The sequence below is a fragment of the Paraburkholderia sp. GAS199 genome (assembly GCF_050436585.1).
Classification (GTDB): domain Bacteria; phylum Pseudomonadota; class Gammaproteobacteria; order Burkholderiales; family Burkholderiaceae; genus Paraburkholderia.
This window is the reverse complement of sequence record NZ_JBNDMM010000001.1, coordinates 691,629-749,299: the sequence shown is the minus strand read 5'-3', so window position 1 is coordinate 749,299 and position 57,671 is coordinate 691,629. Positions and strand designations below refer to the sequence as shown.

Here is a 57,671-nt window from a genome sequence, read left to right as displayed (position 1 = left end):
CACCCTGAGCGCCCACAAATAACCCCACAGGAGCCGACAATGCAATTCGGTCTGTTCATGACGATGCCGTCTCCCGAACCCGCGCCCGCCGCCGATCTCTACCGGCGCGCGCTGGACATGGCCGAAACCGCCGACACGCTCGGCTTCAGTCATCTCTGGCTAGCCGAGCATCACTTCACGAACTATTCGCACACGTCGCGTCCGCTGATGCTGCTCTCGCACATCGCGGCACGCACGCGCAATCTGCGTCTCGGGCCGGCCATCGTGCCGGTGCCCTTGCATCATCCGCTCGTGATTGCAGAAGAACTGGCCACGCTCGACGTGCTGAGCGGCGGACGCGTCGAAGCTGGACTCGGTAGCGGCTATCAGCGCTATCAGTACGAGCGATTCGGATTGGTCAAAGGCGCCACCACCGCCCGCGACGACGAAGCCATCGACGTGCTGCTACACGCACTGCGCGAAACGCAATTTTCTTACGATGGCCAGCACTTCAAGATCCCGCGCACCGGACTCGTGCCGCAACCGCTGCAACGCACGATGCCGGTTTGGCTCGTCGTCAATTCGAGCCGGCGAGAGTCTGTCGAACACGCCGTGCGACGTGGCGCGAACCTTTTTACAGGCGTGCTCGAACCCATTTCGAAACTGACCGACGTCCGCCGTCAATACCCCGACCTCGCCGACGCGCTTGCCAAGGTTCGTATCGGCACGCAACGACCGGTGTTCGTCGCACGCGATGAAGCACAGGCGCGTGAGGCAGTCGAACACGCGCGCTGGAATGGACGCGCAACGCTGCGATTGCGGCACGACATGGGTGAGGTAGCGGATGGCATCGTCCCGGCCGGGCCGCTGCCCGACGAACCGTCCGACGAAGCATTGCGCAACGACTTCCTCGTGATCGGCACCGCCGACGAGTGCATTCACCAATTGCGCCGCATTCGGGGCGGCTTGGGCTGCGATTACTTCAGCGCGAGCTTCTGGTTCGGCTCGCTGCCGCACGATTGGGTGATGGAATCCATGCAACGGTTCGCGCGGGATGTGATGCCCGTGTTTGCGAACAATGCTTCCTCGTCCGCAATGACGACTGAGCTAAGCCCATTGCGCCGCGAGCCGACGCTGGCCTGGTAAGGTCAAATCGTGAGCGGCGCTACGCCGCTCACTACTCTCATTGCGCCGTGGCAGTCTTCGGCACCACGGCCTCAAAGTGGCCGCCCTGATCCCAGATCATCACTTCGTGTGCGTTCGGATCTTGCGCGCCTGCGCCGAGGCGGTCCATGTGCGTTTCGCCCGCCACTTGCGTCACGCCGAACACACGCAGCGGCCGCACCGTCTGCGGATTCTCGTTGATCAACTGCACGAGGCGCGTAGCAGCAGCACCCGTGAACGTCATCGGCTCGTTATCGCGGATCAGCTTTTCGTGCACGATCTGCTCGCGATAGCGGACCACCTGGTCGACGTGTGCATGGCTGTAGTCGCCGGTGGCGTGCTGCATCAGCGAAATGATCAGGCAGTTGTTGCGGTTGCCGTTGTTCGCCACGACCGAGAAGCCGCTCCTGTCCAGTTGCGTGCGCGTGGACGCGTTGCTGGTGGCCAGCGCGGCGGCCTGCTCTTCGTAGGCCCACTGATCGCCGTTGTAGAGCTTCTTCGTGGATGCGGGCAAGTCACTCCATGGCGTAATCGGTTTCGCGGCGGGCTGGTTCGCCGTGAGCGTCGTCAGCGCATGCCGGATGTGCTCGTCGCGCGGTTGCGTTTGCGCCTCTTCGTCGTGTGATCTGCGCGGCGTGGACGAAGTCGTCGAGGGGTCGGCCTCATCGAATGACTTGAAAGACGCTGACGAAATCGACGAGTGGTCGTCGTCGAACGACTTGAACGATGCCGACGAAAGCGACGACGTATCGTCGTCATCGAAAGATTTGAACGACGCCGTCGAGCCGGAAGACACCGACAAGGGACGTGGCGGCCGCGCCGCCACCGTCTTGCCGCCATGCAGCGTAAACGTACGGCGCGACTGACTGTCGTAGCAGATCACCGCCGCGAAAGGTGTGGTCGCACTCACGCCGCCACCGATGCGCCGGGCCGCCTGCTCGCCCGTTGCATCCACCAGTTTGACCGCGGCGCCCGGCTTACCGTACACCCGCGCGGCGACGTCGACAATGGTTTGCGCATGCTGCTCGACGTCGACCGGCAAAAGCGGCGGTGCTTCGCCATGCGCCGCGATATGCCTGTCGCGCAGTGCCTGAATGACCTGGGTGCGCGCGGCCATGACTTCGCGGTTCATCGCGCTCGACGCGGAATCGCTCTTGCCGGAAAAGTTCTGATGCAGCGCGTAGAGCATCGAATCGAGTCCCGGCGTGCCGGGATTGTCGATCACTTCCGTACCCGCTTCTTCGAAGTGACGACGCCACGTCAACGGCTCGGCCACGTCAGCGCGTTCCGGATGCACGCGATCCGCCACCGCCGCCGCATGATTGCGGCCCGCCTGATCCAGCTTCACCGTCGAAAAACGACGCCGCACGTTTTCGCCGAACAGATGCCCTTCGAGCCATTTGCATGCGTCCTTACGGCTCATCTGTTCAAGGCCCGAAATGTCGTTTTCGGTGAAACGGAAATCGCGCAGCATGTTGCGCGCTTCAACCGCGCCCGCATCGCTATCGCGCCAGCCGGCCACGAACTGCCTGATCGCAAACGGCGGATTGTCCTGCGCAAAACGTGTCTGCAATTCGTGCGCGATTCCATCCGGCTCCTGACCTCGGTAAGCGTTTTTCTCGAATCCCGGATCACCGTGCGCGGTGCCGGCGGCCAGTTGTCCGGCAAACGTTTCGATACCCGTCGCGGGATGGTACGCCGCCTCATCGAGGAAATGCGTTTTCAACGCCGCCCAGGATTCGTCGGGATTCGTGCCGTCGCCGATCGCGCGCAACGCGTCGGAGTCGTGCGTTTGCGCTTCATCGTCGATCATCCGGCGCGCCTGATCGCGGTGAAAATCCGATCCCACGCCGCCCCGTTCCTCGGCCAGCACCCGCAACGCAACGAGTACGTTGTTCTCCGGATTCTTCGCCGTGAGAAATTCGCGCGCGCCGCTGTGATTGCCTGCGCGTTCCAATGCGTCGAGTTTTTTGATGTCGCCGTCGCTGAGCTTCAGTTCGGTTCGCAGAAACGTTTCGCGATGCTGCAATCGCTGTGTCGACGCAGCGCCCGACCCGATGCGCTCGCGCACGCGTGGCATGGCGCGCAGCAAGGCCTCTTCGTGCATGTTGGCGTCGATAGGCCGCGCATTCTTTTGCGTGATATAGCTGACGAGCCCACGACGTCCCGCGTAGATCAGGTACACCGGGCTGAGCGCAGCGCGCGACGCGCTCAACTGGCCGCCGGTCGCGCCGGAAATCGGATTCACGGCCAGTTCGGCCACGCCTGCCGCTATGTTCGTCGCGCCATAAGTCATCAGCACTTTCGCGTGACGCTTCTCCTCTTTCAACGAATCCAGGTTGAGCGACTGGTACGCGGCGAGATGATGCTTGAGCATGTCGGGCGGCGCTGCCGTTTGCGGTGTCGTACCGCTCGCCTTCAGCGGCACGACCTTCGCGTTATAGCGATGCTTGAGCGTTTGCAGGCGCTCGATCGTCGCGCCGTCCACGAAATGCCGGGCAAGCGCCTGGCGAATATCGCCGCGCTGGTAACGGGTGGTCGGCAAGGTAGCATCGCTTTTCCAGAAACGCCATGAGCCGAAATGAAGCGTGTCGCGCACGCGCGCCCGGTCTTCTACCGAAAGGCTCTTGTAGCGAGTCAGAAATGCATCCGGATTGCCGGAGCCGGCGATCGCCGCAAGTGCATTGCGGTCGAATTCACTTTTCTGCAAGCCGTGCCGGGCGAAATGCGCGTCGAGCGTGCTCAGGTCCGGACCGATACGCTTGCCGCGCGGTTCCTGCCGGACCGCATTCAACTGCGTAAAAAGCGTGTCTGTGTGACCTGGCTGAAAGTGCGAGTCGTCTGCGGCAATGAAAGCGTCGATCACGTCTTCGCGAATCGCACGCCGCGTGCTGGCGGTATTGAGATTCGTCTTGCGGTTGAAGTTGAGCACGTTGAGCTTGACCTGCTCGCCCGAGAAATGAAGCGTCTTGTTCAACCGCTTCTGGCCATCGTGACCCAGGGCCGCAAATCTTTGCGTGAACGTCGTTATGTCGGCGTCGCTACGCTGACGCAAAATCGAGTACACGTTGGCGTCGATCGCGCCTTCTGCGTGCCAGGCGTCGAGGTGCTGCATCGCGGGACTCGCGATATCTTCGCGCGCGCTCGCCGGATGAGACAACGCGTCGCTGAATGCATGCGTGCGCTTGACCTTGCGATCCACGGAACGGTTCTGCAAGACGCCCGTCGCGAGATACATCGCCCCTGCGCCGATGGCCAGGCTGCCGTCCGCTTTAACGGGCCCTGGCGCGCTTCCGTACAGCGACTTGCCCGGATGGACGACAGCGTCCATCCGGCTAGTCATATTGAGCGTACCGAGACCGACGTCGCGCACGGCACCCGGCATGGCGCGCGCCAGATTACCTTTGTCCTGCGCGAGCGTGCGGCGCGCTTCGTCGCCTTCCAGCGTGCCCTTTTCGGTGGTTCGCGCTTTTTCGGCGCTGTTCGATAGCTTGAAAGCCTTGTGCGCGGTGCCAACCGCCGTCGACACGATATCGAGCCCCTGAGGCACCGCGCCGATGGCACCGGTCGCCTGCGCGACGGTCGTGGTGGCATGCGTGGTGTGGTGGAACGCACCAGCCAGTCCACCGCCCGCCGCTACCGCGTTATCCACGCCCCAGCCGATATATCCGGCGGACGCCGCCGCGCCGAGATTCCCTTCGTGTTTCGCCACGCCCGCCGCGGTCTGCTTCTTCGCACCGGACAGTTTGGCCTTCAGCTTGCCGAGCCGCGACAACTGCGCGCCGCCATCGCCGCCCGTCGTGGGCGCGCTGGATAGCGGTGCGGGCGTCGTGGTGTCAGTCGATGTGGTCGTCTCCTGCGGGCTGTCTTTTGTGTGCGCGCCTGAAATTGAGGGTGACGACATGGCGGTCTCCGTGACGGTCGAAAAACACGGCTTTCTGCAACTGGGTGTCCGATCCGTCAGTACATCGTAAAGCGCGCCGTGGACGAAATGCCGACCCGAACTTGCGCATGGCAGCGCGAAGTTTTTGTCATTCCCGTGAACGCGGTGGGATCGGATGACGTCGCGCCGCGTGAGGGTCGGGCGCGACGTGTCGCTTCAGATCAGGGTTTGCAGATGCTCGCCCATCGAGTCGAACAGGGCGCGCTGGCGGTGCGCGTAGTGCTCATAAGCCGCCAGCAAGTTTGCGCGTGTGCCGCCTTCTTCCAGCGAAGCGATGGCCGCGAGCGCCGCATCGGCGCCGGTTTCATCGCCGCAATTCGCGCTCCATTGCGGACAGCCGGCTTCGTCGAGCAGGCGGTCGATACGCGTGTCCATCGACAGGCCGAACACGGGCACGCCATGCGACATCGCCAGCACTGCCGCGTGATAGCGCGTGGTCACGACGCAGTCCGCCGTCGCCACCGACGCGCACACGTCGGCCAGCGAGTGAGGACCCCGCGCGACGATCTCGACGGTAAACGGCAGCCGCACCGCGAGATCGGTGCAGGCATGGCAATCGAGTTGTTCCATACCAACCAGCACAGGGGTGTAGCCTCGCTCGCGCAAACCGATCGCGACAGTCGCCATCCGGTCGAGGTAAGCGCGATAGGCTTCGGCGCGTCCAGCGTCCCAGGAATGGAAATGCAGCGGCCCGTAACGCAGCGATGATGTTTCATTGCGCGCATCGAGTTCGCGGGCACGCGCCGCGTCGGCATGCACAGGCCACCAGTAGGGATTGTTCGGGCAGAGCGCTACGCGCCGCGAGGTGGAAGCGGCGTTGGTCCGCGCGGGCACGCGGTAGGTCCAGGCGGTATCGGCGCCTCGTCGTGCGGCGACACCCAGCGCGGCAAGCTGCTCGCGCGCCGCTTCGTTGCGGCAGACCACCTCGCCCGCGCCAGCGTTACGCTCGACAAAACGTGTGAGTGCAGTACTCATGGTGCCGCTATCCACGCCATACGCTATCGCGGGCCGACCATGCGCATGCGCCAGCGCAACGCCACCAATCAGCACGCCCGCCAGCGAGTCCGAGAATTTCGACGTATACGTCGAGCCTTCCACGTTGATGACGAGATCGGCGTCGCGAACCGCGGCGTCGAGCGCATCGGGCAGATACGGCAGCGAAGAGACGAGACGAGGTGTGCTCGCAAGCACCGGATCGTCGAACAGATTGCCGAGCGCGAAGAGCATCACGCGCGGTTCGCGCTCGGCGAAAAGCCGTCGCACCTGACCGATCGTTTCGATCGCGCGCAGATCGGCACCCGTATTGCCCGCGCCGTTATAGCCGAGCAGCAGCACGCGCAACGGCGCGTCTTTTCGCCGACGCGGATGCGGCGCGCGGCGCGCCGCATCGATCCGCTGCTGCATGTCCGCGAGAAACTGCTCGTCCGGCGCAGTGGCGCAGGCATAGCGGTGCAGCGCCTCAGCCGAGCGCTGCTCCGCGCTTTCCATGACGTCCCAATCCATCAAACACCCTCCAGCGTGTGCGCAAGACGTTGCATTTGCATCGCGGCGGAAAACGGCTCGACGGCAATCTCGACGACCGTCACCCCGGCATGTACCCGCGCGGCTTCGAGCGCCGCGTCCAGCGTCTCGCGGCTCGTCGCACGGTGATGGGCAAGGCCGAAAGCCTGGGCGAGCGCGCCGGAATCAAATTTGTAGGGATTGCGGATCGCGCGCTGGTACGCGTCGGCCTGCGCGATCGGCAGGAAATCGAAGATCGCCCCACCGCCGTTGTCGACCACGCACACGCATGCGGGCGAGCCGATGCGTTGCGCACTCGCCAGCGCGGAGAGATCGTGTACCAGCGCCTGATCGCCGAGCAGCACAAGGCCGGGATCGCGTCGCGCGAGCACTTCGCCGAGAAACGTCGACAACGTACCGTCGATACCGCTCACGCCGCGATTCACGTAGATGTCCTGGCGTTCCGCGCGTACGTCGTAGCCGATGTCCGCGTGACGCATCGACATCGAGTTGCCTAGATGCATGAACGCGAAACCGCGTGCGTCGAGCACACGATGCACGGCCGCGACTTCGCCCCATGGCAGCGCCGCGACGCACGCACGCCGCTCGCGCGCTGCGTAACTGGCGGCGCTCGCCCAGCGGTCACGCCATGCGAACGCGACCGCCTGCGGGGCCGCCACGGCATGACGCAATGCGCTGCCCAGCTCGTCGAGCGCTGCCGTAGCCTGCGGCTCGTGCGACGATTGCGGCGCCAGCACCAGCACGTCACGCGGATCGAGTCCCCTATGCAGATAATCGTGCGCGACAGCGTGCGGTGCGATCTTGATCGCGGGCACGTCGACCTGTTGTTCAAGGTAGGCGTGCAGTACCGGCATCACCGGCGCGAGACCGAAACGCACGATCAGTTCCGCGCGAGTGTCGGCGAGTCGCGCCGCGCCGCCGAATACGTCGAACGCGTTGACGATCAGCGCGCCCGGTTTGCCCCGCGCTACCGCGTCCGGCGCAATCGCTTGCGGCGCGGCGCGCAGGCCGCTGCCCGCGTCGGCGAGTACCGGAAAGCCGGTCGATGCCGCCAGCGAATAAATGGCGTCGAGCGACACGCCCGGTTCCGGGCCAACGACGATCAGTCCATTCAGCCCGCCGTCGAGCGGGCGATGGGCGCGCCGTGCCCGCACTCGCTCGATAACGCGCGCCACGATGCTCGTGATCGACTCGATGCGTCGGGCTTCCGTAGCAGCGAGCGCCTGCGAACTGGCGGCGTGGTCGTGAGCATCGCCGTCGCGCGCTGCACGCACCGTGGCGAACGAAACGGGCTGCGTCTCCACGGCGTCGTAGGCACCGGCCAGCGGCACGTTCAGATGCACGGGGCCGCGCGTGGGACGCCGTGCGGGCGGATGCGCGTCGATCTGCAACAACCTGCCTTCCGGCTCGTCGACGCCGTCGCGCATTGCCATGAGCGCGCTTGCCAGCGCGTCGCGCGCCTCGGCGATCGCGTCAGGCGAGTCCACGGGATCGGCAAGGTCCGCCTGAGCGCGGACGAACGCGCGGGTCGCGCCAAGGTGATCCGCCATCTGCCCGAAGCCCGCGCCGCGCAACGCCCGTGGCCGATCGCAGGTGAGCACGACGAGCGGCACGTTGGCAGCGTCGGCTTCGGTCAACGCGGGCAAGACGTTGGCGATAGCGGAGCCGGACGTCGTGACGATCGCTACCGGTTCGCCACTCGCCTTGGCCAGACCGAGCGCAACGAACGCGCCGCTGCGCTCGTCGGTGCAGACCATGTGGACGGTAACGCCGGGATGTGCGTCGAACGCGAGACACATGGCGCTCGCCCGACCACCTGGACACAGCACCGCGTGACGCACACCGAGCGCGCTCAACATCTCGACGATCCATTCCACCCAGATGGCGTTCAGCGATTCGCCCGGCGCGTGCATGGACGATCGAGCGTCGAACGTCGCCTCGCTCTCTACGTCGAACTCCGGCATGGCGCTCATCAAGCCACCGCGCGCGACGTGTCCGCCACCGGCGCAACCGCAATCGTGCGCGCGGATGCGGCCTGACTTCCCGCGGCATCCGCGCGTTCAGCCGCAATGAGCCGCTCCATGATCCGGCGTGCGCGAATCGCGCCGGCGTCGATCGGCAGTAGCGCCGGCTGCATCTCCCAGAAATCCCGGTCGCCCAGATTATTTTGCTGCGCCTCCAGCATGGGCAAATCCTCGCTCTCGAATGGTTTCATCAAGCCTTCCACCGCGTATCGCACGAGTTGACGCGCGGTGTCGCCCATCTCTTTTGGCAATCCGAAGGCGAAGAAGTAATGGGTCGTGCGCTCTGTCTCCGGCGTCAGCCAATGTGCCGACGGTGCGATCAGTCCGCTTTCGCGCGCCATACCGGCGGCGGTCACGCCAATCACGATCGAAAGCAGGCCCGGCGGCGTCCAGCGCACGTCCATCCAGCGGTCCACGCGGGTTCCCGGTGCCACGCCGAAGCCTTCTGCGACGAACGGCTGCAAAGCCTCGTCGTACGCGCTGCGGCGTACCCAGACGGTGTCGCCGAGATGGCCGGACTGCACGTCGCCGCGCGCCATGGCTTCACTGCCCAGCGTGTCCGGGTGCAGAAACTGGAAGTGACTCAGGTCGAGCAGATTGTCGGCGCTCAATTGATAGTGCGCGCGAGTGTGCAGATAACCTTCGTGCGTGATGTTGCTGTCGGGATCGACAAAAGGAAATGTCGGCAGCAGCGCAGCGTCGGCGCGCGCGGGATCGCCCGGCCAGAACCAGACCGCACCATAGCGCTCGACCGTGGGATAGGTACGGACCTGCGCACCGGACGGCACGCGCCCGTCGCCGTGCGGGTTGTGCACGCACTGGCCGCCCGCGTTAAAACGCAGGCCATGGTAAGGACACTCCAGCGCGCCCTGCACGATGCGTCCTTGCGAAAGCGGCGCGAAGCGATGTGCGCAACGGTCGTCGAGTGCAACGGCGCGCTGCGCCTCATCGCGATACAGCACCACGGGACGGCCGAGCAAGGTCCGCGCAAATGGCGCATCGACGCCGACCTCACGGGAAAAAGTGGCAACATACCAGGCGTTTAACAGAAAGGACATGAGCGGACCCGAATTGGAACTCGCACCAGAAAAATAAATAGCGAAGCGCGTTTGAAGCGTCTTCACAGGCGAGTCTAAATAGGCATCCGTCCCACACTTTCAACAAAACTCAGGGACACGCGAAGCCAACGTCCTTTCAAAGCACTTTTCCAATGCTCAACAATCGTCAAGTGTGCTTGCAGCACTGAAAGGTGCTGCGAACCTTGCTTCGCATGGGATTGCGGGCGGCATGGGTTTCTTTTACCGCTTACGCGAAATGAGGGAGAAATTGCTACCTCAATAACAATTGACCATGCATCGTGAGGCTAAATACCTTGATTCAATTGCGTATTTACTGCGAACGAAAAAAAGCGAAAAAAATACCGATATTTCATGCGATTTCAATGTGCCTTTTTGTCGAAACAATTGGTTACAGCCCTGATAATTTCTGGGCCGTAATTTTCGGGGCAAGCAATGTGGCTTTGAAGGAGCCTTATGCACCCGTCCCCGGAGGGCAAGTTGAAATTTGCTGTGCTGACAACCAGTAGCAGCCTGTTCAATGTGATCTGCGAAAGCTTTCGTGACGAGACAACCGAATGCTGCCGCTTCCTCGATGACGTCGCGCTATCGCGCGCCATCTATCGCGAGGACTTCCACGCCATTCTCGTCGACACCGCGACCGGCATCGACGCCACGCGTGCGGTGTTCGCGCGCCGGGCCTGCTACGGCGACCGCCGTGCCCCGCTGATCGTGATCGGCTCGTTCGCCGACCGCGACAGCATCGAGCGTGCATTCGAAGTGGGGGCCGACGATGTCGTCCTCTCGCCGATCGATCGGGGCGAGCTCGAAGTCCGCACGTATCAGGCACTGCGACGCTTTCAGTCGTGCACGCCGGTTCAGTCGGAAGAATGGGCCGAGTTGGGTCCTTACCGCCTTGATCGGCGCACGGGCACTGTCGTGGTGGACGACAACGAAATCCGTCTCACTGTGCGCGAGTTCGCGATTGCGTGGCTGCTGTTCTCGCGTGCCGGGGAATACGTGAGCCGCCGCCACATCGCCGGCGCGATCTGGAGCAGCACGGAAGATATCGTCGGCCGAACGCTGGAGCAGCACATCTACAAGCTGCGCAAGAAGCTCGGACTCAACGGCGCTTCAGGGGTCCAGCTTCGCACCATGTACGCGCACGGTTATCGCGTCGAGCTGTGCGATGCCATGGCGGAGAGCGAGCCGTTGCTCGATTCCGCGCAAACAGGGGAGACGCGGCCGGCAATGCAACGTCCGGTCGACCTCGATGCTAAAGATACGCGGGACACAATGGACACCGTGGACACACCGCCGCACCGCACGCTCGACGTCCACGCGAAAGATAGCGAGGCAGCACGCAGCGCCCAGCCCTGGGCGCAATATGCCGCCATGTGGCCGAGCCATGCGAGCGCGTCGATCCATTCCGTTGCACGATTCGCCGCGCACGACAGCGAAGCGTCGGCCCGCGATACCTCGTCGCTCACTTCGTTTTCCGTGCCGGCGGCGCTGCTCGCCGGCGCAACTCGCAGACGTTAAAAAAGCGGCAGATCAGCCACGATTCACGCGTGGCCGACCTGCCGCTTCTTTTGCAGGCGAATCGTTGGCGCCCGGATCAGAGATCCAGAATGCGCGGCGACAGCAGGAACACCCGTTCCATATGCGAGCGCTGATCGTTGTTGTAGCGGAACAGCGCGCCCAGAATGGGGATCTTCGACAAGCCAGGCACACCCGTCACGCCGTTCGAATTGTTGTCGACGCTATACCCCGCGATCAGCAGACTTTCGCCCTGACCGACGAATGCCTGCGTGTTGATCTCGCTGCTCGTAATGACCGGGATGTTGTCGACCTGCTGACCGGTAAGCTGGCCGTCTTCGATGTGCACTTCGAGCTTGATGCGCGTTTTGCCGTCTTCTTGCACGACCATCGGCAATACGCGAAGCGAAACGCCTGTCGAGACGCTGTACAGATCCGCCGACGTGTAGCCCGACACACGAACGAAGAACTTCGTCTTGTTGTCCATCACGGCTTCGATGTTGTCGAGTGTCGCGACTTTCGGCGAGGCGTCAATCTTCGCCTTCGACGTGCTCTCCGAGGCATTCACACGCGCCATCAGATAGCGTCCTGCGTCGCCGAGCACAGCCGTGATCGACGCGCCCACCGGGGTGGCCGATACTACTGTCGTGCCGTCCGCGAGCGTGCTGGTGCCGAAGTCGGGATTGATCGAACCGTTATAGCTATTCTGCTGGTACGTGCCGGAGCCCGTCTGGAAGTCCAGGTGACTGTTGTGTGCGCGCCAGTCCACGCCGATCTGCTTGAGCAGGTCATCGTCGATCTCGATGATGTGCGCTTCGATTTCGATCAGCTTGGGACGTGTGTCGAGTTGCGCGATCAGCGAGGCGTACTGGTCGATGCGCTGCGGCGTATCGCGGATCAGCACCGAATTGGTGGTGGAATCGGGCTGCATGATCGGCAAGGTGAGATCGCCGCCGCTCGGCTGGCTCATCTGCGATCCGCCTGGCGTGTTTGCATAACCCACGTTACCGGCCGCGCCGTAGTTAGACGGCTGCGCGCCGCCGACCAGACCACCGAGCGTTCCGCCTTGTGCGTCGGCCATGTTAGGCGGCAGCGGCGGGTTGTTGACCTGCCCGCCGCCCGTGTTGCCGCCGCCCACGTCGTTCATGGCCTGCACGCGCTGCATATTCGGCGCGACCGAAGTTTGCGAGTCGCCGCCGTTTTTCTGCTGCTGTTTGGCGTGATACATATTCGACAGCACCGTCGCCACGCCGGGCACCGTAATCGTGTTGCCGTCGATCTGCACTTTATGGTCGGCGGCCCACGCGTGCTTCAGCTTGAACACGCGAATCACGGAGCCGCTGCGCCGGCTCGCATTCTCGTCCAGCCGGCGAGCAATTTCGCTCACCATCTGAACGTATTGCGGCGGCCCGTTCACGATTGCCGTGCCCGCGCTTTCGTCGTACATCACCGGAAAACGCGCATCGTCCACCTTCATCGTGCGCAGCGTTGCGCGCAAGTCACCCGCGGAAGCGTGATCCAGCCGGATGACCTGATGCGTGACGTCGTTGGCGTTGCTGATGGACAGCACGCTGCCGTCATAGAACCACACGAAGCCGAAGGTCGACGCGAGCGTGTCGAGGAACCGTTGCGGCGACATGTCGAAATGACCCGTCACCGTGCCCTGCACGCTGCCCGCTATCGATGCGGCCACACCCTGACTCGCGGTGAAATCGCGCAGCACATCTTTCAGGTCTTTGCCTTCGACGGCGATATGCACCGTCGTGCCGCGCCAGCGCACTGGCGCTGCGTCCGCGGAATCCAACGCGCCACACGTGAGGGACGCCGCGAGCCACGCGGCGCAAAACAGCGTCTTCGATTTCATGGAGTCGACTGATTGAGGGTAAAGGGAAAAAGACGGGATAACCGTGCGGCAAGCAGACCGCGCTATCGTTCGAGCGTTTCCGACGGCGCTTCGTGAAACTGCTTGCGATAGCCGTTCACGAGCGTGGAGCGGTTCTGCACGCCCCATTTGCTCGCCGCGCCGAGCACGCCGCGATCGCTCGAATACGAACGGTCGGTGAGTTCCGCGCGAATCCGTTCCATGCGTTGACGGCGAATCAGTTCAGTCGGCGAAAGACCGAGGAAATTCTTGAAAGCGCTTTGCAGTGCTCGCTCGGTTACGCCGATCTCCGCCGCGACTTCACGCACGGAAAGATCGCGCCGGTCGAGGTTGTCGAGTACGTAGCCATAGGCGCGACGGTATTTGGCGGGCAGACGTGCGCCCACATCGTCGAGTTGCGGCGACGCCTTCGCGCTGCGTTGCAGGAACGGCGCGCGCACTTGCGAATCCTCACGCAAACACTGCATTGCCACCAGCGCATAGCGGCTATACAGTTGCAGCGATTCCTGCGCGCGTCCTTCGGCCTGGCGCGTCTTGGCGGTGCAGTAGAGATATTCGAGTTGCCGGTGACCCGTCGTGCCGTTACGGCCGGCCTGGTGCAGCGGTTCCAGTATCGAACAGGCCAGATGCGGCGCCGCGCCGGCCAGCGTCGCGAGTGCGATTTCCAGGCGCAACGTGCGTTGATAATCGCAAAGTCCCTGCTCACGCGACCATTGCAAATGACGTTGCAATTCGCCGATTGCGTCGCGGTCCGCGCAGGCTGCGAGGCGCAGCTGTTGCAGATAATCGATACGCTCGCGCAGCAGCGGCGAGCGCACGCCGAACACGGCACGCGCAAGGCCATCTACACTCGCGTTCGCGCCCTGACCGGGTCGCGGCGCGCGATCGCTCGATAACCCCGATTGCCAGTACACGTGATCGCGCAGCGCCGCTGCGCCGCGCACATCCATTTGCACGGCGAGATCGAAACGCAAAGTGGACAGCAATGCATGCCAATGGCTCGCGTCGTCGTCAATATCGCGCTCGACGCGTTCGAACAGATCGTCCAGCGCGTCGGCCGCTTCGCTCGTTCGACCGAGTTCGTGAAGCACGCACACAATCCCGACATGCGCTTCCACTGCACGCTCGGGCTCGATCTCGTGTTCGTCGGCGACACGCGAAAAGCAGGCCAATGCCGTACCCAGACGATGACGAAACAAGGCTTGCCACGCGGCGTTACGGCACGACACCGTGCGAATCGCGTGCTTGGATGAACGGATCAGCTTCTGCGCACGGCGATACGTCTCCTCGGCTTCCACTTCGATGCCCAGCATCAACTGCATGTCGGCGTGCAATTGCAATGCGTGAGGTGCGGTGTCGGCATTGCCTGCCTCGTCGGCCCAACGGCTCGCAAGCTGACTCGCTGCGTTCAGCTTGCCGTCCAGCAGCGCATCGAAAAAGCGCTTCGACAACGTCAGGTCTGCGCACGGCGAGCCTGTGGCAAGCGCGGATACCACCGGGAAGTAAAGCATCGAGAACATGGGCGACTCCTGTGTGTGCCGGACACGCTGCACGCGGTACGCGCGTTGCGTCGGGTGGAGTCAATGTAACTAGACGCATAAAACACACTTTCAATAAATCTGAAATTCGCCGTGTGTTTGAGAAGGTTTGAGTTTTATAAGGCAAACATGCGACAGCACGACAAGCTCAAAAGAAACTCAAGGCTTGTCCTTCGATGTCGGAGATTTCGACGCGTCAGTCAATCCGCGAAATTCGGCTGCGAGGCCGCGCAACGTCACCTGATCGCGCACCTGGTCGACGAAGATGCCGACGAAGAGCGCCAGCATCAGCACGGTGACGGCGCCCTTCACCGGCTGACTCAATGTCATGAGATCCAGTTTCGATGCAGACTTGGCCGCGAAGCCGAACGCGAAATCGATCAGCAGCAGAATAAACATCATCGGCGCCGCGAGCTTGGCGACGGTTTGCATCAGCGAATCCGTTTGCGTGAGGACGAACGATTCGAGAATGTTCGACACATTCGGTCCGGCCGACGCGATCGGCCACCAGTGATACGACTCGTACAAGGTGCCGAGCAGAAACATCATGCCGCCGAGCGCCCAGAACGCGACGGAAGCAATCTGGCCGAGCAGCGTGGCGGTGGGCGTGGATTGTTCCTGACGTGTCGGGTTGGTGATCTGCACGTTGTTATAGCCGGTCAGATCGTCGATATAGGTGCCGGCGCTCTCCGCTACCCAGAATACGATCGAGGCCGAGAATCCAAGCACGAGGCCGATCAGCGCCTCGCGCAAACCCACTTCGAGCAGCAGAACGCCGTGCAACGATTGCATGAATGCAACCGGCTGGCCGTACGCCACGTAGGAACTGAACAGCAGCACGACCGCGTTACGCACCACGCCTTGCAGCAGACCGTCGGCGGTAGGCGGAAAAATAAACATGACGATGAACAGGCGCAGAGAACAAACGCCGATCAACGTGATATAGCCGACAAGCAGCGTGCCGAGTTGCGGCAGTGCCGAAAAAATATCGTTCACGCGCGCGCCCCGCCAGCCTGAAAACGTCGTGCAAGTGCGATTTCCTCGGCCTCTTCATCGCTTGCATCGCTGGCGGCGTTCTCCTGTGCGCGACGAATCTCGCGCACGCGCTCTCCGCACAGATCGATGCGCCCCTGATTCAGCGCAATGTCGCGTTGCGTTTCGCCGATCGCCTGAAGATTGGCCTGCACGTTGGACTCGGCCTGCGCAAATTGCGCTTCGAGCGTGCGCAGCCTGTCGTTCACCACGCCGATGTACAGACGGCAATGATTGAGTTCATCCAGCGCAAACGGCTCGGTGCCGGTCATCATGGCGTCGATACGATGCTGGTAGAACTGCAGCACGCCGAGTTGATGTTCCATCTGCTCGCGGCTGGCATCGCGCGCGGCTTCCAGCGCGGCGTGCGCGTTGCGCTGGGCGGCGAGCGTTGCCCGCAAGGTGTCATCCAGACGTCGACGGCGCGTGCGCGATCGCTCCAGCGCGATGACGCGCCGCTGCTGCATCTCCCGCGATCCTGTCGTCATGCGCCGAATCCGCTCAGGTCGTACAGTTGCGCTTCGGTATCACCTGGCGCGGCGTAGTCGCTCGTGCGTTGCGACAGGAAAGCCTTGATCGCGTCGGCCTTGGCGATGGCTTCATCGGCCAGCGCATTCGTCCCTGCCTGATATTCGCCAATCTGCAACAGCATCTCCACCTCACGATGCTTCGCCATCAACTCACGGATGCGCGCCGCCGCCTGCACGAAACTGTCCGGCACGACTTGCGGCATCACACGCGAAAGACTGCCGAGCACGTCGATGGCCGGATACTGATTCTTTGCCGCGATTTCGCGTGAGAGGATCATGTGGCCATCCAGAATGCCGCGCACTTCTTCGGCAATCGGATCGCTGCCGCTGTCGTCTTCCGCGAGCACCGTGTAAAGCGCGGTGATCGAGCCGGTCTCGCCCATTCCGGCGCGTTCCAGCAGGCGCGGCAGTTCCGCAAAAATCGACGGCGGAAAACCTCGCCGCGCCGGCGGCTCTCCGGCAGCGAGACCAATTTCACGGCCCGCCCGCGCGAAACGCGTGAGCGAGTCCATCATCAGCAAGACACGCTGACCACGATCGCGGAAGTACTCGGCAATCGCGGTCGCCACGTACGCGGCTTTCGCGCGTTCCATCGACGAGCGGTCGGACGTCGCGCACACCACCACCGAACGAGCCATACCTTCGGGCCCGAGAATCAGTTCGACGAATTCACGCACTTCGCGGCCGCGTTCGCCGATCAGCGCAATCACGTTGACGTCGCACGACGCGCCTCGCGCGAACATGCCGAGCAAGGTACTCTTACCGACACCCGCCGGCGCGAAGATGCCCATGCGCTGCCCCTCGGCAAGCGTCATCATCGCGTCGACCGCGCGCACGCCGGTCGGCATGGGCGCTTCGATCATGCGACGGCTCATGGGATCGGGCGGCGTTGCAAAGATCGGCCGCAGCGTGTCCGATTCGATAGGCGGTCCGCCGTCCACCGGCTCGCCGAGGCTGTCGATCACGCGACCAAGCAACATGTCGCCCACTTTCACGGCGAGCGAACGGCCAAGACCTATGACCTGGGTGGATCGCGAGATGTTTTCCAGCCGCGAAAACGGCGAGAGCAAAGCCACGTCGCGCGTAAAGCCGATTACCTCGGCGTGCTGCAACAGGCTGCCGTTCGGCGCCCGCAGTTCGCACAGTTCACCAAGCGAAAGATCGAGGCCGGACACCTTGATGAGCGTACCGATAACCTCCAGCACCTTGCCCGTGCGCGTCACGCCCGGCAGCGAAAGAATCTCGCGTTCGATCTCGTCGGTGAGACGGTCGAAGTCGATCGTGCGCGTCAGCCAGGGTGCGCTCATGCGGCTTCCTCGTCGCGCATCGTCGTGCCATAACCGGGGTCGTTCTCAGGCGATTCGTCCTGAGGCGCATCCGCCTCTTCCACCGAACGCTTCAACGCGCGCGAAACCGCGCTGCGCATGGCGCGCAATTGCGTATCCAGACTGGCGTCGACCGTGCCGAAATCGGACTCGCACACGCAGCTGCCCGGATCGAGCCGCTTGTCGGCGATCACCGAAAGCGGGATCGGCTGACCGAGCTCCCGCCAACGCGAAGCAAGGCGGTCGAAGGTGGCTTTGGCTTCGCCGTGGTCGTCGGGATGCACCGCCACCCGCAGATACGTCGCGCCCTCCACGATACGATCGACCGTGCCCAGCGCCCGTTCGAAGAGCGCCTCGTGCCGCTCCGTGCGCACGATCTGTTCGACCGCCGACGCCACGATCTGCGCAAGCCGCTCGCGCATTCGCACCTGCAACTGGTTTTGCGCATTGGCGACATCCGCGAGGCGCTCCATCCAGTCGGCCAGCGCGCGATCGCAACCGTCGCGATAACCCAGCTCGCTTGCCGTGTCGTATTCGCGCTGCGCCGCTTCGGCAATCGAAGCCGCTTGCTGATGGCCCGCGTCGACGATGCGCGCCGCCTCGTCGCGCGCCTGGGCAAGCAGCCGCTCCCGTTCGACGGCGAGCGCGGCATACGCCTCGTCGATCGACACCAGGTCGCCGAAGCTCGCGCGAGGAATCACATCGGACGCCGCGCCGACGCGGGAAATCACGCCGCCAGCGGATTCGTCATCGAAAGCCGAGCGAGCGCGCTTTAACCAGATAGCCATGCAAACTCCGGAAGCAGTTCGGAAAGACGCGCAAAGAGGCGCGCGGAGCCGGCCGCGTCGATGCTGTCGGGCACGGCGGCCAGCCATGCGGGAGCGGCCAACACGCGCGGCAACGCGAGCCTCAGCAACGGAAACGGCGTGATGGCAACGTGATTGGCGCCGCTCGCCTGAGACTGCGCACCGAGATCGCGCAGCAGCAACGCGCAGCCTTCCACCGCAAGCGTCTGGGCATCCAATGTGGTCAATGGCGGCATGGCGGCACGCGCGGCCAGCCGCGCAATATCCGGCGCATCGGCGAGATGCGCGTCCTGCGTCAGACGGTCGATGCCGACGCCGGCCCATTGCGACAACTGCGCCCGCGTGCGTTTGTCGATCAGACGCCGTGCTTCCGCACGACGAAACGACAACGCGCGCATGCGTAAAACCTGCAAGCCGTGCTGGACGGGCAGCACATCGAGCAGCGCCGCGTTCGGTTGCAGAGTGGCCGACGGTCCAGGTCGAAGCGCGCCATGTGTGAGCGCGGCAAACGTCGGCGCTGCGACGCCCGCCGCTTGCGCGAACGCCTGCGAACAGGCTTCAATGCGCGCAACAGGTGCATTCGCCAGCGCCGCGCGCCAGCTTGTCCATTGCGCGGAATCGGAACCGAGCAGCGCGGCGAACCACGTCGGCTCGGCCCAGTCGATCACGCTGGCCAGATTGCGACGATAGGCGTCGAGCGCTCTCGCAATGCGCTGGAATGGCAATTCGGTCGGCGCGCTCATCGCGAGAAGGGCGCGCGCTCAGTTCGCGGGACGTAGCCGACGCAGACGCGCCAGCAAGCCGCCCAGCCAGCCGTTGCCGGGACCGACGGCGTCCGCGCTGTCCAGTTTGCCGCGCGAGCGGCCCGCCATCACGCCACGCCGCGCGAGCACCAGCAGCCCGGTGGCCGTCAATACGACAAGGCCGGCCAGCACGCCGACGAGCCAGACAGGCAGGCTGTTAGTGGCCGGCAATTGCGAATATTCGACCGGGTCGGCGGGCACCGCTGTCACGCTCACCTGATCGTAGGTCAGCCCTTCCACGCTATGCATGACGAGCGTTTTGATCTGCGGCACCAGAGCGCCGATGTCGGAGTCGCGTCGATACTTGATGAACACCGCCGCCGACGAAGGCTTGATGGTCTGCGCCAGCGGATCGTTGTTCGGCAACACGATCTGCACACGCGCCACCAGCACGCCGTCGATTTTCGACAACGTGGACGACAGTTCCTGCGACGTGCCGTAGATGAAACGCACGCGCTCTTCAGTCGGCGTGGAAACGAGCCCGTCTTTCTTGAAGAGGCCGCCGAGGTCGTCGAACTTGCTGTGCGGCAAACCACGCGCGCGCAACACTTCCATGGCGCGTACCAGCTGCGCGTCGTCCACGTCGAGCGACCAGGTCTTGCCCGCGTCGGCCGTATCCTTGGACGCATCAACGCCGCGTTCGAGCAGCGCAACCACCATTTCGTTGACGTCCTGCTCGGACAGATTGCCGTACAACTCTTTCTTGCAGCCGCCGAGCGCAATGCACAGCGCAAGCACGCCCAGCAAGGCAACGGAGCGGCGCGTTCGCGCGGATCGGACAGGCACTCGGCTTGACATGATGACGGCGTCCGGAACGGGTTACTGGTTCTTCATCAGCGTTTCGATCGCCGACTTCGAGGAATCCACCACGCCCATCTTCGCTTCCAGATCGAGCTGGGTGCTGGCGAGTTCGAGTGTCATGCGGATCGTGCCCGCGCTCATTTCGTTCATCGTCATGGTCGGCGCCTGTTGCGCGAGTTGCAGCGCGTCGTTGACGGTGTGCTGCAACTCGGCGTCCTGCGTCGCGACGAGTTTGGACGCCACCGCGGTCCCATCGGACTGCGGCGCGGCAGGCGCGCTCATCTGCCCGTTCTGCATCAGCGACTGGAACTTCTGCGCCTGTTCGGGCGTGGCTTGTGCAACCGGCGCGGCACTCGCGCCCTGCGACATCTGTTCGAGCGACGCCTGCAGCGCGCTGGCGGTGGCATGGGTGGCATTGACGGTCATATGCGGCTCCTCGAAAAACGGCTAACAGGTTGGCCCGACGTGCCGCGCCGAACGCGGCTCCAGCCCGCTCAGGCGCGCAGGAAAGCCTGCTGCGAGTAATCCACGGCTGCTGTCTGCGCGGCGGGTTGCGAAGCCGGCTGTGAGGTGGGCTGTGAAGCGACCTGCGGCGCGGTCTCGGCTGCGTCGGCAGTTTCCGCGTCGAATTCGGCAAGCGCTTCGCACGATTTCGGCGTCACGAACTGACCGCCGGCACGCTTGACCTTCATCGCGTTGAGCAGGTCTTCGCGGGCTTCGAGCGCGCGCACGAGCGACTGCGTGTCGCGGGTCGGGTTGTCTTCCATGGCTTCGGCGGCAAACTGTTTCCAGTCCGGGTCGCCCTTCGCGGACAGGCAGAACGCCAGCAGCGCCTTGGCGTAGCCGAAACGCGGCGCGTTTTCCCCAACCTGACGCAGCACGTGGATCGCGTCGTCCCAATGGCCGCGCACCATGTGCAGGATGCCGTCGAGCGTATCGATCTCGGCGACGCGCGGACGCAGCACACGCAATGCGTCCAGCACGAGTTCGATGTCGTACGGATCGGCCGACACCTTCGGAAAGTTGCTCAGCAACGCAGTCGAAACGGTTTCGATCAGGCCGCCGACGACATCGGGGCTGCAGTTCAGGTAATCCGGCGTGCTGACGATCATGATGATGGGCTCCTGGCAGAAGCGTTGAGGTCGACCGCGCCATACCGGAGCGGTCGGGAAGGATGACGAAAACATAGCAACCGCGGCGCGGCGCCACGCGAGCCGATGCGAAGTCGGCGCAACGGATGCGAAGCCGCACGACTTTCGCTGTGGCGCAATGCACCGCTATGTGCCCCATGTGCCACTCAGTGCCGTCATGCCCGCTTCGTAATGCGTGCGCCCGCTTCGCCTCGCATGGCTTGGGTGGACGGCACAGGCGCTATCGTCGGGCGATCTCCTCCCTTGCGAGCAGCCGCGCCAGCCGAAATGAGCGACGAAAAGACCGAAGAGCCAACCCAGAAAAAGCTGCGGGACGCGCGCAAGGAAGGACAGGTGTCCCGCAGCAGCGATCTGACCGACTCGATTTCAATGTCGGCGGTGGTCCTTCTGCTGATGTTCGGCGCAAGCCGCTTCAGCGACGCCATGCGCGAGGCGGTGCTGATCGCCACGAGCTTCCTGAACGGCGATCACTCCCTCACCAATATGCAGACGCAGTTGTACAAGGTGGGCATGCTGGCGCTCTCGGCGATCGTGCCGTGCATCTGCATCGCGGCGCTCGCCGCGATTGCAGGCTCGATCGCTCAGGTCGGCATGCAGATCGCCACCAAGCCCATCACGCCCGACCCCAAGGCGGTCAGTCCGATGGCGGGCCTCAAGCGGATCTTCTCGGTCAAGACGCTGATCGAATGCGCAAAGATGATCGTCAAGGCGGTGATCGTATTCGTCGTGATGTGGCAAACCATCAAGTGGCTGTTTCCGCTGATCGTCGGGTCGCTTTATCAGCCGTTACCAGGGCTCGTGCGCATGTTCTGGGACCTGTTGATCAAACTCTTCATGGTGGCCGCCGCCGTCTTCGTGCTGGTCGGCGCGGCGGACGTCAAGCTGCAGAGCTTCATGTTCCTGAAGAAGATGAAGATGTCCAAGGACGAAGTGAAGCGCGAGCACAAGAATCAGGAAGGCGATCCACGCATCAAGGGCGAACGCCGGCGGCTCGCGCGTGAAATTCTCAGCGCGCCGCCTCAATCGAAAGTAGGGATGGCCAACATGATGGTGGTCAATCCGACGCACTACTCCGTGGCCGTGCGTTACGCGCCGCACGAACATCCGCTGCCGCGCGTGATCGCCAAAGGCATGGACGAAAGCGCCGCCGAATTGCGCCGCGTGGCGCGCGATGCGGGCGTGCCGATCATCGGCAATCCACCCGTGGCGCGCGCGTTATACAAGGTCGATCTCGACCAGCCGATTCCCGAAGAACTGTTCGAAACCGTGGCAGCGATTCTGCGCTGGGTCGAGTCGATCGGCGCAAGGAGCGGGCAAGCCGCGCCGTTGCAGGAAGACGTCTCATCGCCCGGTGACTCCACTGCGCCGCCCGCCCTCCACTGACGAGACCCATCATGCTGAAGTCGTTGAAACTGCCTGCCGGCGGTGAAATCGGTATCGTCGCCCTGATCGTCGCGATCATTTCGCTGATGATCCTGCCGTTGCCGCCAGCACTGATCGACATTCTGCTCGGCGTGAACATCACGATCAGCGTGACCTTGCTGATGGTCACCATGTATGTGCCCGACGTCGTATCGCTGTCCGCATTTCCATCGCTTCTGCTCTTCACCACGCTGTATCGGCTCTCGCTGAATATTGCTTCCACCAAGTCAATTCTGCTGCATGCGGAAGCGGGCCACATCATCGAGAGCTTCGGCGAACTGGTGGTGGGCGGCAATCTCGTGGTCGGGCTGGTGGTGTTCGTCATCATCACGACGGTGCAGTTCATCGTGATCGCCAAGGGCTCGGAGCGCGTCGCCGAAGTCGGTGCGCGCTTCACGCTCGACGCGCTGCCCGGCAAACAGATGAGTATCGACGCCGATCTGCGCGCGAATCTGCTGACCGCAGAGGAAGCCAAGCGCAAGCGCGCCACGCTCGCCGTGGAGAGCCAGTTGCACGGCGGCATGGACGGCGCGATGAAGTTCGTGAAGGGCGACGCGATTGCCGGGCTCATCATCACTATGATCAACATCGTGGCCGGTATCGCGGTGGGCGTGGCGTATCACGGCATGACGGCGGGCGAAGCGGCCAACCGCTTTTCGATCCTGTCGGTCGGTGACGCGATGGTGTCGCAGATTCCCTCGCTGCTGCTCTCGGTCGCGGCCGGCGTGATGATTACCCGCGTGGCCGACGAACGGCAAGTCAAACCCGGCTCGCTGGGCGATGAAATCGGCCGGCAACTCGGTTCGAGTTCGCGCGCGCTCTATTTTGCCGCGGTGCTGCTGCTCGGATTCGCCGCTGTACCGGGCTTTCCGGCTGCCCTGTTTCTGCTGCTCGCCGGCACGCTTGCCTTCACCGCGTGGCGGCTGAACACGAAGAAGCCGCAGCAACAGAGTCACGAACGCGAAGCGTTGCATGCCATGCAGCGCTCGGGATCGAAGATCGATGTACCCGCGATTCTGGCGCGCGCGCCGCAATTCACCTGCCCGCTGGGCGTACGGATCGCGCCCGACCTCGTTGCCCGGCTCACCATGACCGCGCTCGACAAATCGTTCGAAACCGAGCGCGCGCGTTTGCAGGAAGAACTCGGTCTGCCGTTTCCTGGCATCACGATGTGGACCTACGCGGCCCTGCCTGCTGCGACTTGTCAGATACTCGTGCACGACGTGCCGCAACTCACCATCGAGCTGCCCGCCGGCAAGGTCATGTTGCCGGAAGCGAGCCGCCTCGCGCACTCAGCCGCGCCCATCGTGCTGACCGCCGACGAAAGCACCGCGCTCGACGCGCTGATCGCGCGCAGCGAAGCGGGCCCGCCGATCGACACCAGCGGCGCGCCGACACGCTGGCTCGACGAGCGCACGGTTCCGCCTAAAACGACGACATGGCGCGCGGAACAGGCGATTGCCCACGCGTGCGTCGCGCTGATGCGCCGCCACGCGCCGCTTTTTCTCGGCATCCAGGAAGTGCAATGGATTCTCGACCAGCTCGCGAGCGACTATCCCGGCCTCGTCGCGGAAGTGCAGAAAGTACTGCCGCCGCAGCGTATCGCCGATGTCTTGCGGCGACTGCTCGAAGAACAGATTTCGATCCGCAACGTGCGCACCATCATGGAAAGTCTGATCGCGTGGGGTCCGAAAGAGAAAGACATGCTGATGCTGACGGAGTACGTGCGGGGCGATCTTTCGCGCTTTCTGGCACATCGCGCCGCCAGAGGCGAGCGGACTTTGTCGGCGGTGCTCTTTGATATGCCTGTCGAGCAGCACATTCGCCAGGCCATCAAGCAGACGCCCACCGGCAATTTTCTCGCGCTGCCGCCCGACGAGGCGACCTTGCTGATCGACAAGATCCAGTCGTTTGTTGGCGTGGCACCACGGGAAGGCGTTGCGCTGGTGACGTCGATGGACATACGCCGTTACGTGCGCCGCATGATCGAGACGCGACTGAACTGGCTCGCCGTGTATTCGTATCAGGAACTCGGCGAGCATGTCGAGTTGCAGCCGCTCGGCCGCGTGTCGATCTGAGGCGACGATGACGCATATCGTGGCGCGCCATGTGCGCGTGATTCCCAACGAGTCCGACAGCGACGCTACCGACGACACCGTCGCACGCCAGGGTTCGCGTTCACGCGGTTTCGATTACGCCGCGCTGCTCGGCCGCCGCCGCGTGCTGCATCGGCTAGGCGGTCAGTCGAATGCCGACGCACATGCCGGCTCGCAAGGCAGTCACGCCGACGATACGAATGACGACGACGCCCCGACACCGCCACGCCCTTTCCACTCGCTACCCGGCGACGAACCCGGTCATGACGATTCACCCGCCACGGTCGCATCGGATACCACCCACACGACGCCGCTGCGCGCCGCCATCGGCGCGCGTGTCGCCGATGCCGCACAACCGGTGGTGAACGCGGTCTATCGTCAGCAGCAGCGAGTGGTGCAATTGCTGGGTTCGCTGGCTCGCGAGATCGGCACATTTTGCGGCGATCCGTCGATCGTGGAAGCGGGCAACTGGGAAGTGCAATTGCCGCTCGATCAAAACCTGCTTCCGCACACGACGCTCTATCTGACTCTTTCGCGTTTCAGTCTGCAGCTTCGGTTCGACACGACGGATGTGTCGGCAAGACAACTACTCTTGGAACACAGCGCACTGCTCGAGCGTGAACTCGACACTTTGCTGCGCGCGTGGGGTGAAGCCCGCGACATCGAACTCACTGTCTGGTGACGAATTCCCTGCGCATGACCTATCCGCTCGACGAGCCGACTATCGAAGACCTGGACCCGGACCTTGCGGCCACCGGCCAGCGTGCCGTGCGCGAAGCGGCGGCAAGCGAAGCCTCGGCTCGCATGCCGGCACATCGCGAAGCGCCGCCGCAACCGGCCTCCGTAACGCCGCTCGTCTTGCCGGCCGTCGATCACGCCGATGCACGGATCACGCGAACGCTGTGCGATACGCGCGTCGTCGCGCACTTGCACGCCACGCTGGGTATCACGCAGTGGCACATGGCATGGACCGACGCGCCGCAGTTTTCTGCCGGATGCGCCGACCCCGGCATGATCGATCTGACCATCGGCGCGGACGACGGCGAGACCCGTCTGCGTCTGCGTCTCGCACTCGATCTGCGCACATGGCCCGCGCTCGCCATCGCCGCATGGCCTGACCGCGACGCACCAGGCGCACGTCCGCCCGCCGATCTCGCGTTGCGCCAGGCGGTTGCAGGTGTGGTGCTCGAAGCGCTCCTTGAACGGCTCAGGCGCGTCGGATTCGACGATCCGCGTGTACTCGACGTGCGCCGCCAGCGCGCCGACGAGCAGAGCCTGTCGCAAACGAATAGGAGCCACGATCGTATGGTCGCGCTGTCGTTCATGCTGGACGAGCGACGCTACGAAGCCGCGATCGTCGCCGATGCGGGCTGCTATGACGTACTCGATCGTCTCGCGCGTCACAGCGCGTCCACAGCCAACGCAACAGATGCGCACCAGCCGGTCCAGCACACACCGGATCTCGTCATTCCCGGCAGTCTGGTGCTCGGCGTCAAACGTCTCGCGGTCGCCACGCTGAACGGCCTTGAACCCGGCGACGTGCTGTTGCGCGCCGCCTTCCCCTCGTTCGACGCGACGCTCGTCATTGCGTCGAACGACTCATCCGCCCCCCGCGCACGGCCTCGCGCCATCGCTGCGTGGGGTGTCTGCGGGCTCACGCGCGTGTGTGCCGCAGTGGAAATCGACGGGCAGTCGCTCGTCATCGTCAAGGAGCCGAATATGTCAGAAGAGCTGGACCCGGCGAGCGCCGACGCCGGGCTTGCGATCGACGATCCCGCCGACCCGATCCGGATCGATGAACTCGAATTGCCCGTGCAGTTCGAGATCGATACGGTGGCATTGTCGCTCGCGCAGCTATCGGCGCTCGGACCAGGTTATGTGCTGGAACTGCCCGTGCCCGTCGCGGACGCGCAGTTGCGGCTCGTAGCGCACGGGCAAACCATCGGTTACGGCGAGCTCGTGACAGTCGGCGAGCACCTCGGCATTCGCATCATTCGCATGGCGCACAGGCATGGTCCAATTCAGTGATATCACCGGGCTGCTGCTGGTCGTCGTCGCGATTAGTCTGCTGCCCTTCGTCGCCATGGTGGTGACGTCCTACGCAAAAATCGTGGTCGTGCTCGGCCTTCTGCGCAACGCGCTCGGTGTGCAACAGGTGCCGCCGAACATGGTGCTCAACGGCATCGCGATTCTCGTCTCGCTGTATGTGATGGCGCCAATCGGCATGCTGGCCGCGAAATCGCTCGAAGGCCAGCAGCTTGCCTCGCAACCGTCGCAAGCGCTGATTCAGGCGTTCGGCGCGGCACGCGAACCGTTCCGCGCATTCCTCGTCAAGCATACGAACGAGCGGGAAAAGCGCTTCTTCCTGCGCTCGGCTTCCGTGGTCTGGCCCAAGGAAGAAGCCGCGCAACTCAAGGAAGACGACCTGATCGTCCTCGCGCCCGCCTTCACGCTCACCGAAATGACGGACGCGTTCAAGATCGGTTTCATGCTGTACATCGCGTTTATCGTGATCGATCTCATCATCGCCAACGTGCTGCTTGCCATGGGCCTGAATCAGGTTACGCCGACCAACGTCGCGATACCGTTCAAGCTGCTGCTGTTCGTCGTGATGGACGGCTGGTCGACGCTCATTCACGGCCTCGTGATGTCCTACAAATAGCGTGCTCCTGCACAAATAGAACCATGGAAATCGATACGCTGATCCGCTTCACCACCCAGGGCATGTTGCTTTGCCTGACCGTGTCGCTGCCCGCGGTAATCGTCGCGGCCGTGGTCGGGCTCGGCGTATCGTTCCTGCAAGCCATTACGTCGATGCAGGACCAGACGCTTTCGCACGCGGTGAAACTGATTGCGGTGACGGTGGTGATCGTGGTCGCCGCGCCGCTATCGTGCGCGGCGATTCTGCACTTCGCCAACGAAATGATGCAGGCGGCCGTGCCGCTCTGACGCGGCTCGCTCTCTGCCCTTTTACAAGGCGAACGGTATGAGCCGGATTTCGCATCAGGGTAACGACACCGCCGCCGCCCACGCGCAGCGCACGGCGGAAACGCAGCAAAAGGCCGCGAATGCGCAAGGCGCGCGCAACGGCGCGCAGTTCGCCGCGCTGTATCGCGGCTCCACCAACTTCACTTACGGCGGCGACGCGCAGCGCGGTCCGTCGGTCAGTTCCGTACGCGCCAAACGGATGGCCGATCAACTGGCCCGCAAGCGACGCGCCGCAAAGAAGCAGCGCAGCAACGGCGCGAGTCTCGAAGACGACGGTCCCGACGACGCCGAAGCGCATCACGCCGAAGGCCAGAAAGTGAATCGCGACGGCGGCGGCAGAGGCGGCGGCGGGGGGCATTCGCAAGGCGAACACGGCGACGACCACGGCACGAGCGCCGCGCCGGGGATCAAAACGCGGCCCGAGCGTGGCGCAGTGCCGCCGCCCACCGGCCGCCTCGACGCGATCGCCGCGCAATACAGTCAGCCCGGTCAGGAAGGCGCACGCGCCGCCGCGATACGGGACGCGTGGCGCAACGACATGCTCGGCCTACGGGACGAACTCGCCGCGAATCCGCACGCGCCGCTCGATGCGCGCGTGTTCGAGCGAAGCATCGATCTGCTCGACGTGCAGCAGCGCATCGGCAGTCTCGCACCGGTGCACGCGGGCGGCGCATCCAACCTCAGCGTGTTGCGTGAACACGCCGGTGGCGCGCCCGCCAAAGGTGTCACGCGGCTGCCGTCGCCGGAACGCGTGCAGCGCTTCAACCTGCTGTTTCCGTTGCTGTGGCTGCACGCCGACAAACCTTCGAACGCGAAGCAGCGCGCCCGTGCCCTCGACACGCTCAGCGGACAACGTAACGGCGTGCTGGGACGCGCAGCGTCGTCAGGTGGCGCCGGATCGACCGAAGCCGGCTCGCAAAACGCGGCGTCGGACCGATCCGCCGCGCCGCCGCAGGCCAGTCAGGCGCGTCGCGCGTTTCCCGGTGGCGCGCGCTAATTGCGCTGCGTCGGCCGCCCGACTTCAGCCGCTTCGCATCGCATGCGGCGCCTTCGCATCCCCGAGGCGGCAAGTCATGCCGCGCGGCTACATTAAGGTCGATCGAGCCGGACTTGTAGCGCGATTCATGCTGCGCCGGCGCTTGCCCACCCATCTTGTGCGAACACGATGAAACTGCTGCGGATACTGACGGGCGTTCACGCGGGAGCGCAATTGCAGCTCACGCCTGGCGCGCATCGCATCGGCGCCGACGACGACGCCGACATCCGGCTGACCGACTGGCGCGGCACGGATGCATTGCTGCGCGTCGACGCGAGCGGCGTGGTCAGCGCGCAGCGCGTGGCGGCCGCTGCCGCAGTCGATTCAGGCTCGCAGATCGACGCAGCGCCCGAGGTCGCCGAAGAAGTCGTCTTGCTGGTCGATTTCGTGCCGATGCAGTTCGACGAAACGATCCTGTGTGTCGGACCGGACGACGCGGCATGGCCGTCCGATCTCGACCTGCTTTCGATGTTGCTGACGCGCCCCGCCGAGGCGCGCTTCGCGGCGGAGCGCAAGAAGCGCGGGCGCTATATCGGCGCGGTGATCGCCTGCTTCGTGCTGGGCATCGTGATCGTCGCGGGTTCGCTGCTGACGACCACGCAAATGAGCCGCGCCGCGCTGCCGCGCAATGCCGACGACCGCGCGCAGCGCGTCACCGAAGCATTGGCCGCGGCTCACGTGAGCGGCTTGCAGACGCATGCGGTGGGTAGCACGGTCGTGGTCTCCGGCATGGTCACGAGTCCCGCCGATGACGACGCGGTACGTACGCTGCTCGCGCGCATTTCGACGAGCGGTATTTCCCGCAATTACGACGTGGCGCAAAACGACGCGCGCAGCATCGAAGATTCGCTCGGTATCGCTGGCGCTCACGTGCGCTACCTCGGTAATGGCGAATTCGCGGTGACGGGTGCGGTGAGCAATCGCTCGGACCTCGAAGCCGCACTGGCACGCGTGCGCGCGGATCTGGACTCGAACGTCAGGAATATCGCCGTGGACGTCGCGGAAAACACGAATGTCGGCGCAGGCGGTCCGGCTCCCGCGTCGTACTCCGAAATGATTTCATCGGACGACGTGCGTTATGCGCAGACACCCGATGGCGTCAAGCATATCTACGCGATCGATCCGCCCGCCTCACAGCCCGACGCGGCCAACGCGGCGTCCGACACGAGCCAGACGGCCGATGCCGCTGCGCCCGGCAAACCGGGCGATGCCGTCAGCCGGACGAAGCCGGCCACGGATTCGATCGTCGACAGCGACACCGTTAGCCGCAGCGTGAACCGCGGCATGCCGCTGCCCGATCCCGCCACCTTGCCGGCGTCATCGCGCAGCCCGTCATGACCGCGCAAAGACTCACTGTCCCCGTCGAACGGGACACTCAACGACATCAGCACCAGGAGATCGACATGTACGAGCAACTCGAAACCCACGCCAGCGCATTCAACGATCTGCAAAAAACGCTCGCCGATCCGGCCGGCGCGCCGACCGTGGACGCGATCCGTCAGGCGCTCGACGCGACCGCTCAGCAGGTGAGCGAAACCCAAGGCGCGACGGACCTCGAACGCAACAATCTGGCGAAGCTGTATCGCGGCTTTCTGGCGGCGTCGCGCGTGATCGGGCGGTTGCAGGAAAAACAGGCCGTCGCGCGTCTCTGATACGACGCAGCGGCGCACCGGCGGTCTGGCGTGGCGTCATCACGCACGCGCCTCACCGACGGGCAACGCGCTTGTCGCGGCGGTTCGCCTCGCAAAGGCAGCCGACGCGGCGGCAGGTCTCGATGTAGGCCATTCACTTACCCATAGTCACTGGAGGTAGTTATGTCCGTAGGAAGCGCAGGCGGAATGATGGCTGGTCTCACGCAGGAAATGGACCAGATGACGATGATGTCGGCACAGATGCAAGTCGAACAGAGCATGTATTCGTCGGTGGCGAACATTGCGAAGAGCGGCGCCAGCAACGTGAAGGACGCTTCGCGCGGCGGCTAAGGCATCGAAGACGCGATCCGCTCGCCCAGCGCGGCGGTTCGCACGCGGCCGGTCCCGTTCATGCGGGGTCCGGCCGTATTCCTTATCACCCGGGATAAGCGGATGAGCAGCGAGCGTTATACGAGTCTCATCATGGATCTCTGCGCGTGCGTCGGTCTCGGTGACGCGGAGCATGTGCTGCGCACGCGGTCCATCGAAGTCGAAGGCTTCGACGTCCGGCTCGACTATTTCGAGCGCGACCTGGACGCGATGTACGCGAATTTTCATTTCGGCACGGTGACGGCCGGACGCACGCTCGTCGTGTTCCGTCTGATGCTGGAAGCCAACCTGTTGATCTACGCGCAGGACCAGGCGCAACTCGGACTCGATACCGATTCCGGCGGCGTGGTGCTGGTGCTGCGGCTGCCTTTCGCGGACGACCTCGACGGCGAAGCGCTCGCCGATCTGCTCGCACACTACGCCGAGCATGGTCGCTACTGGCGGCAGAACATCGTCGAATCGAGCGACGAGATGTTCGAAGGGATCGCTTCTGGAGAGTTTTTCTGGCTGCGCGCGTAGCGTGGCCAGCTTGCCACGTGATGCCGTCACGCAAACGAAACGACGGTGCCACTCATCGGCACCGTCGACACCGTCAACGAATCGCGCTTTAACCCTTCGACGCTTCTTCCACGTTGTGGGCACCCTGCTTGATCAATTCGGCAAGCTGCATGGTCGCGGCCTGCTCCAGTTGCATCAGACCACCCACGACGCTCATGCCCGCGCTCGCGACGCCCGTCGCGCCATTGGCAAGCGTCGCCGCGCCCTGAGAAAACGCGCCGAGTCGGCCCGTGCGTCCGGCGACACCCGCCGCTGCCGACTGCGCCGCCGCGGAGGCCGCGGAGGCGGCCGACGTCACCGCCGACGACGCCTTCGCCGCGAACGACGCGCGTCCGCCCTTGCCTGCTGCCGACTGTGAACCGTTGTTCGCCAGCGCGCCCAGCTTGCCGTTGGCTTCGGGTCCGGCGTGCGGCACGCCGCCGGGTTGGCCGCTATCCGCCGGTGACGGCGAGGTGTGAGTGTCCGCGAGTGGCAGCGTACTGCCTGCGCGTCCGATCGATGGTGAATCCGGCATGGTGCGATCTCCTGGTGTAAGCGTGCGTCACGACAGCGAAGCACGCGTCGTGCGAGCGATACCGCAAGTGTTCCTGCCGACCTTACAACTCGCGCACGACGCCCACCGCGCCCACGCGAAATAGTGGCCGCTCAAGCGAAGCAGCCGCTGTGCGCCCTTCGCTCCGCACGACGCAGGTTCGCCGCCGCGCCCATGCGTGTCACGCGACGACGGCACACTGCTCGGGTACCCAGTCCATCCGGAGTTCGACTCATGCGTTTTATTCCGCGCGACAGCATGGAGACGCCCTATCTCCGACTACGCCCTCTCGCCGCCGGCGACGCCCCGGCCCTGTTCGACCAGATGCTCGGCGACGCCGAGACCATGCGCGATCTGCCCATGCCGCGTCACACGGGCGTCGCGCAGACGGCCGAGTTCATCGCCGAGGCATTGAACGGCTGGGAGAGCGGCAGCCTGATCCGCTACGTGCTCGAATGCAGACAGACCGGTCAGCTCACTGCGCTGATCGAATTGAAACCCATGCTGCCGCGCGTGGAAATCGGCGTGATCATCAGCCGCCAGGGTGGCGCACGGCGACGCCGCGCCGGCGTGCTGGCGCTACAGGAATTGATCGACTGGCTGATCGAACAGCCGGGCGTGTATCGGATATTTGCCTGCTGTGCCGTGGATGGCGCCGCGCACAGTTCGATGGAGCGGCTCGGCTTCGAGCAGGAAGCGCTGCTGCGCAATCACGAGCCGCGCCCCAATCGCGGACTCGCCGCCGACAACAGTTACCTGTACGCGCTCACGCGTCCCGCGCCGACGCCGCCCGAACCACCGAGCGAAGGTGTTGCGTGGCTGCGCAACACGATGCAATGGGGCCTCGCCGACGCCTGATCGGCGCGAAACCGGTATCGGCTTGTGTGCAGCGCAAAATGAATAAATGTTCGCACTTCAAGCAATTGTTTATCTATCGGGCGATAATAGAAAACATCTGACAAAACAGGCCTGAAGAGCGTGCCGGTCCGTCCGGTTCGCTCGATGCGCCTTGCGAGTGCGCGGCGACAGTCAGCACGCAACCCCCTAACTTCGCCGGAGGATCATGTCGCTACCAAGGCTCACCGGTCAGGTAATCGCATTCTCGCGATTCTGGCTTGCCCGCGACGTGGGCCTGCTGATATCCGATGGCGCCGTCATCGAACTCGGCGCGCGTCCGTTCGCCATCCTCGCGGCATTGCTCGAAACACCCGGCCGCGTGGTGTCGATCGCCGAATTGCGCGAGGTCGTCTGGCCGGGCAGCACCGTCGACGCGAACACGGTGCAGGCGCAGATATCGGCGATTCGCCGCGCGTTCGACGACGACCGCGATCTGATCGTCACCGTCGCCGGCAGGGGTTATCGTTTTGCGGGCGAAGTGCGTTTGCTCGATACGCCGGATGCCGGCTTCGATCTCACTGCCACCGAAGCGTCACGCCATGACGATGTGCACGCCAACGTGAGCGCGCTCACCTCGTCGTTGCACGTCGTCCCGGCCGTCGCGCCGCCCGCGTCGTCCGGCCTGCTCGCCTTGATGCCGACCAGCGCGAGCGCCGCGCTGCGCGCGCAGATCATCGACCCTTCGCCGTTCATTGGCCGTCATGCGGAACTGTCGGAATTGCTCGCGCTCGTGCCGACGCGCCGCATCGTCACGCTGACAGGCGCATCTGGCGTCGGCAAGACGCGGTTGGCAATCGAAGCCGCAGCCCACCTTGCGCCCCAGTTTCCCGACGGTGACTTTTGCGCGGCGCTTGCCTCGCTCGCGCAACCCGACCGTGTGGCCAACGCAATCGGCGCGGCGATCGGCCTGGAACCGGGCGGCGATATGAGCACCGTCGCCAGTCTGGCCGCGCAGATCGGCGAGCGTCGCATCCTGTTGATCGTCGACCATTGCGATCATCTGAGCGAAGCAGCCGCCGCGCTGATCGACATGCTGGTGTCGAATACGGGCGGCCTGCATGTGATCGTCACCTGCGAGTCGCCACTTTTCATCGGCGGCGAAACGGCCGTGCCGGTGGCCGCGTTGCGCGTCCCGCCCGAAAAGTTCGACGGCACGTCCGCCACGCTCGATTACGACGCACTGCGGCTTCTCTTCACGCGGCTCACGCATTGCGTCAAGACAGCGCCGCTGCACACGCCGCTGCCCGACATCGCCACCAGCGCGCCGCAGACACTCGCCGCAGCCGCGCTGATCTGCCGGCGTGTGGACGGCGTGCCCTTCGCACTGGAACTCGCCGCCGCGACGATTGCCGGCCAGGTCCGCGCGGGCACGCCGGCAGAAGACGCGATCGTGGCCTTCTCGCGCGAACTCGATACGGTGATGACGCATTGCAGTGGCGGACGCCGCATCGTGCTGCCGCGCGCGGCAATCGTCCACGTCATGCTGGATCTCTCGTATGCCGCGCTCGAAGCATCCACGCGCACCATGCTGCGGCGGCTCGGCATATTCGCGACCGCGTTTTCGCACGACTCCGCCTACGAGATGCTCGGCGCGTTCAGCATCGATTACGGAATCGGGCCAGTCGAGCCGCACGCGCTGGAGCGCCAGCTTCAAACCTTGATGGACGCGGGACTCGTCAATACCGTCGAATGCGACGGCGCATTGCGATTACGCCTGCCGCCCGCCGTGCGCCGTTTCGCGCTCGACGCGCTCAAGCGCAATCGCGAGAATACCGAGGCGCATCTGCATCATGCGCAATTCGTCGCGCGCGACATGGCGCGACGTTTCGGCGCCGGAATCGCTGTTGCAACGTCGCACAACCGACACGATATCGACGCATTGCGCGCGGCGCTCGAATGGGCCGTGGCCGTCGACAAAATCGAGTTGTGCACCGACCTACTCGACAATACCGCGCCGATCTGGGTGGCGCTCGCGCTGGTGGACGAGTACATCAGCTGGGTTCGCGCCGTGCTCGAACGCGTAGACAGCGTGTCGATGCGGCGTATTCGCGACGAGATGCGTCTGCGTGCCGTGCTGGCGCGCGCGCTGATGCTCGAACACAGCGCGTCGACTGAAATTGTCGAGAACTGGCAGCGCACCTATGAACTCGCCAATATCTGCGCCGACACGACCTATCGTCTGCGCGCGCTGTTCTGCCTCGTGATGGGAGCGCTCGACGCGGGCGAGATCGAGCAATGCCGGCGGCTCTCCAGCGAGTTCAGCGAAATCGCGCCGATTGCCGATAGCGCAGCCGTCAGCGTCAACGCACGACGCATCGAAGGCATCGTCACGGGATACTCGGGCGACTTCGAAACCGCGATCCAGTTGCTCGCGCCGGTCGTCGGCCTGAACGACGACGCCATCGAGGAGATCGACGACGAGATCAGCCGCGAGGCCAATCTCATGGCGACGGGTTACGGTTTGTCGCTCCACCTGGTCGCGCGGGCGATTCACGCGGTCGCGCTGTGGCTGACCGGCGAGCCTTCGATGGCCGCCTCGCTGCGGCTCACCATTCGCGATTCGGCGAGCGAAAGCGAGCCGCTGGCGTGCTGCATCGCGCTCGCTCTTGCCTGCGCATTGGCCGCGCTCGACGACGACATCGCGCTCACTGAATCCTGCGCCGCTGCGCTCGTCACGCGTGCGCGTTCGGCGGGACTCAAGCGCTGGCTGCGGCTGGGGCTCGACTTCCAGCTCTGGCTCGACGCACGGCGCGGCGACGCGAAGGCCGCACGGCGGCTCATCAACGGCGCGTCGAAACGGATCGCACGGGAGCGCGTCAACGTCCCCGACATCGCGTTCATCTCCACCTTGCTGCCGCGCATCGCCCCGCACGACGAGCGCGAACTCGCGTCGTCGCTCGCCGCTACGCTGAACGACGCCGTGAGCCGCAGCAAGCGCACCGGCGAACTCTGGTATGTGCCGGAGATGCTGCGCCTGGAAGCCATGTTGCGTTTGCGCAGCGGCGACGAGCCGCGTACCGTGCGCGCCCTGCTCGACGACGCGCTGGAGCGGGCGCGCCGCTGCGGCGCGCGGCGTCTCGAACTGCGCATCACACTGGATCTCGAAGCGCTCGACGCCTCCGCCGCCACCGGGCTGGTTCGCGTGCGATGACCTGACTTCGCATGCCGCCTGGGCGTGTCACATGCGCTTCGTACCGTGGGTTCAATCGTCGCCCGATTGGATGCCACGCTCCATGTCCGATATTCACGCAGTCCCGCCGCGGCTCAACACCGTAGCGGACACGGAAACACACGGCCAGCCGCCCGCTCCTGCCACGGATGTCGCGGCGCCGCAGGCTGGCCCGCTGGTCGAACAGACCTTGCTGGGCCGGCTCGGCAACACGCTCTCGCGCACCGGCGCGAGACTGCGCGCGAGCAAGTTCGACGTCAGCACGGCGCTCTCGCAAACCAGCCGGCACGGCAAACCATTTGCCCCCGCCGACTTCACCGCCAACGGCGAGCGTTACCCGTCGAAGCCATCCACGGCTTCGACGGCATCGGGCACGCCGCTAGCGAAAACCGCGCAGCAAAGTCAGCAGGCGCTGTCGAAGACCGCGCGCGCGTCGGACGCGGGCGGCGCGCCCACTGCCGAGACGTCGCACGAACCGGCCGCCGTGCCGCTCGACGCCATGGCCGACCGCGCCGCGCTGTCCAGCTATCTGGGACGGCATCTACCGGCGCCGGATCACGATCTGCTTGCGCACGCCGAGCTGACGCATCGCCTGGGCGGTCTCGGCGGTCCCGAAGCGGCCATGCCGACGAGTCGGGGCGCGCTGATCGCGCAGGCGTTGCACGGCGCCGGCGTACATGACGCGCGCAGCGCCGGCAACGTACTCGACGCGCTGGAGCATCTCGACTTTGCGCAGATGCACACGGCGCGTTCGAGTACACCCGCCGAAGCGGCCGCATGGAAGACCGCGCGCACTCTCTCGCAAACCGATGCGGGCTTCGAAGCGCTGACGCATCTGCGCCAACCGGGTCAGCCTGCGGCCGGCGGCGCTCCTCAGGCACAACTTCCGACGCAACTTCAGGCGCACCGCATGATGCTGCAGGCCGCCGACACGCTCGACGCGCCGCTGCACGGCATGGGTCCTGCGCAAGATCCCGCGCCGGCCGCCGTGGCCGCGCGCGCCGCGCCGCCGGCCGGTACACCTGTGAGCGACACACCGCTCGCATGGCAGGCCTACGACGCCGCGGCCACGCTCGCGACCCAGGGGCGCACTGCGCTGAACGCCGATCAGAAAGGCGCGTATTTCGCGTGGCGACAAAATTTTCGCGAGGACGGCAAAGGCAGCGATCTGTCTCAGGCGCGCGAACGTCTGAACAAGTTTTCTGCAAAAACGATCGACCGTGTCGGCGAAAAACGCTGGAAGACGTTTCTGCCACGCCTCGCCGGCAAACGCAGTTCGCCGCTATCCGCGCTGCGGTTCGGCACACAGGGCGTGCCGCGCAAAACCGTCGACGCCGAACAGAAGAGTCTGTCGGGTGCGCTGCAAGGTGCGCTGACGCCTTTGTCGGAACGTCCCGAGATGCAGGCGTCGGCCGCGCTCGAACATGCGCGTCCGGAACAGTCGATCGCCGAACTGGCCGCGTTGCACGTATGGCTCGAATCCGGCGGGTTCCCGAACGGCAAGGTCGATGCGGACACGTTGCACAGCATCGCCACGCGCGCGCAGCAGATGTGCGCCGACATGCAACCGGGCGACGCCGCTTCGCCTGCCACGCTCGATCATTTGCGCACGCAAACAGCACGCTGGGCCGATACCGATCCGCACACGCTTGCTCGCAGCAAGCCGTTCAAATCGATCGCGAAACAGCCCTTCAACGTGGAACGGCTCGCGTCGTGGGGCAAGGTCGCCAAAGTGCCGGCCGACTCGCCGTTCTGGACGCACGTCTCGGAACTCGGCGACAAGGCGCGGCCGCCGTCGCCCGCCGCTCAGGCCGATAGCGCCGAGGTCGTGCGTCAAACGCTCAAGGACGTCGCGCACGATTTGCAGTCGAGTTCACGGCTGCGTCTGACCGATGGGCGGCGGCTGGGTGTCAGCACGCGCGGCCTGTCGGCGAATCTCTCGAAAGTGCTGCATTCGGGCGCCGTGCCGATCGCGCCACGCCTCGATCTGCGTGCCTCGAAAACACGTGAGGCGGTGGTCGAACTGAGCCGCGGCACGCACGGCGTGGAGATGTTCGTCGGGACGGCTAAAACGCAAGTCAGGCACGCGGGCGTCGGCGTGATGGTGGGTTATGACGTCGATGTCGGCGTGACGCAGATGCGCGCCGGCCTCACCACGCAAGCCGTGCTGCACTCGCAGGAACTCGCCGAGCCGAGCGGCGTTTCGCTGCGGGTCGCGCGTCGCGTCAATGCGAATCAAACCGGTTACGACGACAACGCGATGCGCCAGAAGCTCGAAGGCATCATCGATCATGTGTTCGACGAAACCACGCAGACGCATGGCCCGGATTCCGGTGGCTCGCGCGGTACGTGGAACCGGCTGGCCGAACATTATTTCGACGACCCCGACGTGTCGATCAGCTGGACCGACACGGTATCGCGCACCGTCAAACGCGGTGCGTCCGCGGATGTTGGGGTGTCCGTGAGCGTGGCCAAAACGGGCTCGCCGTTTCGCGCCGGCGCGAATCTCGGCATCGGCTACGAGAAAACCGCGAAGCAGACGCTCGATTCGAACGAACATAGCGGACGCATGCAGGTCGAACAGCATCGGGTTGGCGCGGGCTCGCGTCTGCTCGGCCGCCTGAGCGGCACACTGAGCGGGACGCAGGCGGTCGGCGCGCACAAGTCGAGTGTGGGTGTCGGTCTCGTGTCGCTCGACGCCCCTTCCGCCACCATGACGTTCGCCGACGACAGCCATCTCGCCAAGGTTCAACTGGTGCGCGAAGACGGCGCGTTGATGCATCGCGCGTGTCTGCTCGACACCGAGTATTCGAGCGCGCAAACCTATACGCGCGCGCTCGACGCGAGCCGCGACCAATGGATCGATCTGTTCGCCGAGCAGGTGCTCGCCGAACAGGAAGGCGAGCGACAGCAGGCACGACTGGCCGGCGCACCCGCGCCGCAACAGGAAGATGCACGGGTGCTCGCCGCGCAACGGCTCGACCGTCACCTCGGCGACGTGAAAGCGAATCGCCGCCCGAACCAGACATATTTTCACCGCTATCGACTCAAACGCGGCGCAGCGAAACAGCTGGACATGCTGTCGGTCATGTCGAAACAGTTGCCGCCCGCTGAACGCGCAGCGGGCCGCGCGCAACTCGACGCCAAAGCGGACGAGATTCTCGGCGATCCCGCTTCGTGGATGCCGATCGAGTTGAAAGTGAAGGAGCGCACCACCAGCACGCGCAGCCCCGGCCTGAATTTCGCGCTACAGGTGAACACGCAGACAAGCGCGACCGGCGACCGCGAACTGTTTGCCGAGAGTATTCCGTTTGCGCTCGTCGATCGGCTCGATGAGAGGTGAAGGGGTGGTGGCCGCGAAATAGGCGTCTACGACTGCACCGAGTGGTGCAATCGGCCCCTGTTCCCGCATTCGCTGTTGCGCTTAACGCTCGATTCTTCCGAGCTTATCAAGCGGAACGTTATGGGTTTCCGTCATCAGATAAATCGATACCGCCGACAGCACACACACCAGCGACGCAAACGCAGCCGGCATCACCCATGGCGACGTACCGAATCGGCCGATCAGCGCGGTTTCGATGAGCGGCGCGAATCCCGCCACCGCAAATCCGAATTGCGTGCCGATCGCCATGCCCGAAAGGCGCACCTGCGTGGGAAATCTTTCGGCGTAAGTGGCAGGCCAGACTGCATTGGTGATGCTATAGACGATGCCGCCGAGCAGCACACCTGTCGCGAGAATCAAAGTCTCGTCGCCGTTCGCGATGGACCACAGGAACAACGCGACGCTGACCGCGCACAACAGATTGCCCGCAATAAACACGGGACGTCGTCCGATGCGGTCGGACAGGATGGCCCAGAAGGGAATCGTGACCACGGCAATCAGATTCGCGATGACGGCCGTCCAGAGCAGGATCGACGTACTGACGTGATGTCCGGTAGTGCGCGCGAAAGACAGGGAGAACACAGCGAAGGTCGTTCCGACAGACGCAATCAACGCCGCGAAAAATACCTGCAGGAGTTCTTTACGGTAGTGGGTCAACAGCGTTTTGAGCGGCGAGCGCGGAATCTCGTGATGCGACGCTTCTTTCTGGAAGGCAGGCGTTTCTTCCAGCTTCGCGCGCACGATGAAGCCCACGATCATGACCACGGCGCTGAGCCAGAACGGCACGCGCCATCCCCACGAAAGCAACTGGTCTTCGGACAACAACGCGGCGAGCGGCAACACCACGGCCGGTGCCAGCACCTGACCACCCTGCGTGCCGCTCAACGTCCAGCTCGTGTAATAGCCGCGACGATTCGCTGGCGCATGTTCGAACGACATGGAATTCGCGCCGGCTTGTTCGCCCGCCGCGGAAATGCCCTGCAAAATACGCAGCACGACGAGCAATACGGGCGCGAGCAATCCCGCGTGCTGATAGCTCGGCAAGCAGCCCACCAGAAAGGTGGAGAGCCCCATCAACAGCAGCGTGCCGACCATCACCACCTTGCGGCCGAAGCGGTCGCCGTAGTGGCCCATCAGGAATGAACCGAGCGGACGCGCGGCATACGCGACGCCGAACGTCGCCATGGAGGCGAGTGTTGCGGCCGCGATATCGCCGGGCGGAAAGAAGATGCGCGGAAAAACCAGCGCCGCCACCGTCCCGTAGATGAAGAAGTCGTAGTACTCCAGCGCGCTGCCGATCCAACCCGCAATGGCGGCTTTCCTTGCGTGGCGTTTGCCTGCATCCGGCGCGTGCGTTGCCGCGGCGCGTCGCACGGTCTCTGTGCTCATGTCTGTCTCCGTATCGTTATTTATGTCTAGCCTGTACACGGCTTTGCGCTCGTCAGGCCGCGCCTATTTCAAAGCGCCAGAAGCTTCATCACTGCCTCGACGGCAATCGTCTTCTGCCGTGCACGCGTTTTCTTCGACGCGAAATCCACGTCGAACAAGGTGCCGAAAGTCTGCCGGTTGGAAACGCGGTAGATGCAGAGCGCGCTGATCAAATAGTGCAATTCCACCGGCGTCACGTCGCCGCGAAACGTTCCCGCTTCCACGCCGCGTTCGAGGATATTTTTGAGCGTATCGAGAACCGGCCGATTGGTCGCCTTGATGGTCGGCGAACGCTTGAGGAAATCGGCGTTGTGAATGTTCTCTATGCTGATGATCCGGCTGAACACGAGATTCCGTTCGTGGAATTCAAATGTGTTCTCGATGTAGGCACGCAACAGGTCTTCTGCCGGCGTATCCAGGTCGATACGCGTGGCTTCTTCGGCATCGCGAATCAGCGAGTACACATGCTCCAGCACTGCTGTGTATAGCCCTTCCTTGTTGGTGAAGTAGTAATAGATCATGCCCTTCGACGTGCGCATCCGCTCGGCAATGGCGTCGACGCGAGCGCCGGTGTATCCATGCGAGGCGAACTCGTCCACCGCAATCTGCAGGATCTCGGCACGCGTGCGCTCGGCTGCGAGGTCGCGCTGATTGGCGCGCTTGTCTCGCGGAACGCGTGGCGTCTCCGACGCTTCAGTAGTCACATCCTTGATCGTTTTCACTCGATATCGTCTTCAAGAAATTCTGCATCGTTCTGGTAATCCCTGGGCTGTGCCCGACCAGGTTTTCGCTAATATACCTCAAACTTTTCATTGACCAAATAGTCAGTTAGTGAAAAAAGACGTCAGTCACGACGAATCGGGAAGAACGACAAATGCGAATATGTGTCACCGGCGGAAACGGTTTTATCGGCGCCTGGCTGGTCGGGCGGTTGCTTGCCGAAGGGCAGGACGTGCGTGTGCTGGACCTGAGTCAGCCGGGTCCGCTCATGCGTCTCGTGGCGGGCGAAGCACTTGGCCGGATCGAATGGCTGGAAGGCGATATTAGCGACCAGGCAACGGTTGAGCGCGCGCTGGAAGGTTGCGACGCCGTGGCGCATTTCGCCGGCGTGCTGACGCCGTTCTGCCAGCGCGACCCGGTACGCGGCGCGATGATCAACGTGATCGGCACGCTCAATGTGTTCGAGAGCGCGCGCCGCCATGGTGTGACGCGCGTGGTTTATACGAGCTCTGCCGGCGTGTTCGGACCGGATCACACCGACTATCCCGAACCCGCTACGCACTACGGAGCATTCAAGCTCGCCAACGAAGCCTGCGCGCGCAGTTACTGGGTGAATCGCGAGCCCGATTCGAAGCTTGCCAGCGTCGGCTTCCGCCCTTTCGTGGTGTACGGTCCCGGCCGCGACGTGGGCGCAAGCGCAGGCGTCAGTCTCGCGTGCCGCGCTGCGGCCTTCGGCGAACGCTATACCGTGCCCTTCACCGGACGCACCGGCATGGTCCACGTCGACGATGTAGTCGACGCCTACTGGGCCGCGCTCACCCGCGAACTCGACGGCGCCCACGTGTTCAATCTCGCGGGCGAAGTGCACAGCACCGACGCCCTGATCGAAGAAATCCGCCGCCAGGTGCCGAACGCACAACTCGACGCGGCAGGCGCGCCGTTGCAGATCGCCGCGGACATGCCCGCCGATGATCTTCATCAGGTATTGCCGGGTCTTCAACAAACCTCGTTGCGTGACGGTGTCGCGCGAACGCTCGCATTTTTCGCCCGACAGGCCGCACACGACCCGCACGCCGCGCCGTCACTTCAAGGCATCTGAACCATGAGCCATCTGCTTTCACTCGCCCATCTCACGCTAATCGAACTCACACCGCCGGAAGTGATCGAGGTGGCGAGCGCCGCCGGTTTCCGCTCCGTGAATCTGCGGCTTGCGCCTGTCGCGCCCGGAGAAGCACAGCACCCCATGATCGGCGGCACGCCGATGATGAAGGAAACGCTGAGTCGCATGGACGCGCTCGGCATCGCGGTGCACGACGTGGAAATCATCCGTCTTTTGCCGGACACGGATATCGGACAATTCGAGTCCTTGCTCGCGGCAGCCGCCGAACTCGGCGCGCGGCACATGCTAGTAGCGGGCGACAGCACTGATGAAGACGCGATAGCCGAGCGCTACGCACGACTCTGCGAACTCGGCGACCGTTATCGCGTCAACATGGGCCTCGAGTTCATGCCATGGACGGGTATCAAAAACATGGCGTCGGCCCGCCGCGTCATCGCGCGTGCGGGACGTGGCTCGGTTATCGTCGATTCCATGCACGTCGACCGTTCCGGCGGCAGCGCCGCCGATATCGCCGCACTGCCGCCTGCCGAATTCGCCTACTTCCAGCTCTGCGATGCACCGCGCGAGCGCCCCACCAGCGACGCCGAACTGATCTACCAGGCTCGCCAGGCACGCTTGCCTCCAGGCGCGGGCGGCATCGATCTGCGCGGTATGTTGCGCGCGATTCCCGCCGACGCCGTCATTTCTATCGAAGTACCCATGCACGGCCTGCCCGGTCTTTTGCCGCCGGTGGAGCGGGGCCGCGCATTGCGCGAAGTAACCGAAGAGATGCTTGCCGACCTCGCCGTCGCGCAACCCTGAACGGCAGAACGAGACTCCGAGCACCGCGCGCAGCACGCCTCACGCGTTCGCCCGCACCAGAAAACATAGATTGAACAGGACCATCATGGCACTTCGAGGCACCGCTTTTATCACCATCTGGCACGACCTGGCCGACGGCTACGAGCAGCAGTTCGAACGCTGGCACACTGAAGAACATATGCCGGAACGTCTCGGCGTTCCCGGTTTTCTGCGTGGCCGCCGCTACATGAACTGGAAGCAGTCGCCTCACGTGTGCTTCACCTTGTACGAACTCGCGCATCTGGAGACGTTCCGCTCGCCTGGCTATCTCGCGCGGCTGAATGCGCCGACCGAGTGGTCGAATCAGGTGCAACCGGGTATGACCCACTTCCTGCGCGGCGTGTGCGAATCGCAGATTTCGACCGGCATCGGCACGGCGGGCGCACTCGCCACGTTCCGCATCCGTCGCGCGACGCCGCACGCGGCTGCATCCAACGGCCGGCTCGACCCCGCGTTCGAGTTGCAGGCGGTGGCCGTCGGTGTGCGCTCGATGGGTGGCGTCGTGGCCGCTCATCTCGGCGCGCACCGCCTCGCCTGGGCTAACGCGACGACTGGCGAAACCGAAATTCGACCGACGCCGTCAGAAGAAGCGTTCGAATACGTATTGCTCGTCGAAGCCATCGACCTGGCGACGCTCGAACGCGAGCGCAGCGCCATCGAACAACGTCTGCGCGATGCTGGCGCGAGTCATGTCGAATCGGGCTGCTATCAGCTCGGTTACGAGCTCTCGGCACCGTAAGGCCGCCAACCATCCGTCGATCGCGATCCGTGCCCGCACCCGAAAGGAACGCCACATGACCTACCAATTCGATTTCAGCGCCATTCTCGATGCGTGGCCCATGTTGCTCGACGGCTGTCTGCTGACATTGCGAATGACCGGCATCTCGATTGTCGCCGCGCTCGCCATCGCGCTCGTCACCATTGCGTGCCGGCGCAGTGCTTTTGCGCCGCTTCGCTGGCTTGCACGCAGCTTCATCGAGATCATTCGCAATACGCCGTTTCTGGTGCAGGTCTTTTTCATCTTCTTCGGCCTGCCGTCCATCGGACTCGGGCTCACGGCGGGTACCGGTGCGGTGATCGCCTTGTCGTTGAATGGCGGCGCGTACTTCGCGGAAGTGATACGGGGTGGTGTCGATGCGGTCGATCGCGGTCAGATCGAAGCGGCACGCGCACTCGGTCTCACGCCGCTGCAAACGTTCCGTGACGTGGTGCTGCGCCCCGCGATGCGCACGGCCTATCCGGCGCTGTGTTCGCAATGCGTGCTGTTGCTGCTGACGTCGAGCATCGTTTCGTCGATCTCCGCGAATGAACTGACCGCCATCGCGCAGCGGCTCGAATCGATCACGTTCCGCAGTTTCGAGGTGTACATCTCCGTCACGTTGCTTTACCTCGCCATGTCGGTGTTGCTCTCGGCTCTGCTCAAAGGCGTGGGTCGCGTGTACTTCTCTTATCCGACACGCTGAGCCGAGCGCGACCCCGTTATTTTCCGAAGGTATCGAGATGATCCAGACATTCAGCGCCGGCAACTTCTACTACTTGCTGCAAGGTCTCAAATGGACCGTGATGCTCTCGCTGATCGGATTCGCGGGCGGCGGCATCGGCGGAATACTGATTGCGCTCGCGCGCACATCGGGCAATCGCCTCCTGAGCTTCGTCGCGGCAGTGTTCATCGAGTTCTTTCAGGGTACGCCGCTGCTCATGCAACTATTCATCGTCTATTTCGGCATGAGTCTGCTCAATGTCGAAGTGAACGCATGGATTGCGGTCGCCATCGGCCTCACGCTCAATTCAAGCGCTTTTCTGGGTGAAATCTGGCGCGGCGGCATTCAGGCCATTCCGCGTGGACAAACCGAAGCGGCCAAGGCGCTGGGCTTACGCTATTTCAGCCGCATGCGCGACGTGGTCTTTCCGCAGGCATGGCGCATCAGTTTGCCGTCGACCGTGGGCTTTGCCGTGCAACTGATCAAGGGTACCTCGCTTGCTTCGATCGTCGGCTTCACCGAACTCGCGCGCGCCGGACAGGTTGTGTCGAACGCCACGTTCCAGCCCATGCTGGTGTTTGGCGTGGTCGGTGCATTGTATTTCGCGATCTGCTGGCCGTTGTCGGAATTGAGCGCACGCCTCGAACGACGCGGCGACGCACAACGCCGCAAGACGTCGCGCCAGAGCGCGGGACCGTCCACTCGCTCCGGTTTGTTTTCACTGCGCCGCGACGCGCGCCCGAATTCCTGATTTCACACCAACCACATAACACGAGACACAACACCATGCGCCCTCTTCTCTCCTCTCTGCTCTCACGTAGCAATCGCACGAACGCACAACCGGTTAGCGCCGGCCGGCGCTCGACATTGGCCAGCACACTGGCCGCCGTTTTGATCGCAACAGGCGTCGCGGCCCATTCCGGCATCGCTCACGCGCAATCGGTCGAGAGCATCAAGCAGAAGGGCGTATTGACGGTCGGCGTGCAGGCCGATCAAGTGCCGTGGGGCTTCATCGACAGCAAAGGCGAACACGACGGCTACGACGTGGACGTCGCCAAGCTGATGGCGGCCGACATGGGCGTCAAGCTGCAAATCGTTTCGGTGACGGTGCCCAATCGCATCGCACAGTTGATGACCGGCAAGGTCGATGTGCTCGCCGCCGTGATGGGCATGTATCCGGACCGAGCCAAAGTGATCCAGTTCTCCAAACCTTATTCGGTGCTGGACCTGGTGGTCTACGGTAAAAAAGGCGATGTGATGAAGGCGCCGGCCGATCTCGGCAAACTGCGGGTCGGCGTATCGCGTGCGAGCGCAACCGACATCGCGCTGACCAAACAGCTTCCGCCGGGCACGGCGCTCGAACGCTTCGACGGTGACACAGCACCGATTCAGGCGCTGCTTTCCGGACAGGTCGATGCCATCGGCGGCACGAATACGTATGCAGCGGTTCTCAAGCGCTCGCCGGAAGGTGCCAAATACGAGCTGAAATTCCAGCTTTCGCGCCAGTACAACGGTCTGGCAACGCGTCCGCATCAGGCCGAACTCAACGCGTGGCTCAATGCTTTCGTGGACCGCAACACGGCCAACGGCAAGCTGACCGCGATCAACCAGAAATGGCTCGGCGTCGATCTTCCGGCGATGCCCGTGTCGCTCGCCGGCATTCCGTACACCGTGCAATGACCCGCACGACCGCTATCTGCATGACGATTTATCCAACCGCTGCCTGACAGGCCGGAGCCGACCATGAGCACTCTCGACATCACTACGGATTCGCATCCGACTTCCAGCCGCGCCGCCGCGATGCCCGCATCCACCGCGGATATCGCGATCGACCTTAAAGGCCTCGACAAGTGGTACGGCGAATACCACGCGCTGAAAAAAGTCGATCTGGAGATTCGTCAGGGCGAGAAAGTCGTGTTGTGCGGACCGTCGGGTTCCGGCAAATCGACCCTGATTCGCTGCATCAATCTGCTCGAAGCGAATCAGGGCGGCCGCATCAGCGTCAATGGCGTACCGCTCGTCGAAAATGGCAAGGAGGCGCGCGAAGCGCACCGCGCGCGCGGCGATATCGGCATGGTGTTCCAGCAGTTCAATCTGTTTCCGCACCTCACCATCGAACAGAATTGCATGCTTGCGCCCATGCGCGTGCAGGGTCTGTCGCGCGCGAAAGCACGCGAGGTGGCGCGGCATTACCTGGACCGCGTGAAGGTCGGTAATCAGGCGCAGAAGTATCCGGCGCAGCTTTCGGGCGGCCAGCAACAGCGCGTGGCCATTGCGCGCGCACTGTGCATGTCGCCGAAAATCATGCTGTTCGACGAGCCCACTTCCGCGCTCGATCCGGAAATGGTGCAGGAAGTACTCGACACCATGATCGGTCTCGCGCAGGACGGCATGACGATGATCTGCGTCACACACGAAATGGCGTTCGCGCGCGCCGTTGCCGACCGGGTAATCTTCATGGACGCCGGTCAGATCGTCGAGCAAGGCACGCCCGACACCTTCTTCCAGAACGCCCAGCACGAGCGCACACGCGTATTCCTGGGACAATTGCTCAACCACTGAAGCACACATGCACGATAACAACCGCCTTTCGGGAACGTGGGATTACGAGGCCGATTTTGTCATCGTCGGCGGAGGCAGCGCAGGCTGCGTGCTCGCCGACCGGCTGTCCGAGAATGGACGGCATCGCGTGATCCTGCTCGAAGCCGGGCCACGCGATCGCCATCCGTTCATCCACGTGCCGGCCGGCTTTCTCAAACTGATCGAGCATCCCGTCCTGAGCTGGCGCTACCGATCCAGCCCGCAACCGCATATGGGCAACCGTTCGATTGCTTATCCGCAGGGGCGCATGCTCGGCGGCACGGGTTCGATGAACGGCATGCTCTATGTGCGCTCGGCCTACGCCGAACACGCGCGCTGGGTTGCCGACGGTTGCGACGGCTGGTCGTTCGACGAAGTGCTGCCGCTTTACCGTCAGATCGAAAACGTGGACGGCGCGGACGCAAGCAAGCCGCTGCCGGTCAACCGATTCGTCGAAACGCACCCGCTCTCGCAAGCATTTCTCGACGCCTGTGGTCAGGCGGGCATGCCGGTCAATCCGACCATGAACGGCGTGAGGCGCGAAGGCGCGGCACCGTTCCAGCAAAATCGCCAGGGACGTTTTCGTGGCGGCCCGGCTCAGACCTATCTGCGACGCGCGAAGTCGCGCGCCAATCTGCAACAGCTCACCGGTACGATCGCGCAGCGCATCGTGTTCGAGCACGCGAAAGCGGTGGGCGTCGAAGCGTGGCAGGGTGACCGGCGCGTGCGTATTCGCGCACGCGCGGAAGTGGTCGTGTCGTGCGGAGCGATCCGTTCGCCGCAGTTGTTGCAACTCTCCGGCATCGGAGCGCCGGATCTGCTGGAATCGTTGGGCGTGGACGTGGTGGTGGCGAATCCCGCTGTCGGCGAGAACCTGCGCGACCACTATTCCGTGCGCCTGACGCAACGCGTCGGCGGACAATCCACCTTCAACGAGCGCACTCACGGCATGGCGTTGCTCGGTGAACTGGCGCGTTATGCGACCGGCGGCGGCATCCTCACATTCGGCGCCAGCACCTGCGCGGCATTTGCTCGCAGCCGTCAGCAACTCGACGCACCCGACCTGCAACTCAGCTTCGCGCCCGCGAGCTTCGAGCCCGGCACGTACGCGCTCGAAAGGCAGCCCGGTATGACGCTCGCGATTTACCAGTCGTATCCGGAAAGCCGCGGCTCCGTCAAAGCGAATCATGCGGATACGCGCAATGCGCCGCTGATTTCGCCGAACTATCTCAGCGAATCCGAGGACCGTGCGGCGATCGTGGCGGGCCTGAAACTGGGGCGACGGCTCTTCACCATGCCGGCGCTCACCCGCTTCGCCCGACAGGAAACGCTGCCGGGCGACGAGATCGCATCGGACGACGCGCTGCTCGATTACGCACTCACGCGCGGCGTGTCCGGCTATCACATGGTGGGCACATGCCGGATGGGCGGCACGACCGATTCGGTCGTTGATCCGTCATTGCGCGTGCGCGGTGTGCAGGGCCTGCGTGTGATCGACGCGTCGGTCATGCCGACCTGTACGTCCGGCAACGCCAACGCGCCCACCATCATGGTTGCCGAGAAAGGCGCGCAAATGCTGCTTGCCGATCACGCGTAGGCACGCCTTGCACAGACACGCCAGCCACCTGCATCGACAGAACGGAGAACACACTTGAACCCCTCGACTCAAACGGATGGCGCGTCCACTTCCGCCGCTCAACAGACATTCGACGTCGTCGTGATCGGCGCCGGCTGCGGTGGCATGGCGTGCGCGCTATTTGCGGCGATGCGCGGCCTGAGCGCGCTCGTGATCGAGCGATCGCAGTGGGTGGGCGGCACCACCGCATTTTCCGCGGGCGCGCTGTGGGCGCCCAACACGCATCTGGCCGATCCCACGCGCGACTCGCGCGACAACGCACGTCAATATTTGCAAGCCGCAGCCGGCAACGACGTTACGCCTGAATTGCGCGAAGCATTCCTGCAAACCGCCCCGCTCGCGATCCGGTCGCTGACCGACAACAGCGACGTACAGTTACGCGCTTTTGCATACCATCCCGACTATCTGTCCGAGTTGCCGGGATCGACCACGTCGGGACGCGTACTCGAAGCATTGCCGTTCGACGCCCGCACGCTCGGAGAAAAGTTCTCGCTGGTGCGCCCACCCATTCCCGAATTCACCGTGCTGGGCGGCATGATGGTCGACCGCATCGACATCGGTCATCTGCTGAAAATGACGCGCTCATTCGCGTCGTTGAGCCACGCGACGAAGCTCGTCGGCCGCTATCTGCTGGACCGTCTGCGTTATTCGCGCGGTACGCGTCTCGTGATGGGAAATGCGCTGGTCGGGCGTCTGCTTCAATCCCTGATCCGCCGCGATGTCGCGATCTGGACTTCGACCGAAGTGCAAACGTTCATTCGTTCCGGCGAGCGCGTCGAGGGTGTCCGTGTAGTGCGCGACGGAGAGGTATGCGAGGTGCGGGCGCGCTGCGGCGTCGTGCTGGCAACCGGCGGATTTAACGACACACCGACGCTGCGGCAGGACCTGATTTCGCCCGTGGTCGAATACACGCCACGTTCGCGTACGAAGGGCGGTTTGCAACAAATGGCACTCGCGCTCGGTGCTCGCATGAGCGAAGTGCCCGGCGCGTCGGCTTTCTGGGCCCCGGTTTCGGTGCGCAAACGCGCGGACGGTTCGAAGGCCGTGTTCCCGCATTTCGTGCTCGATCGCGCGAAGCCGGGCACGGTAGTCGTTAATCGACGAGGCCGTCGCTTTCTGAACGAAAGCACTTCGTATCATCTGTTTGCTCGCGCCATGCAGGACGCCGACGACGGTGTGCCAGCTTTTCTGATCGCCGATCGCAATGCGCTGATCCGCTACGGACTCGGCATGGTTCGTCCAGGTGGTCATGGATTGCGGCGGTTTCTGCAAGAGGGCTATCTGGTCGAAGCCAATAGTCTGGACGCGCTCGCCTCGCGCCTCGCCATCGACGCAGCCGGCTTGAAGCAAACGGTAGAGCGCATGAACGGCTTCGCCGAGACGGGCATCGACGCGGAGTACGCACGCGGCACGACTGCATACGAGCGTAATCTCGGCGACCCGGCCGTCACGCCGAATCCGACTTTGGGTCCGATCCTCACCGGGCCGTTCTACGCGATTCGTCTCTATCCTGCCGATATCGGCGCCAGCGCGGGCCTGATTACCGATGCCCACGCTCGTGTACTCAAAGACGGCGATCCGCATACGCCTATCCCCGGTCTCTACGCAGCCGGCAACGACATGCAGTCGATCATGGGCGCTGCGTACCCGGGTCCTGGCATCAACCTGGGGCCGGCGGTGGTATTCGCTTATCTGGCGATTGAAGGCATGTTTGCTAACGACGCGCGGGTACCTTTTTCAAGCGATGAAGGCGATGAGCAAAGGCTTCGTACGGCGGTTTGACTTGAGCAGTACGCGAAGACGCTGTGTGTTGCGTGGCGAGAGCTGCAACGCACGCAGCGGCGCGAAAAAATACCGCATCGGCTTGCGGTGGGACTAGCTTCCGCACGCCGACTAGAAACATCGACGATCACACTCGTGAGTCATTCACGACATGTCCTTGAAAGACTGAAGCCGTTACCGCACGTGCTTTTTCTGAACTGGATAACGAACAAAGCACGCTAGCCACCTCATAAATCTCACGCATCTCCGCCGCCATGACACCGCTGCACCGCAGCATTTCCGGCAAGCAGCGGACATGGTGCGCTTGCGCACAGACCTGACTCCCGATCTCACCACAATTTAGCGATCGGTCCGAGGACAGGTCTCTGGCGAATCATTTCCGCAAAGGGAAATTCACCCGTCGAACCACAACTTTCCTCGGTTCTATCGATGACTGCGCGCGAAGACGCCCCGCGCGCCATTACCGGACGGCCTCATGAAACTGGCATACCGCCCCGATATCGATGCCCTTCGAGCGATAGCCGTGCTGGCAGTCGTCGTCTTCCACCTTGACAGGCAATTGTGTCCCGGCGGATTCGTTGGCGTCGATGTTTTCTTTGTCATCTCGGGCTATCTGATTACCGGTCAGATTTATCAAGGTCTTGCCGCCAAAGACTTCACGCTCAGAGGTTTCTATAGAAGGCGTATCAACCGCCTGATGCCGGCGTTGCTCGTCATGCTTGCATTTGCCCTCGCCGCAGGGCTATTCCTTCTTTCGCCATTCGACTTGATGCGTCTGGCCAAATCGGCAGTTTTATCGGCCACCGGCTTCTCCAATATTTATCTGTGGAGAGAGTACGGGAATTATTTTTACAGTGGCAGCGCGGAAGCGCCGTTGCTTCATACATGGTCGCTAGCGGTCGAGGAACAGTTCTACCTGATCTGGCCGCTTGCGTTGATCGTCCTGTGGCGCCTGCCTCGACGCTGGCTGATTCCGATGCTTGGCGTCGGCCTGTTGCTGTTCATCGTCGTGTCCGAACTTGGCGTCCGGTACGCGACGAGTGCAGCCTATTTCCTGTTGCCAAGCCGCTTTTTTGAACCGCTGACCGGTGCGTTGCTCGCCGTAATCGTTGCCAACCTCGACAGCCGCCGGTTGGGTACGGCCTTGTCGAGCGCATGCGGCATCGTCGGCCTACTGATGATCGTGTGGTCCTGCGCAACCTTAAGCGAAGCGACGTTATTCCCCGGCATTAACGCGCTGCCATCCACAATGGGAACAGCCCTGATCATCCTTGGCGGACTCGACCCGAAAAGTTTGTCCTTCAGGGTGTTGGCGATAAGGCCGCTGGTATTTATCGGACTTATGTCCTATTCGATCTATCTATGGCATTGGCCCATCATCGCTTTCCTGACGTACTACGGTATCAAGCTGGATCTGACTGAAGCGGCCGGGGTATTCGCCTGCACCATGATGGTCGGATGGCTGTCGTGGCGCTATGTCGAGCGGCCGTTCCGGCGCTCGGGAACCCGGCTTGCGCCAAAACCATTTTTTATCCGGCGCTACGCTACGCCGGTTCTCGTTCTACTGGCCGTGCTGATGGTCAGTACGAGTTTCAAGGGATTCCCGCAGCGATGGAACCAGCAGGTACTGGCGTTCGATGGCATCGTATCGACCAAGCCTAACGAAGTGCGAGCAGGATGTCATGTATCGACTCAGTATTATCAGACGCAGCCCAAGGACTCCTGTGTCCTCGGCAATAGATCGGGCAAAGTAGAGGGCTTGCTGATCGGCGATTCATATGCCAATCACTTTAGCGGCATGATCGACATTCTGGCCGCGCACGATGGCATTACGCTTCAGGACTACACCATGGACGGATGCGAGCCGATCATCGGATTCTCGGATCTGCCACAGGCCTCCTACGCGGAAAAATGCAAATCGCGGAACGCATTCGACTACCAGCTAATCGGAAAAACGCATTACAAGTACGTTGTGCTGGCGGCTCATTGGCCCGCCGACGATGGCGGCACCATCGCGAAAGCGATGAAAGAATCCATCGACAAAGTACTCGCTTCGGGAGCACATCTGGTAATCGTGCTCAGCAACCAGACAATCAGCGACGCTGCAACCTGTCCCGTCCGCAAGATCATGTTTTCGTCAGACCGCAACTGCGCGGTACGAGACCTTCCTGTTATACCCAGTTACCTTCGAACTATCAGAAAGAGCCATCCTGAGATCACGTTCATCGATCCGAATTCCGTCATCTGCGACAAGAAGCAATGTAGTCCGATCGTCTCCGACGTACCTCTTTATCGTGACGACGGCCATTTGAACGAAGTCGGTTCACGGCTGATCGGCACGTTGCTACTCCGGCGCGGCGTTTCGCTCACGCAGCAAAACGTCTCCTGACGATGAGTCGTTCGCAGGCTCAGGAAAGGCAATTGCGTAATGCCCGTTGTCGTGCCGGTCATTCAGGGAGCCCTCAAACATGCAGCGGCTCCCCTTGCGCGGTCGCATAAGCCACACAATGCCGGGCGAGCACGTCGGTTGGGTCGACCAGATAACCCGACGCACCGCTCGCCCCGACAAATTCGGTTTGAGGAAGCAATAGCGGCAATTCCGTGCAGCCGAGAATGACAACTTCCACACCTCGGGAGATCAATTCTTCGATTGCCGCCGCAATATCGAGCTGACACTGGCCGGTCGTGAAGCCGGCCTTCACGCCTTCCTTGCCATAGATTGCATCCATGACCCGCGCCTGTAGCGCAGGGCTCGGCACGATCTGCTCCAGGCCTTGCTCCATCAGCGCTTTTTCGTAGACACCGCTTTCGACCGTGCCTGAAGTCGCCAGCACGCCGACCGAATGCATCGAAGGAAACCTCTCGCGAAGATGGCGCGCCGTCACCGTCAGCATATTGACGATGGGAATACGCAGATACGGCTGGATTCGATCGACGAAGGCATGCGCGGTATTACAGGGAATCGCAATGATGTCCGCATTGCCGACTTCTAGCTTTTTGCAGGTGGCATAGAGCGAAAGCGTGGGGTCGGGTCCGTCGCCAATCAGGTTTTCTGTCCGGTCCGGGATCTGTGGATTCTGTTCGACCAGCAACTTGATATGGTCCTGGTCTCGCGTTGCGGACGTGTTCCGTACGACCTTGTCGATGAAATCGACGGTCGCCGCAGGTCCGACACCGCCGACCACCCCGACCTTGAACCGAGCCTCGGACAACGCATACCGGCCGGATGCCGCGTACTGTGCGTAGATGAGATTCGAATCCAGTAACGGCACCGTCAGCGGGTCCATGCTGTCAGCTACCAACGCAATCTCGGTCAGCCCAGGAATGATGATATCGACGCCTTGTGCAATCAGGTCTTCACATGCAACACGTAAAAGCTCAACCGGCCTGCCGCTCGAGTTTCCGCTTTGCACACCACCATGCCCATAAACCGCCTCGGCGACGAGATCGACTTCCTCTCGCAGACGGGGATAAACGATTTCAAATCGCGGTGACGTGAAGTACTTCTCGAACAGCGCTTTCTGTTGTGTATATGCAGACGCGAGCACCCCGATTCGACGAGCGTTCGGAAAATGACTCTGTACATGGCTGCGAATGGCTTCAACCATGTCGACAATCTGCAGCGGCGAGTTGGCCTTCAACTCGTCGATGAAGGTATGGCTGATAAAGCACGGAAGGAGAACCGTCGTCACGCCTCGCTGCTCGAAATCGCGAATCATGTCGAAGACGTAGAGCATCCGCTCCGTGGACGCTTCCGCCTTCGCACCCGACTTCTCGAACGGGTGCTGCTCGAAAATCACATCGGCATGCTCGGCGTCATCCGTTTCCGACAGCGACTTGATCAGCTTGAAAAGGACGTCTGCACTCGCCAACGATCCAGCACCGCCCACTACCCCGAACTTGCGTCCCGCCAGTTTCCGCCCTTCTTTCATTTCGGCTCGCCCTGCAGTTGAACGAACGCATGTTCCTCGACCGCTTTCGCGCGCTTCACCGCGCGTTTGGTTTCCCACTTCGCGATGACCGCCGTCGCGACGCTGTTGCCGATCACGTTCGTGGCAGTTCGACCCATATCGAGAATCTGGTCGATAGCGAGGATAAGCACGACGCCGGACGCCGGCAGGTGAAACATCGGCGCGACGGCGGCGACGACCACGACCGAGCCGCGCGCGACACCCGCCATCCCTTTGCTGCTGACCATGAGGACAAGCAACATCATGATTTGCGTGCCCAGCGGCATGTCGATGCCAAACGCCTGCGCGATAAAAATCGCGGCGAACGCCTGATACATCATCGAGCCATCCAGATTGAAGGCATAGCCGAGCGGCAAAGTGAAACCGACCACTTTTTTGTCGACGCCAAATTCTTCGAGCTTCTCGCTAAGCCGGGGATACGCCGCCTCGCTGCTGGCCGTCGAAAATGCGAGCATGGCGGGTTCGCGCACTGCCTTCAGAAGCGTCCAGATGGTTCGCCCGAGGAAGCAGTAGCCGACGAAGATAAGCAGCGTCCAGAGAAGTACGAGGCCGACATAGAAGCTGCCGATGAGCTTGCCGTACGTCGTCAGCACGTCCAGCCCGTGAAGCGTAATGGCCGATGCAAGCGCGCCGAATACGCCGACCGGCGCGAGACGCATCACATAGTCCGTCAGCTTCAACATGGCGGGGACGAGCGCGTCCACGCCGGCAACCAGTGGTGCGACACGCGGGTCGGCTTTAAGGACGCTCAGCACGACGCCGAACAACACGGAGAACACCAGAATCTGGAGGATGTCATTGCGCGCCATGGCATCGACGATGCTGGTCGGAAACGCGTGGGTGACGAAGTCCTTGAAGTTCAGACCGGCCGTATTCAGGCCCGTGCTGACATCGGCGCTGGTCTGCACCATATGCAGACCGGCACCGGGCTGCAGTACGTTAGCCAGCAGAAGACCGAGCGCGAGCGAGAGGAGCGACGCGCAGACGAACCAGCCCACGGAGCGGAAGCCGATTCGCCGGACGTCGCTCGTTCCGCCCATGCCCGCCAAGCCTGAGACCAGCGTGGCGAAAACAAGCGGCGCGATGATCATCTTCACGAGGCGAAGAAAGATATCGGTGATAACCGAGAAGTACGCGGCAATCGCTTTCGCTTCACCAGCGTCCCCAACCGACCGATGACAAACATAGCCGACGACAATGCCCAGCACCATGCCGGCAAAGATGTAGAGCGTGAGGCGATTCTTCATTTGAATCCGTCCAGTGGTAGTGCAAGGCATTCCCGCTGCGACGCCTCACACGTGAGTGGCAGAACCGCGCTACCCAGCCTGGTTCTGTATTGGACGGATAATAGGGAGAGACAAAAACAGGGTGATGCTGGTCCTGCATGCAGCTATGCGAGTGCCGCATAACCATAAAATTTTCTCAGGACGGTTGCGACGCGGCTCGCAGATGGTCCCAAAGCTTGCCGATGAACTCGCTGCGATTCGACGCGTCGCGGTACACGCGAAGCTCGACCTGAAGCTGCCATTCGGCACGCCCTGCCGCCACCAGGGCGCCTGATTCCAGTTCGGCAACGATAGAACTCTTCGGCAACCAGGCCACGCCCTCGCCTTCCAGAACGAGCTTTTTCAGCACTTCCGCCATGTCCGATTCGTAATGAAGTTGAAGGGCGGGAGCGGCCGCTGCTTGCCCCAACAGATGAGCGAGGCAGCGTCCAAAGTAACTGGTTTCGGTGTATGAGATGAGCGGCAGCGGCCGGTTTGCGGTTCCAGGCAGGCGGTACATTGGCCCCGAGCGCTGGTTGGGCCTGCACACGGGCATGAACGTGTCCACGCCGACGGTCAGATGCTGATAGCGCGCCGGGTCGAGGTGCAGCGGCAACTCCGGATGATGGTACGCAAACATCAGTTCGCAGTTACCGTTGACGAGCATCAGAATCGAATCGTGCACATTCGTTGGGATGACCCGCGCTCTCACCTCGCCAAAATGCGCTGTGAGCGTCTTCAGCCACGCCGGGAGAAAGCTGAGCGCAATGGTGTGGCCGGCCGCAATCTGCAGGCCTTTGCCTGCCATTCTTTGCTCGGTCCGAATGATGGCGCGTGTGTCGAAGAGCTTCTCCAGGATATCTTCGGCGGCCTCCTGGAAGAGTCTGCCCGCGGGAGTGAGCGTCGGAGGAAAGCTGCTCCGGTCGATGAGGTCGGCGCCCACCCATTGCTCGAGTGACTGGATGCGCCGGCTAAAACCCGACTGCGTGACGTTCCGAAATTCTGCCGCCCGTGAAAAGCTTTGATAACGGGCAAGCGCGATGAAGTCTTCGACCCACTTGATTTCCATATCCGGTCCTATGGCAAGGCAACGGCCTTTGCGAGCCCGACAGATTCTACGCTGTGGTGGCCGCGTACGGCTTCAGGAACGCGTCGAGGCTTGCACTCACGGGCGCTAATCTTGGACCCGCGGATTTTCGAAACCGGCTTCGCTTGGCGTTGTACCGACTAGGCGAGCTGCGAACTGGTGGTTATCCCGCTCTGAGCGTGTTCAACACGATTTCGTCCCAGTCGCTTCGCCATGTAGAGAGCGGCATCCGCAGACTCGAACAACTCGGCGGCACTCACCGGCTGCTGCAAATCCTGGTGCGCGACGCCAATGCTCAGTGTCACGACATTCAGCGGACTTCCCCGATGGCTCAATGCCAACGACTCGACGGCTGCGCGAATGAGTTCTGCGCTGAGCGCCGCCTCCTCTCGATCGCAGTTTTCGAGCACGACGACGAACTCCTCACCGCCGTAACGCGCGAACAGATCACGCGTGCGGAGCGTCGCGGCAATGCATTGCCCGACCGTCTTCAAACACTCGTCGCCAGACTGATGCCCGTATTCGTCGTTGAAGTTCTTGAAGTAGTCGATATCCAGAAACAGAACG

48 protein-coding genes (2 of these 48 cut by a window edge) are annotated in these 57,671 nt (G+C 63.2%); 27 read left to right on the top strand and 21 right to left on the bottom strand.

Going from position 1 to position 57,671, the window contains the following annotated elements:
- Positions 1-22: the end of a DUF3455 domain-containing protein gene (locus P3T18_RS03225; protein ID WP_429298461.1), read on the top strand. It extends 713 nt beyond the left edge of the window; only the last 22 of its 735 coding nucleotides appear in the window; its start codon lies beyond the left edge, outside the window; it ends in the stop codon at positions 20-22.
- A 17-nt stretch (positions 23-39) separates the two neighbouring features.
- Entirely contained in the window at positions 40-1,125 is a 1,086-nt protein-coding gene (locus tag P3T18_RS03220; RefSeq protein ID WP_429298460.1) for an LLM class flavin-dependent oxidoreductase, read from the top strand.
- Between the two features lie 37 nt (positions 1,126-1,162).
- Here P3T18_RS03220 and P3T18_RS03215 read toward each other — a convergent pair whose 3' ends face one another.
- The 4 genes from P3T18_RS03215 to P3T18_RS03200 form a co-directional block, all read right to left on the bottom strand.
- Positions 1,163-5,047 carry a hypothetical protein gene (locus P3T18_RS03215; protein WP_429298459.1) on the bottom strand — a complete coding sequence of 1,295 codons (3,885 nt, stop codon included), beginning with the start codon at positions 5,045-5,047 and terminating at the stop codon, positions 1,163-1,165.
- 195 nt (positions 5,048-5,242) lie between these two features.
- A complete protein-coding gene (locus tag P3T18_RS03210) occupies positions 5,243-6,589 on the bottom strand; it encodes a polysaccharide pyruvyl transferase family protein (RefSeq protein ID WP_429298458.1) in 1,347 nt (448 codons plus the stop codon).
- Complete coding sequence (menD, locus tag P3T18_RS03205) at positions 6,589-8,580, bottom strand: 2-succinyl-5-enolpyruvyl-6-hydroxy-3-cyclohexene-1-carboxylic-acid synthase (protein WP_429298457.1); 1,992 nt, start codon at positions 8,578-8,580, stop codon at positions 6,589-6,591. The genes P3T18_RS03210 and menD overlap by 1 nt, the downstream gene beginning before the upstream one ends.
- Complete coding sequence (locus P3T18_RS03200; protein ID WP_429298456.1) at positions 8,580-9,689, bottom strand: Rieske 2Fe-2S domain-containing protein; 1,110 nt, start codon at positions 9,687-9,689, stop codon at positions 8,580-8,582. Before P3T18_RS03200 ends, menD begins: the two co-directional genes overlap by 1 nt.
- Before the next feature lie 498 nt (positions 9,690-10,187).
- Between P3T18_RS03200 and P3T18_RS03195 the strand changes: the two genes are divergently transcribed.
- The gene (locus tag P3T18_RS03195) at positions 10,188-11,228 is read left to right on the top strand and encodes a response regulator transcription factor (RefSeq protein WP_429298455.1); all 1,041 of its coding nucleotides are present in this window, start codon (positions 10,188-10,190) and stop codon (positions 11,226-11,228) included.
- A 76-nt stretch (positions 11,229-11,304) separates the two neighbouring features.
- Here the strand turns inward: P3T18_RS03195 and sctC are convergent, their stop codons facing one another.
- The 10 genes from sctC to P3T18_RS03145 all read right to left on the bottom strand — a co-directional run bounded on the left by sctC (position 11,305) and on the right by P3T18_RS03145 (position 21,054).
- Entirely contained in the window at positions 11,305-13,089 is a 1,785-nt protein-coding gene (sctC, locus tag P3T18_RS03190; RefSeq protein WP_429298454.1) for a type III secretion system outer membrane ring subunit SctC, read from the bottom strand.
- 62 nt (positions 13,090-13,151) lie between these two features.
- Positions 13,152-14,627 (bottom strand): helix-turn-helix domain-containing protein, encoded by a 1,476-nt coding sequence (locus P3T18_RS03185; RefSeq protein ID WP_429298453.1) that lies wholly within the window; start codon positions 14,625-14,627, stop codon positions 13,152-13,154.
- Between the two features lie 177 nt (positions 14,628-14,804).
- The gene (gene sctT, locus P3T18_RS03180) at positions 14,805-15,641 is read right to left on the bottom strand and encodes a type III secretion system export apparatus subunit SctT (protein ID WP_429298452.1); all 837 of its coding nucleotides are present in this window, start codon (positions 15,639-15,641) and stop codon (positions 14,805-14,807) included.
- Positions 15,638-16,165, bottom strand: coding sequence for a type III secretion protein HrpB7 (locus P3T18_RS03175; protein WP_429298451.1), 528 nt, complete (start codon positions 16,163-16,165; stop codon positions 15,638-15,640). Before P3T18_RS03175 ends, sctT begins: the two co-directional genes overlap by 4 nt.
- Positions 16,162-17,514 carry a type III secretion system ATPase SctN gene (gene sctN / locus P3T18_RS03170; RefSeq protein WP_429298450.1) on the bottom strand — a complete coding sequence of 451 codons (1,353 nt, stop codon included), beginning with the start codon at positions 17,512-17,514 and terminating at the stop codon, positions 16,162-16,164. Before sctN ends, P3T18_RS03175 begins: the two co-directional genes overlap by 4 nt.
- Complete coding sequence (gene sctL / locus P3T18_RS03165) at positions 17,511-18,320, bottom strand: type III secretion system stator protein SctL (RefSeq protein WP_429298449.1); 810 nt, start codon at positions 18,318-18,320, stop codon at positions 17,511-17,513. Before sctL ends, sctN begins: the two co-directional genes overlap by 4 nt.
- Positions 18,305-19,081 (bottom strand): type III secretion protein HrpB4, encoded by a 777-nt coding sequence (locus tag P3T18_RS03160; protein WP_429298448.1) that lies wholly within the window; start codon positions 19,079-19,081, stop codon positions 18,305-18,307. Before P3T18_RS03160 ends, sctL begins: the two co-directional genes overlap by 16 nt.
- 18 nt (positions 19,082-19,099) lie before the next feature.
- Positions 19,100-19,939 carry a type III secretion system inner membrane ring lipoprotein SctJ gene (gene sctJ, locus P3T18_RS03155; protein ID WP_429298447.1) on the bottom strand — a complete coding sequence of 280 codons (840 nt, stop codon included), beginning with the start codon at positions 19,937-19,939 and terminating at the stop codon, positions 19,100-19,102.
- A gap of 21 nt (positions 19,940-19,960) precedes the next feature.
- Positions 19,961-20,368, bottom strand: coding sequence for a type III secretion protein HrpB2 (locus tag P3T18_RS03150; RefSeq protein ID WP_429298446.1), 408 nt, complete (start codon positions 20,366-20,368; stop codon positions 19,961-19,963).
- A 68-nt stretch (positions 20,369-20,436) separates the two neighbouring features.
- The gene (locus P3T18_RS03145) at positions 20,437-21,054 is read right to left on the bottom strand and encodes an HrpB1 family type III secretion system apparatus protein (protein WP_429298445.1); all 618 of its coding nucleotides are present in this window, start codon (positions 21,052-21,054) and stop codon (positions 20,437-20,439) included.
- Positions 21,055-21,360: 306 nt separating this feature from the next.
- Here P3T18_RS03145 and sctU point away from each other — a divergent pair, with 306 nt between their 5' ends.
- From sctU to P3T18_RS03090, 11 genes are all read left to right on the top strand, one after another.
- Positions 21,361-22,476 carry a type III secretion system export apparatus subunit SctU gene (gene sctU, locus P3T18_RS03140; RefSeq protein WP_429298444.1) on the top strand — a complete coding sequence of 372 codons (1,116 nt, stop codon included), beginning with the start codon at positions 21,361-21,363 and terminating at the stop codon, positions 22,474-22,476.
- An 11-nt stretch (positions 22,477-22,487) separates the two neighbouring features.
- On the top strand, positions 22,488-24,593 hold the full coding sequence (gene sctV, locus P3T18_RS03135; RefSeq protein ID WP_429298443.1) for a type III secretion system export apparatus subunit SctV: 2,106 nt from the start codon (positions 22,488-22,490) through the stop codon (positions 24,591-24,593).
- Between the two features lie 7 nt (positions 24,594-24,600).
- Positions 24,601-25,293, top strand: coding sequence for a type III secretion system protein SctP (gene sctP / locus P3T18_RS03130; RefSeq protein ID WP_429298442.1), 693 nt, complete (start codon positions 24,601-24,603; stop codon positions 25,291-25,293).
- On the top strand, positions 25,290-26,639 hold the full coding sequence (gene sctQ / locus P3T18_RS03125) for a type III secretion system cytoplasmic ring protein SctQ (RefSeq protein WP_429298441.1): 1,350 nt from the start codon (positions 25,290-25,292) through the stop codon (positions 26,637-26,639). Before sctP ends, sctQ begins: the two co-directional genes overlap by 4 nt.
- Entirely contained in the window at positions 26,623-27,273 is a 651-nt protein-coding gene (gene sctR / locus P3T18_RS03120; RefSeq protein ID WP_429298440.1) for a type III secretion system export apparatus subunit SctR, read from the top strand. Before sctQ ends, sctR begins: the two co-directional genes overlap by 17 nt.
- 23 nt (positions 27,274-27,296) lie before the next feature.
- Complete coding sequence (gene sctS / locus P3T18_RS03115) at positions 27,297-27,560, top strand: type III secretion system export apparatus subunit SctS (RefSeq protein ID WP_429298439.1); 264 nt, start codon at positions 27,297-27,299, stop codon at positions 27,558-27,560.
- 37 nt (positions 27,561-27,597) lie between these two features.
- Complete coding sequence (locus P3T18_RS03110; RefSeq protein WP_429298438.1) at positions 27,598-28,596, top strand: hypothetical protein; 999 nt, start codon at positions 27,598-27,600, stop codon at positions 28,594-28,596.
- 168 nt (positions 28,597-28,764) lie between these two features.
- Positions 28,765-29,973 (top strand): secretion protein, encoded by a 1,209-nt coding sequence (locus tag P3T18_RS03105; RefSeq protein ID WP_429298437.1) that lies wholly within the window; start codon positions 28,765-28,767, stop codon positions 29,971-29,973.
- 65 nt (positions 29,974-30,038) lie between these two features.
- A complete protein-coding gene (locus P3T18_RS03100) occupies positions 30,039-30,287 on the top strand; it encodes a type III secretion protein (protein WP_429298436.1) in 249 nt (82 codons plus the stop codon).
- A 162-nt stretch (positions 30,288-30,449) separates the two neighbouring features.
- Complete coding sequence (locus P3T18_RS03095) at positions 30,450-30,617, top strand: hypothetical protein (protein WP_408198728.1); 168 nt, start codon at positions 30,450-30,452, stop codon at positions 30,615-30,617.
- A 102-nt stretch (positions 30,618-30,719) separates the two neighbouring features.
- Complete coding sequence (locus tag P3T18_RS03090; RefSeq protein WP_429298435.1) at positions 30,720-31,175, top strand: CesT family type III secretion system chaperone; 456 nt, start codon at positions 30,720-30,722, stop codon at positions 31,173-31,175.
- An 88-nt stretch (positions 31,176-31,263) separates the two neighbouring features.
- On the opposite strand, the gene P3T18_RS03085 is transcribed toward P3T18_RS03090, so the two are convergent.
- Positions 31,264-31,728: a hypothetical protein gene (locus tag P3T18_RS03085; protein WP_429298434.1), complete on the bottom strand. Its 465-nt coding sequence runs from the start codon at positions 31,726-31,728 to the stop codon at positions 31,264-31,266.
- Between the two features lie 252 nt (positions 31,729-31,980).
- On the opposite strand from P3T18_RS03085, the gene P3T18_RS03080 reads away from it, so the two are divergent.
- The 3 genes from P3T18_RS03080 (at position 31,981) to P3T18_RS03070 (ending at position 39,155) form a co-directional block, all read left to right on the top strand.
- Entirely contained in the window at positions 31,981-32,604 is a 624-nt protein-coding gene (locus P3T18_RS03080) for a GNAT family N-acetyltransferase (RefSeq protein ID WP_429298433.1), read from the top strand.
- Positions 32,605-32,809: 205 nt separating this feature from the next.
- The gene (locus P3T18_RS03075) at positions 32,810-35,794 is read left to right on the top strand and encodes an ATP-binding protein (RefSeq protein WP_429298432.1); all 2,985 of its coding nucleotides are present in this window, start codon (positions 32,810-32,812) and stop codon (positions 35,792-35,794) included.
- 82 nt (positions 35,795-35,876) lie between these two features.
- Positions 35,877-39,155: an autotransporter gene (locus tag P3T18_RS03070; RefSeq protein WP_429298431.1), complete on the top strand. Its 3,279-nt coding sequence runs from the start codon at positions 35,877-35,879 to the stop codon at positions 39,153-39,155.
- A gap of 81 nt (positions 39,156-39,236) precedes the next feature.
- Here the strand turns inward: P3T18_RS03070 and P3T18_RS03065 are convergent, their stop codons facing one another.
- Both P3T18_RS03065 and P3T18_RS03060 read right to left on the bottom strand, forming a co-directional pair.
- On the bottom strand, positions 39,237-40,583 hold the full coding sequence (locus P3T18_RS03065) for an MFS transporter (RefSeq protein ID WP_429298430.1): 1,347 nt from the start codon (positions 40,581-40,583) through the stop codon (positions 39,237-39,239).
- A 68-nt stretch (positions 40,584-40,651) separates the two neighbouring features.
- On the bottom strand, positions 40,652-41,344 hold the full coding sequence (locus tag P3T18_RS03060; protein WP_429298429.1) for a TetR family transcriptional regulator: 693 nt from the start codon (positions 41,342-41,344) through the stop codon (positions 40,652-40,654).
- A gap of 152 nt (positions 41,345-41,496) precedes the next feature.
- On the opposite strand from P3T18_RS03060, the gene P3T18_RS03055 reads away from it, so the two are divergent.
- From P3T18_RS03055 to P3T18_RS03010, 10 genes are all read left to right on the top strand, one after another.
- Complete coding sequence (locus P3T18_RS03055; RefSeq protein WP_429298428.1) at positions 41,497-42,441, top strand: NAD-dependent epimerase/dehydratase family protein; 945 nt, start codon at positions 41,497-41,499, stop codon at positions 42,439-42,441.
- 3 nt (positions 42,442-42,444) lie between these two features.
- Positions 42,445-43,263, top strand: a complete 819-nt coding sequence (locus P3T18_RS03050) for a sugar phosphate isomerase/epimerase family protein (RefSeq protein WP_429298427.1) — start codon at positions 42,445-42,447, stop codon at positions 43,261-43,263.
- Positions 43,264-43,348: 85 nt separating this feature from the next.
- Positions 43,349-44,041: a hypothetical protein gene (locus P3T18_RS03045; RefSeq protein ID WP_429298426.1), complete on the top strand. Its 693-nt coding sequence runs from the start codon at positions 43,349-43,351 to the stop codon at positions 44,039-44,041.
- 55 nt (positions 44,042-44,096) lie between these two features.
- Positions 44,097-44,765 (top strand): amino acid ABC transporter permease, encoded by a 669-nt coding sequence (locus tag P3T18_RS03040; RefSeq protein ID WP_429298425.1) that lies wholly within the window; start codon positions 44,097-44,099, stop codon positions 44,763-44,765.
- A gap of 40 nt (positions 44,766-44,805) precedes the next feature.
- Positions 44,806-45,534, top strand: coding sequence for an amino acid ABC transporter permease (locus P3T18_RS03035; RefSeq protein WP_429299028.1), 729 nt, complete (start codon positions 44,806-44,808; stop codon positions 45,532-45,534).
- 116 nt (positions 45,535-45,650) lie between these two features.
- On the top strand, positions 45,651-46,463 hold the full coding sequence (locus P3T18_RS03030) for a transporter substrate-binding domain-containing protein (protein WP_429298424.1): 813 nt from the start codon (positions 45,651-45,653) through the stop codon (positions 46,461-46,463).
- A 120-nt stretch (positions 46,464-46,583) separates the two neighbouring features.
- A complete protein-coding gene (locus tag P3T18_RS03025) occupies positions 46,584-47,345 on the top strand; it encodes an amino acid ABC transporter ATP-binding protein (protein WP_429299027.1) in 762 nt (253 codons plus the stop codon).
- A gap of 7 nt (positions 47,346-47,352) precedes the next feature.
- A complete protein-coding gene (locus P3T18_RS03020) occupies positions 47,353-48,960 on the top strand; it encodes a GMC family oxidoreductase (protein WP_429298423.1) in 1,608 nt (535 codons plus the stop codon).
- 54 nt (positions 48,961-49,014) lie between these two features.
- Complete coding sequence (locus P3T18_RS03015; protein ID WP_429298422.1) at positions 49,015-50,781, top strand: FAD-dependent oxidoreductase; 1,767 nt, start codon at positions 49,015-49,017, stop codon at positions 50,779-50,781.
- A 475-nt stretch (positions 50,782-51,256) separates the two neighbouring features.
- Entirely contained in the window at positions 51,257-53,170 is a 1,914-nt protein-coding gene (locus P3T18_RS03010; RefSeq protein WP_429298421.1) for an acyltransferase family protein, read from the top strand.
- A gap of 73 nt (positions 53,171-53,243) precedes the next feature.
- On the opposite strand, the gene P3T18_RS03005 is transcribed toward P3T18_RS03010, so the two are convergent.
- From P3T18_RS03005 to P3T18_RS02990, 4 genes are all read right to left on the bottom strand, one after another.
- Positions 53,244-54,713, bottom strand: coding sequence for an amino acid racemase (locus tag P3T18_RS03005; protein WP_429298420.1), 1,470 nt, complete (start codon positions 54,711-54,713; stop codon positions 53,244-53,246).
- Positions 54,710-55,999 carry a dicarboxylate/amino acid:cation symporter gene (locus tag P3T18_RS03000; protein WP_429298419.1) on the bottom strand — a complete coding sequence of 430 codons (1,290 nt, stop codon included), beginning with the start codon at positions 55,997-55,999 and terminating at the stop codon, positions 54,710-54,712. Before P3T18_RS03000 ends, P3T18_RS03005 begins: the two co-directional genes overlap by 4 nt.
- A gap of 175 nt (positions 56,000-56,174) precedes the next feature.
- A complete protein-coding gene (locus P3T18_RS02995; RefSeq protein WP_429298418.1) occupies positions 56,175-57,086 on the bottom strand; it encodes a LysR substrate-binding domain-containing protein in 912 nt (303 codons plus the stop codon).
- A 158-nt stretch (positions 57,087-57,244) separates the two neighbouring features.
- Positions 57,245-57,671: the end of a diguanylate cyclase gene (locus tag P3T18_RS02990; protein ID WP_429298417.1), read on the bottom strand. Its footprint extends 1,496 nt past the window's final position; only the last 427 of its 1,923 coding nucleotides appear in the window; the start codon falls outside the window, past its right edge — the gene reads right to left on this strand; it ends in the stop codon at positions 57,245-57,247.

Bases quoted from the DNA above. Each gene is read 5' to 3' on its own strand.
- P3T18_RS03220 (WP_429298460.1), top strand. From the start codon at position 40: ATGCAATTCGGTCTGTTCATGACGATGCCGTCTCCCGAACCCGCGCCC.
- P3T18_RS03215 (WP_429298459.1), bottom strand. From the start codon at position 5,047: ATGTCGTCACCCTCAATTTCAGGCGCGCACACAAAAGACAGCCCGCAG.
- P3T18_RS03210 (WP_429298458.1), bottom strand. From the start codon at position 6,589: ATGGATTGGGACGTCATGGAAAGCGCGGAGCAGCGCTCGGCTGAGGCG.
- menD (WP_429298457.1), bottom strand. From the start codon at position 8,580: ATGAGCGCCATGCCGGAGTTCGACGTAGAGAGCGAGGCGACGTTCGAC.
- P3T18_RS03200 (WP_429298456.1), bottom strand. From the start codon at position 9,689: ATGTCCTTTCTGTTAAACGCCTGGTATGTTGCCACTTTTTCCCGTGAG.
- sctC (WP_429298454.1), bottom strand. From the start codon at position 13,089: ATGAAATCGAAGACGCTGTTTTGCGCCGCGTGGCTCGCGGCGTCCCTC.
- P3T18_RS03185 (WP_429298453.1), bottom strand. From the start codon at position 14,627: ATGTTCTCGATGCTTTACTTCCCGGTGGTATCCGCGCTTGCCACAGGC.
- P3T18_RS03175 (WP_429298451.1), bottom strand. From the start codon at position 16,165: ATGACGACAGGATCGCGGGAGATGCAGCAGCGGCGCGTCATCGCGCTG.
- sctN (WP_429298450.1), bottom strand. From the start codon at position 17,514: ATGAGCGCACCCTGGCTGACGCGCACGATCGACTTCGACCGTCTCACC.
- sctL (WP_429298449.1), bottom strand. From the start codon at position 18,320: ATGGCTATCTGGTTAAAGCGCGCTCGCTCGGCTTTCGATGACGAATCC.
- P3T18_RS03160 (WP_429298448.1), bottom strand. From the start codon at position 19,081: ATGAGCGCGCCGACCGAATTGCCATTCCAGCGCATTGCGAGAGCGCTC.
- sctJ (WP_429298447.1), bottom strand. From the start codon at position 19,939: ATGTCAAGCCGAGTGCCTGTCCGATCCGCGCGAACGCGCCGCTCCGTT.
- P3T18_RS03150 (WP_429298446.1), bottom strand. From the start codon at position 20,368: ATGACCGTCAATGCCACCCATGCCACCGCCAGCGCGCTGCAGGCGTCG.
- P3T18_RS03145 (WP_429298445.1), bottom strand. From the start codon at position 21,054: ATGATCGTCAGCACGCCGGATTACCTGAACTGCAGCCCCGATGTCGTC.
- sctU (WP_429298444.1), top strand. From the start codon at position 21,361: ATGAGCGACGAAAAGACCGAAGAGCCAACCCAGAAAAAGCTGCGGGAC.
- sctV (WP_429298443.1), top strand. From the start codon at position 22,488: ATGCTGAAGTCGTTGAAACTGCCTGCCGGCGGTGAAATCGGTATCGTC.
- sctP (WP_429298442.1), top strand. From the start codon at position 24,601: ATGACGCATATCGTGGCGCGCCATGTGCGCGTGATTCCCAACGAGTCC.
- sctR (WP_429298440.1), top strand. From the start codon at position 26,623: ATGGTCCAATTCAGTGATATCACCGGGCTGCTGCTGGTCGTCGTCGCG.
- sctS (WP_429298439.1), top strand. From the start codon at position 27,297: ATGGAAATCGATACGCTGATCCGCTTCACCACCCAGGGCATGTTGCTT.
- P3T18_RS03110 (WP_429298438.1), top strand. From the start codon at position 27,598: ATGAGCCGGATTTCGCATCAGGGTAACGACACCGCCGCCGCCCACGCG.
- P3T18_RS03105 (WP_429298437.1), top strand. From the start codon at position 28,765: ATGAAACTGCTGCGGATACTGACGGGCGTTCACGCGGGAGCGCAATTG.
- P3T18_RS03100 (WP_429298436.1), top strand. From the start codon at position 30,039: ATGTACGAGCAACTCGAAACCCACGCCAGCGCATTCAACGATCTGCAA.
- P3T18_RS03095 (WP_408198728.1), top strand. From the start codon at position 30,450: ATGTCCGTAGGAAGCGCAGGCGGAATGATGGCTGGTCTCACGCAGGAA.
- P3T18_RS03090 (WP_429298435.1), top strand. From the start codon at position 30,720: ATGAGCAGCGAGCGTTATACGAGTCTCATCATGGATCTCTGCGCGTGC.
- P3T18_RS03085 (WP_429298434.1), bottom strand. From the start codon at position 31,728: ATGCCGGATTCACCATCGATCGGACGCGCAGGCAGTACGCTGCCACTC.
- P3T18_RS03080 (WP_429298433.1), top strand. From the start codon at position 31,981: ATGCGTTTTATTCCGCGCGACAGCATGGAGACGCCCTATCTCCGACTA.
- P3T18_RS03075 (WP_429298432.1), top strand. From the start codon at position 32,810: ATGTCGCTACCAAGGCTCACCGGTCAGGTAATCGCATTCTCGCGATTC.
- P3T18_RS03070 (WP_429298431.1), top strand. From the start codon at position 35,877: ATGTCCGATATTCACGCAGTCCCGCCGCGGCTCAACACCGTAGCGGAC.
- P3T18_RS03065 (WP_429298430.1), bottom strand. From the start codon at position 40,583: ATGAGCACAGAGACCGTGCGACGCGCCGCGGCAACGCACGCGCCGGAT.
- P3T18_RS03055 (WP_429298428.1), top strand. From the start codon at position 41,497: ATGCGAATATGTGTCACCGGCGGAAACGGTTTTATCGGCGCCTGGCTG.
- P3T18_RS03050 (WP_429298427.1), top strand. From the start codon at position 42,445: ATGAGCCATCTGCTTTCACTCGCCCATCTCACGCTAATCGAACTCACA.
- P3T18_RS03045 (WP_429298426.1), top strand. From the start codon at position 43,349: ATGGCACTTCGAGGCACCGCTTTTATCACCATCTGGCACGACCTGGCC.
- P3T18_RS03040 (WP_429298425.1), top strand. From the start codon at position 44,097: ATGACCTACCAATTCGATTTCAGCGCCATTCTCGATGCGTGGCCCATG.
- P3T18_RS03025 (WP_429299027.1), top strand. From the start codon at position 46,584: ATGCCCGCATCCACCGCGGATATCGCGATCGACCTTAAAGGCCTCGAC.
- P3T18_RS03020 (WP_429298423.1), top strand. From the start codon at position 47,353: ATGCACGATAACAACCGCCTTTCGGGAACGTGGGATTACGAGGCCGAT.
- P3T18_RS03010 (WP_429298421.1), top strand. From the start codon at position 51,257: ATGAAACTGGCATACCGCCCCGATATCGATGCCCTTCGAGCGATAGCC.
- P3T18_RS03005 (WP_429298420.1), bottom strand. From the start codon at position 54,713: ATGAAAGAAGGGCGGAAACTGGCGGGACGCAAGTTCGGGGTAGTGGGC.
- P3T18_RS03000 (WP_429298419.1), bottom strand. From the start codon at position 55,999: ATGAAGAATCGCCTCACGCTCTACATCTTTGCCGGCATGGTGCTGGGC.
- P3T18_RS02995 (WP_429298418.1), bottom strand. From the start codon at position 57,086: ATGGAAATCAAGTGGGTCGAAGACTTCATCGCGCTTGCCCGTTATCAA.